The 55,437-nt window shown below is 60.7% G+C and carries 60 protein-coding genes and 2 tRNA genes (1 of these 62 only partly in view); 23 read left to right on the forward strand and 39 right to left on the reverse strand.

All coding sequences use genetic code 11. The annotated features are described in order from the left end of the window. Positions 1–203 precede the first annotated feature (203 nt). The 5 genes from HYE77_RS29475 to colR all read right to left on the reverse strand — a co-directional run bounded on the left by HYE77_RS29475 (position 204) and on the right by colR (position 3,977). A complete protein-coding gene (locus HYE77_RS29475; protein WP_008433604.1) occupies positions 204–434 on the reverse strand; it encodes a hypothetical protein in 231 nt (76 codons plus the stop codon). Continuing rightward, a complete protein-coding gene (locus HYE77_RS29480) occupies positions 434–1,150 on the reverse strand; it encodes a lipopolysaccharide kinase InaA family protein (RefSeq protein ID WP_023659223.1) in 717 nt (238 codons plus the stop codon). Before HYE77_RS29480 ends, HYE77_RS29475 begins: the two co-directional genes overlap by 1 nt. A 4-nt stretch (positions 1,151–1,154) precedes the next feature. Then, on the reverse strand, positions 1,155–1,835 hold the full coding sequence (locus tag HYE77_RS29485; RefSeq protein ID WP_177070225.1) for a class I SAM-dependent methyltransferase: 681 nt from the start codon (positions 1,833–1,835) through the stop codon (positions 1,155–1,157). A gap of 188 nt (positions 1,836–2,023) precedes the next feature. Beyond that, positions 2,024–3,304 (reverse strand): HAMP domain-containing sensor histidine kinase, encoded by a 1,281-nt coding sequence (locus HYE77_RS29490; RefSeq protein ID WP_102369809.1) that lies wholly within the window; start codon positions 3,302–3,304, stop codon positions 2,024–2,026. After that, positions 3,294–3,977 (reverse strand): two-component system response regulator ColR, encoded by a 684-nt coding sequence (gene colR, locus HYE77_RS29495; RefSeq protein ID WP_003208587.1) that lies wholly within the window; start codon positions 3,975–3,977, stop codon positions 3,294–3,296. Before colR ends, HYE77_RS29490 begins: the two co-directional genes overlap by 11 nt. A gap of 201 nt (positions 3,978–4,178) precedes the next feature. Between colR and HYE77_RS29500 the strand changes: the two genes are divergently transcribed. The 6 genes from HYE77_RS29500 (at position 4,179) to HYE77_RS32750 (ending at position 10,495) form a co-directional block, all read left to right on the forward strand. Next, positions 4,179–6,128, forward strand: coding sequence for an LTA synthase family protein (locus HYE77_RS29500; protein ID WP_003208588.1), 1,950 nt, complete (start codon positions 4,179–4,181; stop codon positions 6,126–6,128). 54 nt (positions 6,129–6,182) lie between these two features. Then, positions 6,183–6,926, forward strand: coding sequence for a phosphatase PAP2 family protein (locus tag HYE77_RS29505; RefSeq protein WP_177067294.1), 744 nt, complete (start codon positions 6,183–6,185; stop codon positions 6,924–6,926). A 73-nt stretch (positions 6,927–6,999) separates the two neighbouring features. Further along, entirely contained in the window at positions 7,000–7,698 is a 699-nt protein-coding gene (locus tag HYE77_RS29510; protein WP_177049768.1) for a response regulator transcription factor, read from the forward strand. Continuing rightward, positions 7,688–8,983, forward strand: coding sequence for a HAMP domain-containing sensor histidine kinase (locus HYE77_RS29515; protein ID WP_177022732.1), 1,296 nt, complete (start codon positions 7,688–7,690; stop codon positions 8,981–8,983). Before HYE77_RS29510 ends, HYE77_RS29515 begins: the two co-directional genes overlap by 11 nt. A gap of 85 nt (positions 8,984–9,068) precedes the next feature. Next, positions 9,069–9,653, forward strand: a complete 585-nt coding sequence (locus HYE77_RS32745; protein WP_256347523.1) for a glycosyl hydrolase family 8 — start codon at positions 9,069–9,071, stop codon at positions 9,651–9,653. Continuing rightward, on the forward strand, positions 9,605–10,495 hold the full coding sequence (locus tag HYE77_RS32750) for a glycosyl hydrolase family 8 (protein ID WP_256347524.1): 891 nt from the start codon (positions 9,605–9,607) through the stop codon (positions 10,493–10,495). The genes HYE77_RS32745 and HYE77_RS32750 overlap by 49 nt, the downstream gene beginning before the upstream one ends. A gap of 131 nt (positions 10,496–10,626) precedes the next feature. Here HYE77_RS32750 and groL read toward each other — a convergent pair whose 3' ends face one another. From groL to HYE77_RS29540, 4 genes are all read right to left on the reverse strand, one after another. After that, positions 10,627–12,270 carry a chaperonin GroEL gene (groL, locus tag HYE77_RS29525; protein ID WP_003208597.1) on the reverse strand — a complete coding sequence of 548 codons (1,644 nt, stop codon included), beginning with the start codon at positions 12,268–12,270 and terminating at the stop codon, positions 10,627–10,629. A 50-nt stretch (positions 12,271–12,320) separates the two neighbouring features. Further along, the gene (gene groES / locus HYE77_RS29530; RefSeq protein ID WP_017846112.1) at positions 12,321–12,617 is read right to left on the reverse strand and encodes a co-chaperone GroES; all 297 of its coding nucleotides are present in this window, start codon (positions 12,615–12,617) and stop codon (positions 12,321–12,323) included. A gap of 249 nt (positions 12,618–12,866) precedes the next feature. Further along, positions 12,867–13,343 carry an FxsA family protein gene (locus HYE77_RS29535; protein ID WP_003208601.1) on the reverse strand — a complete coding sequence of 159 codons (477 nt, stop codon included), beginning with the start codon at positions 13,341–13,343 and terminating at the stop codon, positions 12,867–12,869. 66 nt (positions 13,344–13,409) lie between these two features. Next, entirely contained in the window at positions 13,410–14,141 is a 732-nt protein-coding gene (locus HYE77_RS29540) for a HugZ family protein (RefSeq protein WP_003208603.1), read from the reverse strand. A gap of 75 nt (positions 14,142–14,216) precedes the next feature. On the opposite strand from HYE77_RS29540, the gene HYE77_RS29545 reads away from it, so the two are divergent. Then, on the forward strand, positions 14,217–14,975 hold the full coding sequence (locus HYE77_RS29545; protein WP_003208604.1) for an SDR family oxidoreductase: 759 nt from the start codon (positions 14,217–14,219) through the stop codon (positions 14,973–14,975). Positions 14,976–14,990: 15 nt separating this feature from the next. Here the strand turns inward: HYE77_RS29545 and HYE77_RS29550 are convergent, their stop codons facing one another. Further along, positions 14,991–15,998, reverse strand: a complete 1,008-nt coding sequence (locus HYE77_RS29550; protein ID WP_003208606.1) for a DUF481 domain-containing protein — start codon at positions 15,996–15,998, stop codon at positions 14,991–14,993. Between the two features lie 202 nt (positions 15,999–16,200). Between HYE77_RS29550 and HYE77_RS29555 the strand changes: the two genes are divergently transcribed. The 4 genes from HYE77_RS29555 to HYE77_RS29570 all read left to right on the forward strand — a co-directional run bounded on the left by HYE77_RS29555 (position 16,201) and on the right by HYE77_RS29570 (position 20,969). After that, entirely contained in the window at positions 16,201–16,515 is a 315-nt protein-coding gene (locus HYE77_RS29555) for an MGMT family protein (RefSeq protein WP_218166212.1), read from the forward strand. Between the two features lie 43 nt (positions 16,516–16,558). Next, positions 16,559–18,100: an AmpG family muropeptide MFS transporter gene (locus tag HYE77_RS29560; protein WP_008433581.1), complete on the forward strand. Its 1,542-nt coding sequence runs from the start codon at positions 16,559–16,561 to the stop codon at positions 18,098–18,100. A 179-nt stretch (positions 18,101–18,279) separates the two neighbouring features. Beyond that, positions 18,280–19,995, forward strand: a complete 1,716-nt coding sequence (locus HYE77_RS29565; RefSeq protein WP_177070227.1) for a proline--tRNA ligase — start codon at positions 18,280–18,282, stop codon at positions 19,993–19,995. Between the two features lie 20 nt (positions 19,996–20,015). Beyond that, the gene (locus HYE77_RS29570) at positions 20,016–20,969 is read left to right on the forward strand and encodes a hypothetical protein (RefSeq protein WP_003208616.1); all 954 of its coding nucleotides are present in this window, start codon (positions 20,016–20,018) and stop codon (positions 20,967–20,969) included. 115 nt (positions 20,970–21,084) lie between these two features. Here HYE77_RS29570 and dinB read toward each other — a convergent pair whose 3' ends face one another. Beyond that, positions 21,085–22,143 carry a DNA polymerase IV gene (dinB, locus tag HYE77_RS29575; RefSeq protein ID WP_003208617.1) on the reverse strand — a complete coding sequence of 353 codons (1,059 nt, stop codon included), beginning with the start codon at positions 22,141–22,143 and terminating at the stop codon, positions 21,085–21,087. A gap of 291 nt (positions 22,144–22,434) precedes the next feature. On the opposite strand from dinB, the gene HYE77_RS29580 reads away from it, so the two are divergent. From HYE77_RS29580 to HYE77_RS29595, 4 genes are all read left to right on the forward strand, one after another. Further along, positions 22,435–22,511 (forward strand) — tRNA-Met (locus HYE77_RS29580). Positions 22,512–22,717: 206 nt separating this feature from the next. After that, positions 22,718–22,794 (forward strand) — tRNA-Met (locus HYE77_RS29585). Between the two features lie 280 nt (positions 22,795–23,074). Next, entirely contained in the window at positions 23,075–25,717 is a 2,643-nt protein-coding gene (mprF, locus tag HYE77_RS29590) for a bifunctional lysylphosphatidylglycerol flippase/synthetase MprF (protein ID WP_008433574.1), read from the forward strand. Beyond that, positions 25,717–27,003 carry a virulence factor family protein gene (locus HYE77_RS29595; RefSeq protein WP_003208620.1) on the forward strand — a complete coding sequence of 429 codons (1,287 nt, stop codon included), beginning with the start codon at positions 25,717–25,719 and terminating at the stop codon, positions 27,001–27,003. Before mprF ends, HYE77_RS29595 begins: the two co-directional genes overlap by 1 nt. Positions 27,004–27,057: 54 nt before the next feature. On the opposite strand, the gene HYE77_RS29600 is transcribed toward HYE77_RS29595, so the two are convergent. Further along, complete coding sequence (locus HYE77_RS29600) at positions 27,058–28,959, reverse strand: potassium transporter Kup (protein WP_003208622.1); 1,902 nt, start codon at positions 28,957–28,959, stop codon at positions 27,058–27,060. A 301-nt stretch (positions 28,960–29,260) separates the two neighbouring features. Between HYE77_RS29600 and rimO the strand changes: the two genes are divergently transcribed. The 5 genes from rimO to tsaA all read left to right on the forward strand — a co-directional run bounded on the left by rimO (position 29,261) and on the right by tsaA (position 33,199). Continuing rightward, positions 29,261–30,601 carry a 30S ribosomal protein S12 methylthiotransferase RimO gene (rimO, locus tag HYE77_RS29605; protein WP_003208624.1) on the forward strand — a complete coding sequence of 447 codons (1,341 nt, stop codon included), beginning with the start codon at positions 29,261–29,263 and terminating at the stop codon, positions 30,599–30,601. 103 nt (positions 30,602–30,704) lie between these two features. After that, positions 30,705–31,178 carry a GNAT family N-acetyltransferase gene (locus tag HYE77_RS29610; RefSeq protein WP_003208626.1) on the forward strand — a complete coding sequence of 158 codons (474 nt, stop codon included), beginning with the start codon at positions 30,705–30,707 and terminating at the stop codon, positions 31,176–31,178. A 71-nt stretch (positions 31,179–31,249) separates the two neighbouring features. After that, a complete protein-coding gene (locus tag HYE77_RS29615; RefSeq protein ID WP_003208627.1) occupies positions 31,250–31,960 on the forward strand; it encodes an rRNA pseudouridine synthase in 711 nt (236 codons plus the stop codon). A 77-nt stretch (positions 31,961–32,037) separates the two neighbouring features. Next, positions 32,038–32,499, forward strand: coding sequence for a DUF1456 family protein (locus tag HYE77_RS29620; RefSeq protein ID WP_003208629.1), 462 nt, complete (start codon positions 32,038–32,040; stop codon positions 32,497–32,499). A gap of 4 nt (positions 32,500–32,503) precedes the next feature. Beyond that, on the forward strand, positions 32,504–33,199 hold the full coding sequence (gene tsaA, locus HYE77_RS29625; RefSeq protein WP_003208631.1) for a tRNA (N6-threonylcarbamoyladenosine(37)-N6)-methyltransferase TrmO: 696 nt from the start codon (positions 32,504–32,506) through the stop codon (positions 33,197–33,199). A gap of 118 nt (positions 33,200–33,317) precedes the next feature. Here tsaA and fpr read toward each other — a convergent pair whose 3' ends face one another. After that, positions 33,318–34,097 (reverse strand): ferredoxin-NADP reductase, encoded by a 780-nt coding sequence (gene fpr / locus HYE77_RS29630; protein ID WP_003189055.1) that lies wholly within the window; start codon positions 34,095–34,097, stop codon positions 33,318–33,320. Positions 34,098–34,221: 124 nt separating this feature from the next. Here fpr and HYE77_RS29635 point away from each other — a divergent pair, with 124 nt between their 5' ends. After that, the gene (locus tag HYE77_RS29635) at positions 34,222–35,148 is read left to right on the forward strand and encodes a LysR family transcriptional regulator (protein ID WP_003208633.1); all 927 of its coding nucleotides are present in this window, start codon (positions 34,222–34,224) and stop codon (positions 35,146–35,148) included. Here HYE77_RS29635 and HYE77_RS29640 read toward each other — a convergent pair. The 3 genes from HYE77_RS29640 to HYE77_RS29650 all read right to left on the reverse strand — a co-directional run bounded on the left by HYE77_RS29640 (position 35,145) and on the right by HYE77_RS29650 (position 37,198). Beyond that, complete coding sequence (locus tag HYE77_RS29640) at positions 35,145–35,507, reverse strand: diacylglycerol kinase (protein ID WP_003208635.1); 363 nt, start codon at positions 35,505–35,507, stop codon at positions 35,145–35,147. The genes HYE77_RS29635 and HYE77_RS29640 overlap by 4 nt on opposite strands. A 75-nt stretch (positions 35,508–35,582) precedes the next feature. Next, the gene (gene erdR, locus HYE77_RS29645) at positions 35,583–36,233 is read right to left on the reverse strand and encodes a response regulator transcription factor ErdR (protein WP_003208636.1); all 651 of its coding nucleotides are present in this window, start codon (positions 36,231–36,233) and stop codon (positions 35,583–35,585) included. Positions 36,234–36,487: 254 nt separating this feature from the next. Next, on the reverse strand, positions 36,488–37,198 hold the full coding sequence (locus tag HYE77_RS29650; protein ID WP_177019277.1) for a tRNA-uridine aminocarboxypropyltransferase: 711 nt from the start codon (positions 37,196–37,198) through the stop codon (positions 36,488–36,490). Between the two features lie 205 nt (positions 37,199–37,403). Between HYE77_RS29650 and HYE77_RS29655 the strand changes: the two genes are divergently transcribed. Together HYE77_RS29655 and HYE77_RS29660 are read left to right on the forward strand one after the other, a co-directional pair. After that, positions 37,404–37,844, forward strand: coding sequence for a PA3611 family quorum-sensing-regulated virulence factor (locus HYE77_RS29655; RefSeq protein ID WP_177070229.1), 441 nt, complete (start codon positions 37,404–37,406; stop codon positions 37,842–37,844). Positions 37,845–38,219: 375 nt separating this feature from the next. Continuing rightward, positions 38,220–39,329, forward strand: a complete 1,110-nt coding sequence (locus tag HYE77_RS29660; RefSeq protein WP_177070231.1) for a TIGR00730 family Rossman fold protein — start codon at positions 38,220–38,222, stop codon at positions 39,327–39,329. 167 nt (positions 39,330–39,496) lie between these two features. Here HYE77_RS29660 and recX read toward each other — a convergent pair whose 3' ends face one another. The 23 genes from recX to HYE77_RS29770 all read right to left on the reverse strand — a co-directional run. Beyond that, positions 39,497–39,964 carry a recombination regulator RecX gene (gene recX, locus HYE77_RS29665; protein ID WP_003208644.1) on the reverse strand — a complete coding sequence of 156 codons (468 nt, stop codon included), beginning with the start codon at positions 39,962–39,964 and terminating at the stop codon, positions 39,497–39,499. Between the two features lie 8 nt (positions 39,965–39,972). Then, on the reverse strand, positions 39,973–41,031 hold the full coding sequence (recA, locus tag HYE77_RS29670; RefSeq protein ID WP_003208645.1) for a recombinase RecA: 1,059 nt from the start codon (positions 41,029–41,031) through the stop codon (positions 39,973–39,975). Positions 41,032–41,114: 83 nt separating this feature from the next. Continuing rightward, positions 41,115–41,615 carry a CinA family protein gene (locus HYE77_RS29675; RefSeq protein WP_003208648.1) on the reverse strand — a complete coding sequence of 167 codons (501 nt, stop codon included), beginning with the start codon at positions 41,613–41,615 and terminating at the stop codon, positions 41,115–41,117. A gap of 71 nt (positions 41,616–41,686) precedes the next feature. Then, positions 41,687–42,199 carry a lysis system i-spanin subunit Rz gene (locus tag HYE77_RS29680; protein WP_177070233.1) on the reverse strand — a complete coding sequence of 171 codons (513 nt, stop codon included), beginning with the start codon at positions 42,197–42,199 and terminating at the stop codon, positions 41,687–41,689. Then, positions 42,187–42,744 carry a glycoside hydrolase family 19 protein gene (locus tag HYE77_RS29685; RefSeq protein ID WP_177022727.1) on the reverse strand — a complete coding sequence of 186 codons (558 nt, stop codon included), beginning with the start codon at positions 42,742–42,744 and terminating at the stop codon, positions 42,187–42,189. The genes HYE77_RS29680 and HYE77_RS29685 overlap by 13 nt, the downstream gene beginning before the upstream one ends. A 28-nt stretch (positions 42,745–42,772) precedes the next feature. Then, positions 42,773–43,210 (reverse strand): phage tail assembly chaperone, encoded by a 438-nt coding sequence (locus tag HYE77_RS29690; protein WP_157721310.1) that lies wholly within the window; start codon positions 43,208–43,210, stop codon positions 42,773–42,775. Further along, positions 43,210–44,307, reverse strand: coding sequence for a hypothetical protein (locus HYE77_RS32755; protein WP_371321572.1), 1,098 nt, complete (start codon positions 44,305–44,307; stop codon positions 43,210–43,212). The genes HYE77_RS29690 and HYE77_RS32755 overlap by 1 nt, the downstream gene beginning before the upstream one ends. A gap of 11 nt (positions 44,308–44,318) precedes the next feature. Continuing rightward, the gene (locus tag HYE77_RS29700) at positions 44,319–44,918 is read right to left on the reverse strand and encodes a YmfQ family protein (RefSeq protein ID WP_177070235.1); all 600 of its coding nucleotides are present in this window, start codon (positions 44,916–44,918) and stop codon (positions 44,319–44,321) included. Further along, positions 44,906–45,946, reverse strand: a complete 1,041-nt coding sequence (locus tag HYE77_RS29705; protein WP_177070237.1) for a baseplate J/gp47 family protein — start codon at positions 45,944–45,946, stop codon at positions 44,906–44,908. Before HYE77_RS29705 ends, HYE77_RS29700 begins: the two co-directional genes overlap by 13 nt. Beyond that, positions 45,936–46,334: a phage GP46 family protein gene (locus HYE77_RS29710; protein ID WP_177044517.1), complete on the reverse strand. Its 399-nt coding sequence runs from the start codon at positions 46,332–46,334 to the stop codon at positions 45,936–45,938. Before HYE77_RS29710 ends, HYE77_RS29705 begins: the two co-directional genes overlap by 11 nt. Beyond that, positions 46,334–46,843: a phage baseplate assembly protein V gene (locus HYE77_RS29715; protein ID WP_177019268.1), complete on the reverse strand. Its 510-nt coding sequence runs from the start codon at positions 46,841–46,843 to the stop codon at positions 46,334–46,336. Before HYE77_RS29715 ends, HYE77_RS29710 begins: the two co-directional genes overlap by 1 nt. Positions 46,844–46,859: 16 nt before the next feature. Beyond that, the gene (locus tag HYE77_RS29720; protein WP_177070239.1) at positions 46,860–47,897 is read right to left on the reverse strand and encodes a phage baseplate assembly protein; all 1,038 of its coding nucleotides are present in this window, start codon (positions 47,895–47,897) and stop codon (positions 46,860–46,862) included. 3 nt (positions 47,898–47,900) lie between these two features. Continuing rightward, the gene (locus tag HYE77_RS29725) at positions 47,901–49,139 is read right to left on the reverse strand and encodes a DNA circularization protein (protein ID WP_177070241.1); all 1,239 of its coding nucleotides are present in this window, start codon (positions 49,137–49,139) and stop codon (positions 47,901–47,903) included. Beyond that, positions 49,126–50,742, reverse strand: coding sequence for a hypothetical protein (locus HYE77_RS29730; protein WP_177070243.1), 1,617 nt, complete (start codon positions 50,740–50,742; stop codon positions 49,126–49,128). Before HYE77_RS29730 ends, HYE77_RS29725 begins: the two co-directional genes overlap by 14 nt. Next, entirely contained in the window at positions 50,742–50,867 is a 126-nt protein-coding gene (locus tag HYE77_RS32760) for a hypothetical protein (protein ID WP_010170085.1), read from the reverse strand. Before HYE77_RS32760 ends, HYE77_RS29730 begins: the two co-directional genes overlap by 1 nt. A gap of 5 nt (positions 50,868–50,872) precedes the next feature. Beyond that, positions 50,873–51,169: a phage tail assembly protein gene (locus HYE77_RS29735; protein WP_102369827.1), complete on the reverse strand. Its 297-nt coding sequence runs from the start codon at positions 51,167–51,169 to the stop codon at positions 50,873–50,875. Continuing rightward, positions 51,166–51,513, reverse strand: a complete 348-nt coding sequence (locus HYE77_RS29740) for a phage tail tube protein (protein ID WP_177022720.1) — start codon at positions 51,511–51,513, stop codon at positions 51,166–51,168. The genes HYE77_RS29735 and HYE77_RS29740 overlap by 4 nt, the downstream gene beginning before the upstream one ends. Before the next feature lie 64 nt (positions 51,514–51,577). Further along, positions 51,578–53,074: a phage tail sheath subtilisin-like domain-containing protein gene (locus HYE77_RS29745; RefSeq protein WP_102369828.1), complete on the reverse strand. Its 1,497-nt coding sequence runs from the start codon at positions 53,072–53,074 to the stop codon at positions 51,578–51,580. Then, the gene (locus HYE77_RS29750; RefSeq protein ID WP_087695298.1) at positions 53,074–53,256 is read right to left on the reverse strand and encodes a DUF2635 domain-containing protein; all 183 of its coding nucleotides are present in this window, start codon (positions 53,254–53,256) and stop codon (positions 53,074–53,076) included. Before HYE77_RS29750 ends, HYE77_RS29745 begins: the two co-directional genes overlap by 1 nt. Next, positions 53,253–53,843 (reverse strand): hypothetical protein, encoded by a 591-nt coding sequence (locus HYE77_RS29755; protein ID WP_177022718.1) that lies wholly within the window; start codon positions 53,841–53,843, stop codon positions 53,253–53,255. Before HYE77_RS29755 ends, HYE77_RS29750 begins: the two co-directional genes overlap by 4 nt. 64 nt (positions 53,844–53,907) lie before the next feature. Continuing rightward, positions 53,908–54,915 carry a phage late control D family protein gene (locus HYE77_RS29760; protein ID WP_177009847.1) on the reverse strand — a complete coding sequence of 336 codons (1,008 nt, stop codon included), beginning with the start codon at positions 54,913–54,915 and terminating at the stop codon, positions 53,908–53,910. A 9-nt stretch (positions 54,916–54,924) separates the two neighbouring features. Next, complete coding sequence (locus tag HYE77_RS29765) at positions 54,925–55,137, reverse strand: tail protein X (protein ID WP_177028945.1); 213 nt, start codon at positions 55,135–55,137, stop codon at positions 54,925–54,927. Further along, on the reverse strand, positions 55,130–55,437 hold the 3' portion of the coding sequence (locus HYE77_RS29770) for a phage tail protein (RefSeq protein ID WP_177028944.1). The gene runs 76 nt beyond the window's last position; the window shows 308 of its 384 coding nt (coding positions 77–384); the start codon falls outside the window, past its right edge; its stop codon occupies positions 55,130–55,132. Before HYE77_RS29770 ends, HYE77_RS29765 begins: the two co-directional genes overlap by 8 nt.

Below are 55,437 nucleotides of genomic sequence, written 5' to 3' on the forward strand. Positions count from 1 at the left end.
GCGAGGCACCGAGTGGTGGGGCAAAGACCTTTTGGTTACTTTTGGGGCGTTTGCCAAAAGTGACCCGCTGTAAGAGCGGAACCATAAGCCGCCGTTACCGCAGCAACGGATATGTACTCGATCAACCAACCAACCAACCCAAAACCCAAGCCCAAATAAAAGGCCTCGAACTAGCGAGGCCTTTTATTTGGGCTTCAATCTCTTCAACTCTGTGGCCTCATCCCTTGGGACATCCCGAACATGAACAACAACAACTCATGATCAGGCTTGGCCGCGACACCGACCTTGGCGATCCGCGGCATCGGGCATTGCTGCCCGACACCCTGCACCGCACTGAGAACTTGTGTCCGGGGCTGCTCCCAGGCAGCCAGGGCCAGGGCAGCTATGCCCAACGCCCCCAACAGAAACAAACCTCGTGCAATTTCTAGCTTCATTACGTTAAACCCTTGATAGCGCTGCCAAACGCCGTCTCGTAAAAGTAGCTCAGTTTTTGCCAGTCCGTAGCATTCCACGACGAATGGCGGCGCAACTGCAACATGTCATGCCGGGCCGCCCGCAAAGCGGTCAAGCGCTGCCGGCACTTCTCGAAATCCAGCAACGCCACCTCAACCTTCGCCGCGTCCCCCTCACCCGTCACCCGCACAAAGATATGCTTGATATACAGGCAACCATGCTGCCAACGCCCCTTGTGCATCCGCGCCAACGTACCCGCGAGTTCCTTGAGCAAACGCTCATGCACCAACTCGCCATACTGCTCACGACCACCCGCGGCGTACCAGTTTTCGATCTCGTCGAAACCGTCCAGCGACGCCGTCACCAACAACGCCTTCCATTGGTGCTCAGGATCGCGACGGGCCTCGCAGAACACCAACTCCGGCACGCGTACATCCAGCAAGCGCAGGCCCTTCAGGGCGTCACGCTCACGCAACACAGTGGGGCGCCCAAACGGATGGAGCCAACTACGGTAGATATGACCGGTCTGGCGCTTGCTGTAGAGCAAACGCCCATTGGTGCCCGTTACCCGTTGCACACCACTTTCACCGCCACGACGACGATTGGGCTCTTCGACCCACTCGCCCTGCTGGCGCCAGAAATAATCAAATCGCTCTTCGGGAGCTACTTCACTACCTGGTAAACACTCGACAGCCATCCTGTTACCTCTTGCGCAATACATACACTCGCCACATGGCGTAGAGCGGTATGAAGTCCAGAGATTCCTGAACACGGAAACCGGCCTGCTCAAACTCTGCCTCAACAGTAGCAACCGGTAACACAAACCGATTTTGGTAACCTTCCTGCTCACCCTTGTTGCGACGCCGCACTTCGGCACGCTTGCGTTTCCACGCCTTGAAGTTGCCGTCCACCCACAGCGAGATAATCACGCTGTCACGGGTAACACGCTGAAATTCGCGCAGTATTGCCAGCCTGTGCTCGGGGTCACCAATGTGGTGCATCAAGCGCATGCAGAAAATACTGTCGACCGCATTATCTGGCAAATCGATATCAAAGGCAGACGTTTGCAAGGGGCGTACCCGTTTCACCACATCCGCCGGCTGGGCGACGGTGGCAATCTTCAACATCGACGCGGAGTTGTCGGCGCCGATGATCACGCGGTTGGGCTTTTCTGCCAGCAACGGCCAGAAACGCCCGGCACCACATGGCAAATCCAGCACCAGGCCAGGCTCACCGGCCATGGCCAGCGCACCACGGGCCAATTGCTCGTCGCGTTTGTGGGACAACCGGCGAGCCAGATTGTCCTGGTGTTTGAGTAAATAATTCTGCGCGTGCTGATCGTCGTACTTTTCGGAAAATTCGAGCTTGATCGGGGTAGGCATCACCGGGTCTCCAGTTACTGATGCCTACAACCTTAAAAAGAATCCTGTGATCAACAGGTCAACACGTTGTGAAAAACTTGTCCTGTCGAATCGTATACATTACAAAACTTTGCAGACACAAGTCGTGGCATGATGCCATCTTCGGCGAAAATCAGGAAGTCTGCCGCAGCTTAGCGGCAGGGCAGGCATCAGGCTTTGACCTGACTCAATTCGACGTGAAAGCGGCAGCCGTTGGGCTCCATGGTGCTGAGGCTGACGCTCCAACCCTGGTTCTCGCAGATGCGCTGAACCAAGGACAAACCCAGGCCAAGGCCTTCACCGCGCTTTTCACTGCCACGCACAAACGGTTCGAACATCGCTTCGCGCTTGTCCTCGGGAATGCCCACGCCAGTGTCTTCCACCACAAAACCGCTCGGTTCCAGGGTAAGGCGGATCAAGCCATGCTCGGTGTAGTGCAGGGCATTACGCAACAGGTTGCCCATGACCGCGTGCAGGAAGGTCGCGTTGTAGCGGGTATCCAGTGGATTGCCCGGTTGATAGATCAGCTCAAGGCCTTTGCGCTCGATCGGCTCACGCCAGATCCCCAGCAAGTCCTCGGCCACCTGGGCCAGGTTGGCCTGGGGCGACATGCCGGCCTCCTCGCGCTGGGCACGGGCCAGCATCAGGAAGGTCTGCACCAGTTCGCGCATTTCTTCACAGGCCCGCGCAATGCGCTCGACCTGCTTGCGGCCGCGCTGGTCAATCGCGGGGTTCTCCAGCAACAGCTCGCAGGAACTGGCGAGCACCATCAGCGGGGTGCGCAATTCGTGGCTCACGTCACTGGTAAACAGTTGCTCCCGGGACAATGCCTGGCGCAAACGGCCCAGGGTGGCGTCGAAGGCCACGGCCAATTCGCCGACTTCATCCGCGGCGTAATCCGGCGCCAGCGGTGGTGCCAGTCCGAGTAACTGGTCGCGGTGCCGCACCTGGCGGGCCAGACGCACCACCGGCGCCATTACCTTGCGCGCCAGTACCCAGCCGAGGAACACCGCCAACGCCAGGCTGAGCACAAACCCCACCAGCACCACGGCAAACAGCACGCGCTCGCGCTCTTCGAAATCGCTCTGGTCTTGCAGCAGGACATAACGGCGGCCGTCGACCACCTCGACCATGGCATGGTAGGACAACGCCTCCCGAAACACTTCGTGAAAACCAGGCTCCAGATGGCGCAAATCCTTGGGCAGCTCGAAATCGCCGGGGCCGCCGCTGAAGTAGAACAACTGGTCGGGCTCGGGGCGATGGCTCCAGTCCTCGACGCTGTCCATCAGCAGCAGCCGTTGCAAGTCACCGCCCAGGCCTGCCGATATGAGTTTTTCTTCCACCAGGTGCACCGTAGCGACGATACCCATGGCGAAGGCCCCCGCCACCAACGCGCTCATCAAGGCGAAGGCGATGATGATCCGTTGGGCAAGGCTTTGCTTAAACTCCATCACGACCCTCGGCCAGGCGATAACCCACACCGTGCACCGTTTGCAGCAACGGCTTGGCGAAGGGTTTATCAATCACCTGACGCAGCTGATGGACATGGCTGCGCAGGCTGTCGCTGTCCGGGCAGTCATCGCCCCACAGGGCTTCTTCAAGAATCTCACGGCGCAATACATGCGGGCTTTTCTGCATCAGCACCGCCAACAGCTTCAGGCCGACCGGGTTGAGCTTGAGCAGGCGCCCTTCGCGGGTGACTTCCAGGGTGTCGAGGTCGTAGTTCAGGTCACCCACTTGCAAGGCACGGCGCCCGCCACCCTGGGCACGACGCAGCACCGCTTCGATACGCGCGGCCAGCTCCGACAGCGCAAACGGCTTGAGCAGGTAGTCATCGGCGCCGGACTTGAAGCCCTGCAGCCGGTCATCCAGTTGGTCGCGCGCAGTGAGCATGATCACCGGCGTGTCGCGGCGTGCGTCTTCACGCAGGCGTTTGCACAGGGTGTAGCCATCAATGCCGGGCAGCATGATGTCGAGCACGATCAGGTCGTAATGTTCGGTGGCAGCCAGGTGCAGGCCCGACAAACCGTCCTGCGCACAGTCTACGGTGTAGCCCTTCAGCCCCAGGTAATCGGCCAGGTTGGCCAGAATATCGCGGTTGTCTTCAACCAATAAAATTCGCATGGGCAGTGTCTCCGTACGCGGTAACGGCCGTGTTGGCTCGCGCAGCTTAAGGCCAAGTATGGCTCACGGCTAGGCCTGAAGGCCGCGCCGATTACTGTTTTCAACCGATTGGGGAACTTAACGAGTTTTTCACTATAGGTTCACAAGCTGACTACAGTGTCAGCGCGAAGATCGCGCCCATCGAAAATAAGGAACGTTGACATGGGTTTTCCAAAAACGGCGCCAATGCGCTATTTGCTGTTGGTGACCGGTGCCTGGCTGGTGGTTTTTCTACTGACCCGCAGCGTGCTGCTGGTAACCCATCTGGATGAGGTGAGCGGCAACCTGCTGCCGGTATTCGGCGTGGGCCTGCTCTATGACCTCGGCTTCCTCGCCTATGCCGCCCTGCCCCTGGGCCTGTATTTGCTGCTGTGCCCGCCAGGCTTGTGGCGCCGTCGCGGCCATCGCTGGTTTCTGCAGGCGGTACTCACCGTCAGCCTGTTCGCCATGCTTTTCACCAGCGTGGCCGAATGGCTGTTCTGGGACGAGTTCGGCGTGCGCTTCAACTTCATTGCCGTGGATTACCTGGTCTACTCCAAGGAAGTGCTGAACAACCTGCTGGAGTCGTATCCGATCGGCAAGCTGCTGAGCCTGCTGGCCGTGATGGCGATCGTCTTGAGCGTGGTCTTGCGTAAACCGTTCAACGCGGCCATGGACGCGCCGTTGCCTGCGATGCGCAAGCGTCTGCTCAGTGCCCTTGGCCTGTTGCTGGTGGCCGGCCTGAGCCTGCAACTGATCAACCAGGACAGCCCGCGCAGCCAGGGCGGCAACGCCTACAACAACGAACTGGCCAGCAACGGCCCCTATCAGTTCTTCGCCGCCTTCCGTAACAACGAACTGGACTACACCCAGTTCTACAAGAGCCTGCCGGCGGATGTAGTCGCCAAGCAGTTGCGCGCCGAACTCAGCGAGCCCAACGCACGGTTTATCGGCACGGATCCGCTGGATATCCGTCGCGCCATTACCAACCCGGGCACGCTGCGCAAACCCAACATCGTGCTGGTGACCATCGAAAGCTTCAGTGCCAAGTACATGGGCAGCAACGGCGACCCGAATAACCTCACGCCCAACCTCGATGCGCTGCGCAAACAGAGCCTGTACTTCAATAACTTCTACGCCACCGGCACCCGCACCGACCGCGGCCTGGAAGCTATCACCCTGGCCATCCCGCCAACGCCCGGGCGCTCCATCGTCAAGCGTATCGGCCGGGAAAGCGGTTTCGGCAGCCTCGGCCAGCAGCTCAACGCCATTGGCTACGACAGCGTGTTTGTCTACGGCGGCCGGGGCTACTTCGACAACATGAACGCGTTCTTCAGCGGCAACGGTTACCGCGTGGTCGACCAGAGCAGCGTGCCCGAATCCGAAATCAGCTTTAAAAACGCCTGGGGCATGGCCGACGAAGACCTCTATAAACAGACGCTGAAACTGGCGGACGCCGACTACGCCAAGCAGCAACCATTCCTGCTGCAACTGATGACCACCTCCAACCACCGTCCGTATACCTATCCGGCTGGCCGCATTGATATCAAATCCGGTGACGGTCGCGACGGCGCGGTGAAGTACACCGACCATGCCATCGGCCAGTTCCTGGAGGCGGCGCGCCAGAAACCCTGGTTCGACAACACGATCTTTATTTTCGTCGCCGACCACACGGCGGGCAGCGCCGGCAAGGAAGACCTGCCGATGGTCAATTACCAGATCCCGCTGTTCATCTACGCACCCAAGCTGGTAGACGCCGGCGAGAACGCGAAGCTGGCCAGCCAGATCGACCTCGCCCCGACCCTGCTGGGCTTGCTGAACCTGAGCTACGAGTCGACGTTCTTTGGCCGCAACCTGCTGCAAGACAACCCGCTGCCGCCACGGGTAGTGGTCGGCAATTACCAGTACCTGGGGTTGTTCGACGGCAAGGACCTGGCGATTCTCAGTCCGCGCCAAGGCTTGCGTCGGCATGACCAGGCCCTGGGCGACAGCCACGAAATCCGCGTTGGCAGCGATGACCCGTTGATCCAGCGGGCCATCACCTACTACCAGGGCGCCAGTTATGGCTACAAGCAACAGTTGCTGAGCTGGAGGGTGCCCAAGGACGAGGTTCCCCAAGTGAGTACACGCTAACCAAAATGCCCCGGCCAGGTCTGACCGGGGCTTTTTTTAGAGTCTGAGTTCGCCATGCACGCAATCGCTGTTCGTCCGCTATCCCAACCCCTTAACTTCTGGCTGTGCCTCGGTGTGCCTGCCGTTCTGGCGGTGGCCATGTTGCTGCTGGAGCTGACGTCGCTGGACATGGACATCGCCAGGCTGTTTTACGACGCGTCCGAAGGCGGCTTCGTGGGCCGGCACAGTTTTTTTCTGGAGGACATTCTTCACGATCGCGCCAAGCAGATGGTGATCGTGTTTTCGGTGCTGGCAATCGCCGGGTTTGCCGGGGCCTTTGTCTTTGAGCGACTCAAACCCTATCGCCGGGAACTGGGCTGCCTGGTGCTGTCGCTGGCACTGGCCACCTCGTTCGTTTCACCGTTGAAGACGGTGACCGGGGTGCAATGCCCGTGGAGCGTCAAGGAGTTTGGCGGCCAGGAGACGTACAGCGAGCTGCTGAGCCCCAGGCCGCCGACCGACAAGCCGGGGCGTTGCTGGCCGGGCGGGCATGCGGCGACCGGGTTTGCGCTGTTTGCGTTGTTTTTTGCCCTGAGGGATCGCCGACCGCGGATGGCGCGCTCGGCGTTCATGTTTGCGCTGGGCCTGGGCACGGTGCTTTCGGTGAGCCGCACGATGCAAGGGGCGCACTTTCTTTCCCACAACGTGTGGACGGCAATTTTCAGCTGGCTGATTTGTTTGGGCGCCTATTACTTCCTGCTGTACCGGCCGGTGAAAACACCGCAGCCCGCCTTCCGCAAGCAGCCCGTGACGCCGTGATGATCAGCCCTTGCCTAGCCGGGGGCAAGGGCGCAACACTCTGCGCACTTTTTGGCAACGATCCTGCTGAGCCATGTCCGATACCCTGTTGCTGATCGAAGACGACCTGCCCCTGGCGGCACTGACGGCCGAGTTCCTGCGCGCCGAAGGCTTTAGCGTTGCAGTGGAACACCGTGGCGACCACGCCGCCCAGCGTATCCAGGATGAACAACCGGCACTGTTGATCCTCGATGTGATGCTGCCGGGCATCGACGGTTTTACCCTGTGCCGACAGATTCGCGACCACTACCCCGGGCTGATCCTGATGATGACGGCCCTGGACGAGAACGCCGAACAATTGGTGGGGTTTGCCGCCGGGGCCGACGACTACGTGGTCAAGCCGATCGACCCGCAACTGTTGCTGGCAAGGATCCGCTCGCTGCTGCGCCGCCATCCCCAGGCACCTCGCAGCTACTATCAGTGGGGCGCTTTTCGGCTGGACCTGAACAACCACTTCGCCTGGCTTGGCGAGGCGCCCTTGCAGTTTTCGGTGGCCGAATTCGAGTTGCTCGCCATCTTTGCCCGCCATTGCGGCGTATTGCTGACCCGGGAAAAGCTGCTCCAGCGCCTGCGCGGCCTGGAGTACGACGGGCTGAACCGATCGATTGATATGCGGGTGTCGCGCTTGCGCAAAAAGCTGATGAGTCTTGAGTGCCCCGTGACCATCCAGACCATCACGGCGCAGGGATACCTGTTCGTCGAAATCCCGACCGGGAGCCAGCATGCTGTCTAAAGTCCGCCCGTGGATGGCCATCGCGGCCGGCACCAGCTGGGCCGCCCTCACTTTTTACCTGTTGTGGTTGTGCTCGAACGCCTCGGTGTTTATCGGGGACTACAGTTTTCTGCGGCTGATGGCCGGGCCGGGTTATCTGGTTGCCGAGCAACTCAAGGCCTTGCCCGCCGAACAACGGGAGGCGCGCATCGAGTCACTGCAAGCACGCTTTCAGTACCCGGTGAGCCTGGTGAAAAAGGATGATATCGAGCTGCCGCCTGAAGCTATTGTGATGCTCGACCACCATCAGCCGGCGCAGAACAGTGATGAGGACGTCACCTACTTCCCGCTGGACGATGACACGGTGATTCAATTCGGCCCCTTGTGGGGAACCGCCGAAGTGAAGGACCTGCTGCAATATCCGGTGTACTGGGTGACCGCCTGTGTCGCCGGCCTGCCGGTACTGCTGTTTCTCTGGATTGCCCTGCGTGCCCGGCGCAAATACACCCATGACCTCGATGCCCTCAATGCCTGCATTGCTACCCTCGCCCGCTCGCCCAACACGCTGCTGCCCGCGATGAGCCAGGAGTGGGCGCCGCTGCTGCTGACCTTGCAACGGCACGCGCTGGACATCAGCTCGATGGGCGAACGCCACCGGGAGGTTTCCCAGGCGGTGTCCCACGAACTGCGCACACCCCTGGCGCGGATGCGTTTTGCCCTGGCACTGCTGAGTAAAAGCGCCGACCCCGACACCCGCACCCGCCTGCAAGAGCGCCTGCACACCGATATCGAAGAACTGGAGTCGCTGGTTCGCGCCAGCCTCGCCTTTGCCCGGCTGGCCGATGCACCCAGCGACCTGCAGCATGAGCCAATCAATCTCCATGCCTGGCTGCAGCAGGAGTTTGCCCTGCTGGACGGGCACCATCGCTTGCTGACCCTGGACACCGACCCGGCCGACCTGGAACTGATCGGCGACCGCGCCCTGCTGCATCTGATCGTGCGCAACCTGTTAAGCAACGCCATTAACTACGCCCGCGAACGGGTGAACGTCAGCGCCGCGTGCCAGGGCCAGCACCTGGTGCTGCATGTGGATGATGACGGCCCGGGCGTGCTGCCGGAAAACCGCGAAAAGATCTTCGAACCCTTCGTACGCCTGGCCATGGGCGGCGACGAGCCCAGCGGGTTTGGCCTCGGCCTGGCACTGGCCAAGCGCGCCACCCATTGGCACGGGGGTGAGCTGTCGATCACCCGCAGCCCGTTGGGCGGCGCACGCCTGACCCTGACCCTGGCACTGCGTCCGGCCTAGGCTGTTACAGCCTGTGACAGTGGAACATCCTCGCTGCCGCTAACCTCGCGACCTTGCCCTTTGGATCAGGTTGGAGAGTCAGCTCATGCGTCACCCTAGACGGCATCTGCCCACGCTGCTGTTATCACTGTGCATGGCCGCCGGTTCATGGTCAGGCGGCGTTGCGGCCCAGAATGTCCACGCGCCCTACTACCCCGGCACCATCCTGCCCAATCGCCAGCCCCAGGCGATCATGGATCAACAACTGGTCACGTTCTACAAGGACTGGAAGGCGGTTTACCTGTCGGGGGAATGCGGCAGCGGCCGGTATTTCATCAAGGTCAACGCCGACCACAAACCCGTGGGTGGTGGCGCCGCGCCCAACACCATCACCGTGTCCGAGGCCCATGGCTACGGCATGCTGCTCACTGTGATGATGGCCGACTACGATGACGAGGCCCAACGGACTTTCGACGGCATGGTGCGCTACTTCCAGGATCACCCGGCAGCGTCCGATCCCGGCCTGATGGCCTGGAACCAGACCGAGGGATGCGGCGACTCCACCGACCCTTTCCGTGGTGACGTCAGTGCCACCGATGGCGACCTGGACATCGCCTACGCCCTGCTGCTGGCCGATCAGAAATGGGCAGCGAGGGCACCATTGACTATCGCAGCGAGGCCAACACGGTGATGGCGGCGATCATGAAACACGAGGTGCACCCCAGGACTCAGCACCTGATGCTCGGCGACTGGGCCGGTACCGACGGTGACGCAGAGCTTGAGTACACCACCCGCAGCTCGGACTTCATGCAGTCGCACCTCTACAGCTTTTTCACCATGACCGGGGACAAGCGCTGGCAGGCGGTGCGCGACAAGACCTATTCGATCATCAGTGACTTTACCCAACGGTACAGCGCCAACAGCGGGCTGGTGCCGGACTTCATCAGCCACCTGGACACCTCGATCACCCCGGCGCGGCCCGATCTGGTGGAAGGCCCATACGACGGCAGCTATTCGTGGAACGCCGCCCGCTACCCTTGGCGCATCGGCCTGGATTACCTGATGTACGGTGACCCGCGTGCGCTGTACACCCTGACCACCTTCAACCGCTGGGCACGCGCCACCACCCACGATGAGCCGGGCAACTTCAACAGTGGTTACCGGATCGACGGCAGTTCAATCGAGGAAGCGCACAATGAGCCAGCCTTTGTGGCGGCGCTCGGGGTCAGCGCAATGATCAGCCCCGACAATCAGCTGTGGCTCAATAACCTTTGGGACAACCTGCAACGCCGGTCCATCCGTGACCATGACTATTACGGCAATACCCTCAAACTGCTGGGCATGGTGGTCATGTCCGGCCATTGGGAGCGGCCCCAACCGGCGCCCCTCAAAAAAACCGCACACGTGCCTGTCCATCCGTCATCCGGCTCTGCGGCACCGGGACCCGTGGCATCTTTGCCGCCCGCCTCGCACCTGATGCTGGCTCGCGGCTTCATGTTCAAGAAACTGCTGGGGCGTCGCGGCGTCAGCTGAGGCGTGCGCGTAAAGAGAGACGCGGAGCGTCCCTGGCGGCATTCCCACGCAGAGCGTGGGAACGATCAGCATAAAAAAACCCCGCCTGCATCGCTGCAGGCGGGGTTTTTCAGTATCGGGGTAAGGCTGGCTTACATCATGCCGCCCATGCCGCCCATACCGCCCATGTCTGGCATACCGCCGCCAGCTGGAGCATCTTCTTTGATCTCGGCGATCATTGCTTCAGTGGTGATCATCAGGCTGGCAATCGACGAAGCCGCTTGCAGAGCCGAACGAGTCACTTTAGCCGGGTCCAGGATGCCCATTTCGATCATGTCGCCGTATTCGCCGGTAGCAGCGTTGTAACCGAAGTTACCCGAACCCTGCTTGACCTTGTCGACCACTACGCTTGGCTCGTCGCCGGAGTTGGCAACGATCTGGCGCAGAGGTGCTTCAACAGCACGACGCAGCAGAGCGATACCGACGTCTTGGTCAGCGTTGTCGCCTTTCAGCTCGGAGATAGCCTGCAGGGCACGAACAAGCGCCACGCCACCGCCAGGTACCACGCCTTCTTCAACGGCTGCACGGGTAGCGTGCAGGGCGTCTTCAACGCGGGCTTTCTTCTCTTTCATTTCAACTTCGGAACCCGCGCCAACCTTGATCACTGCAACGCCGCCGGACAGCTTGGCCAGACGCTCTTGCAGTTTTTCACGGTCGTAGTCGGAAGTGGTATCAGCCACTTGAGCGCGGATCTGGGTAACACGTGCCTGGATGTCGGCTTCAACACCAGCACCGTCGATCACGGTGGTGTTTTCCTTGGTCACGGTGACGCGCTTGGCATTACCCAGGTGTTCCAGGGTAGCGCTTTCCAGGCTCAGGCCGATCTCTTCGGAGATAACGGTACCGCCAGTCAGGACAGCGATGTCCTGCAGCATGGCCTTGCGACGATCGCCGAAACCAGGTGCCTTGACAGCAACCACTTTCACGATACCGCGCATGTTGTTCACAACCAGAGTCGCCAGGGCTTCGCCTTCAACGTCTTCGGAAACGATCAGCAGTGGGCGACCGGCCTTGGCAACAGCTTCCAGAACTGGCAGCAGTTCACGGATGTTCGAGATCTTCTTGTCAACCAGCAGGATCAGCGGGCCGTCGAGCTCGGCGGTCATGGTGTCTGGCTTGTTGACGAAGTACGGGGACAGGTAGCCACGGTCAAACTGCATGCCTTCAACAACCGACAGTTCGTTTTCCAGGCCCGAGCCTTCTTCAACGGTGATCACGCCTTCTTTACCGACTTTTTCCATGGCTTCGGCAATGATGTCGCCGATGGAGCTGTCGGAGTTGGCCGAGATGGTGCCGACCTGAGCGATTGCCTTGGTGTCAGCGCATGGCTTGGACAGGGACTTCAGCTCTTTGACAATGGCGATGGTCGCCTTGTCGATGCCGCGTTTCAGGTCCATCGGGTTCATGCCGGCAGCGACGGCTTTCAGGCCTTCGTTGACGATCGACTGAGCCAGAACGGTAGCGGTGGTGGTGCCGTCGCCTGCGTCATCGTTGGCACGGGAGGCAACGTCTTTGACCAGCTGCGCGCCCATGTTTTCGAAGCGATCTTTCAGCTCGATTTCTTTGGCGACGGAAACGCCGTCCTTGGTGATGGTCGGAGCGCCGAAGCTCTTCTCGATGATCACGTTACGGCCTTTAGGGCCCAGGGTCGCTTTTACTGCGTCAGCCAGGACGTTCACACCGGCGAGCATTTTCTTACGGGCGGAATCGCCGAATTTAACTTCTTTAGCAGCCATGATCGATATTCCTTAAATACTTTGTAGTAACGGGAAGATGAACGGGGAAATCAGCCTTCCAGAACAGCGAGAATCTCGTTCTCAGCCATTACCAGCAGGTCTTCGCCGTCGACTTTCACAGTGTTGCTGCCGGAGTAAGGGCCGAACACAACCTTGTCACCCACTTTCACAGCCAGCGCACGTACTTCTCCGTTTTCCAGGGTCTTGCCTGGGCCAGCAGCGACAATCACACCGTGGTTGGCTTTTTCAGCAGCCGAACCTGGCAGCACGATACCGCCAGCGGTTTTCTTTTCTTCTTCACTGCGACGGATGACGACGCGGTCATGCAGAGGACGAAGCTTGCTCATTGTCGATCTCTCCTAATTGTGTTTTTCATCGGCCGGTGTCAATTCCGGCTAGTTAAATTCCGGCGGTGCCGGTCGCGGTTCGCGGCGCGAAACGCGGAAGTCTGTCTGGTGTCGCCACCAGAAACCTTGCGGTGACCGTTACATAAGGGCGCATAAGCTTATTACAAGGGTACCGAGATGAAAATTTTTGTGTCGGGGGGCGTCTTCAAAAGCCGCACGGCACCCGCGGGTGCCGTGCCAGTGAGGGGATTACTTGGGGTCGCGGTGTTCGAACTCACCTTCGATCACGTCACCTTCGCGCCCCAGGGGCTGGCGCGGGGCCGGGCCACCACGGGGTTGCAGGTCATCGGCAAAGGCGCGCTGGCGAATGGCAGCCTCTTCGGCACGCTGGCGCATCTTGCCCGCCAGCACTTTGCGAGTGAATGGCAGCAACATCACCAGGCCAACCACATCGCTGATAAAGCCCGGCAGGATCAGCAGGCCACCGGCCAATGCCATCATCAGGCCTTCGAGCATGGTCTGGGCCGGCAGCTCGCCGCGATTCAGGCTTTCACGGGCACGCAGCGCCGTGGCCAGGCCGGCGACGCGCAGCACCAGTACGCCGAGCATCGAGCCGAGAATGATCAGCAGCAGCGCCGGGAAAAACCCGATTGCCCCGCTGACTTGTACGAATACGAACAGCTCAAGCACCGGAAACAACAAAAAAAGCAACAAAAAAGGGCGCATCAAATGGTTCCTCAACGCAAGAATGCCTTGCTACTTCACCTTAGATGACGTCGCCGTTTCGTGAATTCAAGCTTCAGCGGCTGCTTTTTTCGGCCAGACCTCGGCGTGAGCCAGGAAAACCAAGGCTTCGCGTACTTGTGTCGGCGTGTTGCAAGGCTCGGCAAAGGGCAGCCAATAGAGGGCCTGGCCAATGCGCAAGTGCATGCCTTCGCTGTCGATACCGGCCAGTTGCGCAGGCTCGGAGGTCGGCAGGCCGGCCAGTTCGACATAGTGGGCAATCGCCTTGGTGTGGTCGCTGTTCATGTGCTCGACCATGCTCAGTTCGGCCTTGCCGGCAAACGGATTGGCCAGGGTCAGTTGGTCGACCCAGTGGATCGCGCCGAACCCGCCGATATAACGATGGCGCACCGGCTTGAGCACCCAGAAGTCAAAATCATGGGCCTTGTGGTAGTTCGCCGAGTCCGGGAAATAGCGGTAATAACGCTCGGCGGCGGCTTCAATCGCAGCGCCGTCTTCGAGCTTTTCGGCCTCGGCGAGGTAGGTCAGGCGCCCTACCGCTTGCACGTCGTCCGCCTCACGCTCACCGACCAGCAACGAGCACTTGGGGTCTTTCTGCAGGTTGTGGGTGTGCTGGGCGATACGGCTGATCAGGATCAGCGGCCGACCCTCGGCGTCCAGGCAATACGGCACCACCGAGCCAAAAGGGAAACCGGGCATGGCCTTGGACAAGGTGGCGAGTGCCCCACGGTATTCCTTGAGCAGTAGTTCTCGGGCATTCTTGGCAACGTGCGCGCTCAACTTATGACTCCTTCGATAAATTTCGTCAAAAAAAAAACCTGGATAGCCGCTTAATTCTGCCCACAGGACTTGCGAATGCATCTCAACGACAAAGTAATCATTATCACCGGCGGTTGCCAGGGTTTGGGCCGCTCCATGGCCGAGTATTTTGCCGCCAAAGGTGCCAACCTGGCGCTGGTGGACCTCAATCAGGAAAAACTCGACCAGGCGGTGGCCGCCTGCCAGGCCCATGGGGTGAAGGCACGCGCCTATCTGTGCAACGTGGCGAATGAAGAGCAGGTGACCCACACCGTGGCACAGATCGCCGAAGACTTTGGTGCGATCAACGGCTTGATCAACAACGCCGGGATCTTGCGTGATGGCTTGCTGCTCAAGGTCAAGGACGGCGAGATGACCAAGATGAGCCTGGCCCAGTGGCAGGCGGTGATCGATGTCAACCTCACCGGGGTGTTCCTGTGCACCCGTGAGGTGGCGGCGAAAATGGTGGAGCTGAAGAACCAGGGCACCATTATCAATATCTCGTCGATCTCGCGGGCCGGCAATGTCGGGCAGACCAACTACTCCGCCGCCAAGGCCGGTGTAGCGGCCGCCACTGTGACATGGGCCAAGGAGCTGGCGCGCTACGGCATCCGCGTGGCGGGCATCGCACCGGGGTTTATCGAGACCGAGATGACGCTGGGCATGAAGCCCGAGGCCTTGGAGAAGATGACCGCCGGCATTCCCCTCAAGCGCATGGGGCGGCCCGAGGAGATTGCCCATTCAGCGGCGTATATCTTCGAGAACGACTACTACACCGGGCGGATTCTGGAAATGGACGGCGGGTTACGCCTTTAATTACCAAGCGGCTCGTTACCAGGCGACGCCGAACCCTGCGGTGTAGCGGGTCTTGCTCAACGCACTTTCCGAGTCGCCACTAATAATGTCGCGCTCGGCCTTGAGGTTGAGGGAGGCCCACTCGGTGACTTTGTAGCGCAAGCCCATTTCCGCATCCAGGGAGTACTCGGACGGCCCGGCCAGCGGCTTGCCCACTTCGCCATTGGTGAAGAATTCAACGGTCTTGCCCACCAGGTAGCGGTTGTAGTTCCACTTCATGGCCAGCGAATAGAAGTTGTCCTTGCCGCCGTCCTGGTATTCATAGTCGGTGCGGTTGACCAGCGAACCGAGGGAGAACGCGCCCAGTTCGTCATCCCAGAATTGGTAGCCCGGGCCGGTACCCACGGTGCGCTGGCGGGACAGGTCCTCGACCTTGTCGCGCTTGTAGGTCAAGCGGCCCTGCCAGAACCAGTGTTCGGTAATAAACCGGTCCAGGTCGTACTCCAGCGCCCAGTTGTCGGTGGTGGTCACGTCGTCCTGGAATTCGCGGTTGTACTCGCCCTCGGCGGTATGGCGCCACTGGCCATGGCGGGCAGTGGTCTTGAAGTCGATGTCGTAGTCGTTGGTGTCTTTTTCCGCGCGCTTGTAGTCCAGCGCCATATCGACATTGCCCTTCCACACCAGGTCCTCGATCACCGGCTTGGGCTTGATGATCTGCTGGATGCTCGCCAGCTCGACGGTCTTGGGCGCCTCGCCGTTGGCCAGGATGACCTTGCCATCGTCGGCCGGCTGCAGGGACTTGGCCTTCTCACCGCTGTAGGCATCCTGCTTGACCAGCAATTCCTGATCGCTCTCCAGGGTCTTGACCTGCTTCCAGTCCACCGGGATCGCGCCGGCATAGTCGGTCTGGATCAGCAGCTTGCCACCGTCGAAAACCTTGATCTTGCCGGTCAGGCGGTCACCGTTCTTCAACCAGACGGTGTCGGCGAGCAACGGGGTGGAGGCGCTGAAGACAGCGAGGCACAGCAGGGTTCTGGACAACATAAGCGGATATGGGGCTCGAGTTTGACGAAAAAACGGGCATTATCGGGGTGGATAACTTCTTAGCAAGGACTGACTCGGGTATTCGTATCGAGTTCCGCTCTCAGCCCCCCATTTTGCAGAAATTTCTTACAAATAGACGGATATTTTCATCGGATATGCCACCGTGAACGAACTGACCGACGCTCCGCAAAGCCCCGCTGAAATGCGCCGCACTGTGCTGTACCTGACCCTCGCCCAAGTGCCCGAAGGCTGCGTGATCAGCTACGGGGAGCTGGCACACCTCGCCGGTTTGGGTCGCGCCGCACGTTGGGTGGGTCGCACCCTGAGCCAACTGCCCGAGGACACCAAACTGCCCTGGCATCGCGTGCTGGGTGCCGGTGGTCGGATAAGTCTGCCGGTGGGCAGTGCCTCGGGTGACGAGCAACGTGCGCGTTTGCGCGGCGAAGGCGTCAGCATCCTGAACAATCGTGTTGATATTCAGCGTCATGGCTGGCGCCCGGTAGAGCACAGCGGTTAGAGTGCGCGCTTTATTTGCGTAATTCTGAGGCAGACTCCAGCCCATGCCCCGTAAAACCTGGCGCGCCGCGCTCGCCGCCTATGCCAGCCCCTCGACGTTAGTGCTGTTGCTGCTCGGCTTTGCTGCCGGCTTGCCTTACATGTTGGTGTTCTCGACGCTCTCGGTATGGTTGCGCGAGGCCGGCGTGGCCCGCGAAACCATCGGTTATGCGAGCCTGATCGGCCTGGCCTATGCCTTCAAGTGGGTCTGGTCGCCCCTGCTCGACCAATGGCGCCTGCCACTGCTCGGCAAGCTCGGACGTCGTCGCTCCTGGCTGGTACTGTCCCAGACGCTGGTGATCCTCGGATTGATCGGCATGGGTTTCTGTGATCCGCAAAAGCATCTGTCCTGGCTGATCGCCATCGCCGTGATCGTGGCCTTCGCTTCCGCCACGCAAGACATCGCCGTAGACGCCTACCGCCTGGAAATCGCCAGCGACAGCCAGCAGGCCGCGCTTGCCGCCAGCTATATGTCCGGTTATCGCGTGGCCGCGCTGCTTGCCACCGCAGGTGCGCTGTTTTTTGCCGAAGGCTTCGGTTCCACCGGGTTCAACTACAAGCATTCGGCATGGGCCGGTACGTACGTGCTGTTTGGTGCACTGATGGTGCCTGCGCTGCTGACCACGCTGTTCATGCGCGAACCCAATGTGCCGCTGCGTACCCAATTGCAGGCCGGGCGCTACAGCTTTGCTCACCAGCTGGTCTCGGTGTTCGTGTTGATCGTGCTGCTGGTCTCGGTACCGGCGATGTTCACCCAGCTGTACAACACTGACTTCGCCAGCGTGCTGTTCCATGGGGTCAGCCTGCTGGACCTGCTGCTGGAAGATCGCGCGTTCCTGCGGGCCATCCTCTACATCATCCTGACCACGCTGTGCCTGTCGACCATGGGCCGCCGGGGCCTGGCGCCGGTGCTCACGCCGGTCAACGACTTTATCCTGCGCTACCGCTGGCAGGCCTTCCTGCTGTTGGGGCTGATTGCCACCTACCGCATGTCGGACACGGTAATGGGCGTAATGGCCAACGTGTTCTATATCGACCAGGGCTTTACCAAGGACCAGATCGCCGGTGTCAGCAAAGTCTTCGGCCTGATCATGACCTTGCTGGGTGCCGGCATGGGTGGCCTGTTGATCGTGCGCTTCGGGATTCTGCCGATCCTGTTCATCGGCGGCATTGCATCGGCCGGCACCAACCTGCTGTTCGTGATGCTCGCCGACATGGGCCCGGACCTGCAGATGCTGATTTTCACCATTTCCCTGGATAACTTCAGTTCAGGCATGGCGACCTCGGCGTTTGTCGCGTACCTGTCGAGCCTGACCAACCTGAAGTTCTCCGCCACCCAATACGCCCTGCTCAGTTCGATCATGTTGCTGCTGCCGCGCTTGATCGGCGGGTATTCGGGGGTGATGGTCGAGAAGTTCGGTTACCACAACTTCTTCATGATCACCTGCCTGCTGGGTGTGCCGACGCTGGTCCTGATCGCCTTGCACTGGTTTCAGGAAAGCCGGCGGATTCGCTTGAATCCTCCCGAGGAAAACGAATCACTGTAGGAGCTGGCTTGCCTGCGATTGCATCACCGCGGTGTAACTGACACACCGTGTTGCCTGCATCGCAGGCATGCCAGCTCCCACAGAAGCCCTGCTCCAGCAACCAGATGCCTGTACGTCGGCAGCAAGCGCCCGTACAATCCCAAGTCATTTCAAGTCCAAGCAACCGACAACGGCCTACCATGCGCACCAGTCAATATTTGCTCGCCACACAGAAAGAAACGCCTTCCGACGCGGTCGTGATCAGCCATCAGCTGATGCTGCGCGCCGGCATGATCCGCAAACTGGCCTCGGGCCTGTACACCTGGCTGCCCATGGGCTTGAAGGTGATGCGCAAGGTCGAAGCCATCGTTCGTGAAGAAATGAACGCTGCCGGCTCTCTGGAAGTGTTGATGCCGAGCACCCAACCGGCTGAGCTGTGGCAGGAATCCGGGCGCTGGGAAGAGTACGGCCCTGAATTGCTGCGCTTCAAGGATCGTCATGGTCGGGACTTCTGCGCCGGCCCGACCCACGAAGAAGTGATCACCGACCTGATGCGCAACGAGTTGAGCAGCTACAAGCAACTGCCCCTCAACCTGTATCAGATCCAGACCAAGTTCCGTGACGAAATCCGCCCACGCTTCGGTTTGATGCGCGGCCGCGAATTCATCATGAAGGACGCCTATTCGTTCCACGCTGACCAGGCGTCCCTTCAGGTCACTTACGACCGCATGCACACCGCCTACTGCAACGTGTTCACGCGTCTGGGCCTGAAATTCCGTCCGGTTGAAGCGGACAACGGCTCCATCGGCGGTGCCGGCTCCCACGAGTTCCACGTGCTGGCCGAGTCCGGTGAAGACGACATCGTGTTCAGCAACGGTTCCGACTACGCGGCAAACATCGAGAAAGCCGAAGCCGTGCCACGGGAAACTTCCCGCCCTGCGCCAAGCGAAGAGCTGCGCCTGGTGGACACACCCGAGACCAAGACCATCGCGGCCCTGGTGGAGAAATTCAATCTGCCGATTGAAAAGACCATCAAGACCCTGATCGTGCGCGCCGAGGAAGAAGGCAAGCTGATCGCCCTGGTAATCCGTGGCGACCACGAGCTCAACGAAATCAAGGCCGCTCAGCAGCCAGGCGTTGCCAGCCCGCTGGTCATGGCCACCGACTCAGAACTGCGTGATGCCATTGGCGCCGGTGCCGGTTCCCTCGGCCCGCTGAACCTGCCACTGCCGATCATCATCGACCGTTCGGTCGAGCTGATGAGCGACTTCGGCATCGGTGCGAACATCGATGACAAGCACTACTTCGGCGTGAACTGGGAACGCGACCTGCCGGTTCCGACCGTGGCCGACCTGCGCAACGTGGTTGCAGGCGACCCGAGCCCGGACGGCAAGGGCACCCTGGAAATCAAGCGCGGCATCGAAGTCGGGCACATCTTCCAGCTGGGCAACAAGTACAGCAAGGCGATGAAGTGCGAAGTGCTGGGCGAGAACGGCAAGCCGATCACCCTGGAAATGGGCTGCTACGGCATTGGCGTATCCCGCGTGGTTGCGGCTGCCATCGAGCAGAACAACGACGAGAAAGGCATCATCTGGAGCGACGCCCTGGCGCCATTTCAGGTTGCCCTGGTACCGCTGCGCTACGAAACCGAGCAAGTACGCGAAGCCACCGACAAACTGTATGCCGAACTGACGGCTGCCGGTTTTGAAGTGCTGCTGGATGATCGGGACAAGAAAATCAGCCCGGGCATCAAGTTCGCCGACATGGAACTGATTGGCATCCCGCACCGGATCGTGGTCAGTGACCGCGGCCTGGCCGATGGCAATCTGGAATACAAGAGCCGGACCGAAGCCGAGGCCCAACCGTTGCCGGTGGCTGACGTGCTGTCTTTCCTTCAGGCGCGTATTCGTCGCTGAAAACCAGATCAAGAGTCGTCATGTTCAAGCGAAACACCATAGCCCTGGGGGGCGCCACGTTATGTGGCGCCCTGCTGGTCAGCGGCTGCGCCAACCAAATGTCGCAACGCAGCGAGCACGAGGAACGCATCGAGCGCAAATTGCTCGATCACAGCCTGCAGATCGACGTGGGCGAGCCGAAGGTGCTGGAGCTGCCGCAACGCCGGGTGCGCATTCACGAGCAAAAGACCTTTGAGGTCACCGAGTTCGAAGTTACCCGTCGCTACGACCGCTACACGCCCTACCAGCCCTGGCGCAAACTCTATGAGATGCCCCTGGGCGCGGTCGCGCTCGTGGCGGGCGTCGGCGCCAACGTGGCGAATGTGTTTGCCCTGGGCAACCTGCCTGCCAGCATGACCCGGGATTGGCTCAGCTATGGCGTGGACGGGCTCAACCCGTTCATGAACGTGCAATCCAACGGCCGTGCGCAACAGAACCTGGCGGGTATCGATGAAGTCCAGCGCGACAAGCGCGTGGAGTATTCGAGCCTGCCCTGGAGCGAGCGCCCGGTACAGGTGACTGCCGGCAAGCAAACCCATGAGCTGACCACCGACCGCGATGGCGTGCTGCGCCTGAACCTGTTGGACAGCCCGTTTGCCGAGCAGGACCTGAACCGCATCAGCACCCTGAAGATCAGTGTTGAAGATGCCCAGGATGACGTGCACTCGGACTCATCCCTGGCCATCAGCGGCACCCTGCGGGGCAAATTGCTCGAAGCTCACGGTTTGATCTATGACGACCTGGAAGACGACGAGGTCAACGAGTGGGTGCACCGGGTCAAGCGCCTGTCGGAGCTGGGCCTGGAAGAAGAAGCCAGCGAGCTGGAACAGAGCCTGATCGAACTGACCCGCAATGATCCGGAGTTGCAGCAGGAATTCCTGCAGGCCTTGACCAAGGATGCCGGACGCCTGGTGGCGGATCCCGGAGCACGCTGAAGCCTTTAAATGTGGGAGCGGGCTTGCTCGCGAATGCGGCGTGTCAGCCAGCACATGCGTCAACTGACACACCGCATTCGCGAGCAAGCCCGCTCCCACATTTGGCTTTCGGTTTCTACCAGGGAAATTGGAGCTGCTCGTTGCCGTTGCTCAAATCCAGCAAACGCACGCCTATTCCCAGCAATCGCACCGGCTTGTCGCCGCGATTGAACGCCTGGGTCAGCAACTGCCGGTAACTCTCCAGGTCCCGCCCTGCCCCCGCCTGCTCCAGGGTCGTCTGGGTAAAGTCGTGAAACTTCACTTTGACGAACGGCTTGCCCGCCCGATAACTGCTGTCGATGCGCGCCATGCGCCCGGCCAGGGTGTCCATCAGCTCCGGCAGTTTTTCCAGGCAACTGGGCAAGTCCGGCAGGTCGACATCGTAGGTATTTTCCACGCTGATGGATTGCCGGCGGCTGTCGTTCTGCACCACCCGGTCATCAATCCCACGCGCCAGGCTCCAAAGCCGCTCGCCAAAACTGCCAAACTCTCGCACCAGCGCCAACTTGTTCCACTCCCGCAGTTGCAGGCAGTCCTCGATCCCCAGCCGCGCCAGCTTGTCGGCCGTCACCTTGCCCACGCCGTGGAGCTTTTTCACCGGCAGCGCCGAGACAAAGTCTTCCACCTGGTCGGGGGTGATCACAAACAGTCCGTTGGGCTTTTTCCAGTCGCTGGCGATCTTGGCGAGAAACTTGTTCGGCGCCACGCCCGCGGAAACGGTGATGTGCAACTGGTTGGAGACCCGCCGGCGAATGTCCTGGGCAATGCGCGTGGCACTGCCGCCGAAATGCGGGCTGTCGGAGACGTCCAGGTAGGCTTCGTCCAGGGACAACGGTTCGATCAGGTCGGTGTAGTCGCGAAAGATCGTCTGGATTTCCTTTGATGCTTCTTTATAAGCATCCATGCGCGGCTTGACGATGGTCAGGTCCGGGCACAGCTTCAGGGCATGGCGGGACGACATGGCCGAACGCACACCATAGGCCCGTGCTTCATAGTTGCAGGTGGCGATCACCCCGCGACGGTCTGCCGAGCCACCGACAGCCAGGGGCTTTTGCGCCAGGGTCGGGTCGTCGCGCATCTCGATGGCGGCGTAGAAGCAATCACAGTCGACGTGGATGATTTTGCGCTGCGTCATATATAAGGCAGTGGTTCTGGGCAGAAAACGGACAGGCCGGCAGTATCTCACTCACACCTGTATATAGCACCAGTAGTTTGAATCTTCCGCTTAAGCGGTAGGAAAATTCGCAGGTGAATTCATTTTCTCAATCGAAACACACCCCCCAATAGAGCTGAAAGCCTCGGCCAGACTGGCCCCGCGGCCTATCAAGGGGCCACCTTGGAGAGCTAACCGATTGAACCACAAGCGCTTTTCTTTGAATCAGCGGTTGACACACTCGCGTTCCTCTGTAGAATGCCGACACACAGACGCGGGATGGAGCAGTCTGGTAGCTCGTCGGGCTCATAACCCGAAGGTCGTCGGTTCAAATCCGGCTCCCGCAACCAAACATCAAAAAAGGCTACTCGAAAGAGTGGCCTTTTTTGTGCCTGTCTGTTTTAGCCCTCGTTTCGATTGTCTGACAAAAAACCTTTCCCAATCGCGCACTTACCGCACCCGCGTGACAATCCGACGCTAAATTGCACTTATTTGACCCATCGTTCGATTAACGGTTGACACCCCGCCGTTGCTCTGTAGAATGCCGCCACACAGACGCGGGATGGAGCAGTCTGGTAGCTCGTCGGGCTCATAACCCGAAGGTCGTCGGTTCAAATCCGGCTCCCGCAACCAAACATCAAAAAAGGCTGCTCGAAAGAGTGGCCTTTTTTGTATCTGACGAAAAAGTCCTTTTGAAACAATGGCATGGCATCTTTCATGAAACCGTACACGGTTTGTAGAGTCCATCTCATTGCAAGCTATGCTAAGTCTTCAAGCACTGTCCTTCTACGACCAATGGGCGCTGTCGCCGCACTTCGCGATACGCGTTAATATTTGTAATTATTTTGTCCATAGGGATTGGTAACTTGGCTGGATACCTCCATCCTGTCGCGCACAATCCACGAGGTGATTGATGCGCGCCAACTCGTCTGAACCACAAGACTCTGTCACAGCGACACAACCGATCACTCCCACCCGTTTGCGCTGGCTGGATCTGTTGAGCAAATACCGCCAACCCATCGGGCTGGCCGTCACCTTGTTGCTGTTCGCAATCGCCCTTATCGCCTGTCGCCACCTGTTGCTTGAACTGGATCTGTACGCGCTCCACGATTCAATCCTTGAAGTGCCTAAGCCTGCACTGCTGGGTGCGTTCGGTGCTGCTGTCGCCGGCTTTATCATTTTGTTGGGCTATGAATTTTCCGGTGCCCGTTATGCCGGCGTGAAGCTGCCTGCCAAGACTCTGGCCTACGGCGGCTTTACCGCATTCGCCATCGGTAACGCGATTGGTCTGTCGATGCTCTCGGGCGGCTCGGTACGCTACCGTTTATATGCACGGTATGGCATCGGCGCTTCGGAAGTGGCGCGCATGACCGTGTTTGCCAGCCTGGCCCTGGGTTGCGCCCTGCCGCCGCTCGCTGCGCTGGCCACCCTGAGCAACCTGCCTGCCGCGTCCAATGCCCTGCATCTACCTGCCAGCCTGCTCGGCGGCATCGCCGGTGCTGTGTTGCTGTTAACAGCCGCACTGTGCATTGGCATCTACCGCCGCCGCCTGCCGGAACAACCGTATCCGGACAACCTGCTGGTCAGGGCCGGGCGTCGCACCTTGCGCCTGCCGGGCCGTCGCCTGACCTTCCTGCAACTGATCATCACTGCCCTCGACGTGGCTGCGGCCGCTACCGTGCTGTATATGCTGCTGCCGGAAGCGCCGCCCTTTGGCCCGTTCCTGCTGGTGTACCTGCTGGCCCTGGCCGCCGGTGTGCTCAGCCATGTACCCGGTGGCGTCGGGGTGTTCGAAGCAATCCTGCTGGCTGCCTTCGCCGACAAGCTCGGTGCCGCGCCACTGGCGGCCGCACTGCTGCTGTACCGGATGATCTATGTGGTGCTGCCGCTGTTGATCGCTTGTGTGTTCCTGCTGGTCAATGAAGCCCAGCGCCTGTTCCATACGCAACAAAGCCTGCGGGCGGCCTCGGGCCTTGCTGCACCGATCCTGGCCGTACTGGTTTTTTTGTCAGGCGTGGTCCTGCTGTTTTCCGGCGCAACCCCGGAAATCGACTCACGCCTGGAAAACATCGGCTTCCTGATTCCTCATCGCCTGATTGACGCGTCGCACTTTGGTGCCAGCCTGATCGGCGTGCTCTGCCTTCTGTTGGCCCAGGGCCTGCGTCGACGGTTGTCCGCGGCGTGGATGCTGACCATGGTGCTGCTGCTGACCGGCGCCCTGCTCTCCCTGCTCAAGGGTTTCGACTGGGAAGAAGCCAGCCTGATGACCATGACGGCGGTGCTGCTGGCGATCTTCCGGCGCTCGTTCTACCGCGCCAGCCGCCTGACCGAACTGCCGTTCTCGCCGCTGTACCTGGTGGCCAGCGTGTGCGTACTCGGTGCGTCGATATGGCTGCTGTTGTTCGCCTACCAGGACGTGCCCTACAGCCATCAGTTGTGGTGGCAGTTCACCCTCGACGCCAACGCCCCGCGTGGCCTGCGCTCGCTGCTGGGCGCGGCCGTGGTGCTGGTGGTGGTGTCGCTGACCTGGCTGCTGCGTACCGCGCGCCCGATCATCCACTTGCCGACACCGGATGAGCTGGAGCGCGCCACCAAGATCCTGATGAACTCCGCACAACCCGACGGCGGCCTGGCGCTGACCGGCGACAAGGCCCTGCTGTTTCATCCCAACGACGAAGCGTTCCTGATGTACGCTCGTCGCGGTCGCAGCCTGGTGGCCTTGTACGATCCGATTGGCCCGACCCTGCAACGGGCCGAGATGATCTGGCAGTTCCGCGACCTGTGCGACATTCACCACGCCCGCCCGGTGTTCTACCAGGTGCGCGCGGAGAACCTGCCGTACTACATGGACATCGGCCTCACCGCGATCAAACTGGGTGAAGAAGCCCGGGTCGACCTCAAACGCTTTGACCTGGAAGCCAAGGGCAAAGAGATGAAGGACCTGCGCTACACCTGGAACCGCGGGACCCGTGATGGCTTGTCCCTGGAGATCCACGAACCCGGCCAGGCCCCGATGGAGGAGTTGAAAGTCATCTCCGACGCATGGCTGACCGGCAAGAACGTGCGGGAAAAAGGCTTTTCCCTTGGACGATTCAGCGACGACTACCTCAAGCACTTTCGTATTGCGATCATTCGCTTCGAAGGGCGCCCGGTAGCGTTTGCGAACCTGCTTGAGACCTACAGCCACGACCTGGCCAGTCTCGACCTGATGCGTGCGCACCCGGACGCGCCGAAACTGACCATGGAATTCATGATGGTCGGCCTGATTCAACATTATAAGAACCATGGCTACGCCCGCTTCAGCCTCGGCATGGTGCCGTTGTCGGGCCTGCAACCACGACGTGGCGCCCCGCTGACCCAACGCCTGGGCTCGATGGTGTTCCGCCGTGGCGAGCAACTGTATAACTTCCAAGGCTTGCGCCGCTTCAAAGACAAGTTCCAGCCTGACTGGGAACCCCGTTATATGGCCGTGCCCGCAGGACTTGATCCGCTGGTGGCACTGGCCGACACCGCCGCCCTGATTGCGGGCGGCTTGACTGGATTGGTGAAACGCTGATGATTCGACGCTCCTGGCGGTATGTATTGGCATTTTTGGTGGTACTGGCACTGATCCTCGGTGGCGGCTACTGGTACTGGAACCGCCCTGCACCGCAACCGACTCTGGAACAACTGCCCCAGGCCGATGGCACGGTCCTGACCCGCGTCACCCCGGGTACCGCGCCCAAGGCCCGCGTGGCCGTGGCCGTGCTGGCCGACGAAACCCTGACCGACAGCCAACTGATCGCCCTGAGCCAGGGCGGCGCAGCGCAGATCGTCCAGGTAATCCTGCCCAAGGATGACTGCAAGCTGCAGGAACAAGCCCTGCAAACCGCCCTCGGCCAGCTCGCCGGCCCGGCGACCCTGGTCAGCGGCATCGGCCCTGGCGCAGCCCTGGCCTGGCGCTGGCTGGCCGCGCAGAACGACGACAAGGCCAATGCCATCTCCGTCGGCTTCGCGCTGGCGCAGCCAGGCTGCAACGACCCGTTGCCGAAGACTTCGGCCCACGGTAGCTGGCTGGTGGCCTGGAACGATAACCCTGACGACGATGCTGCCAGTTTTGTACGCGATACACCGCGTGCTACCACCAGCATCAGCGACTACGACGTTCACTACCCGCAAGTGCTGAACAACGAGCTGCGCAAGCAACTGGTAGGCTCGGACAACGGCGGCCTGGCGATCCCGGTGGTCGAAGTGCCGGCTGGGCAGGCCAAGGACACCGTCACCCTGTTCCTCTCCGGTGACGGCGGCTGGCGTGACCTGGACCGCGACGTGGCCGGTGAAATGGCCAAGATCGGCTACCCGGTGGTGGGCATCGATACCCTGCGCTACTACTGGCAGCACAAGACCCCGGAACAAAGCGCCAAGGACCTCGCCGAGCTGATGCAGCACTACCGGCAGAAATGGGGCACCAAGCGCTTCGTGCTGACCGGCTACTCGTTCGGCGCCGATGTGCTGCCGGCCATCTACAACCGCCTGCCGGAAAACGAGCAGCAGCGTGTAGACGCGATCATCCTGCTGGCCTTCGCCCGCACCGGCAGCTTCGAGATCGAAGTGGAAGGCTGGCTGGGCAACGCCGGCAAGGAAGCTGCGACCGGCCCGGAAATGGCCAAGCTGCCGGCCGACAAGGTGGTGTGCATCTACGGTGCCGAAGAAGTCGACGAGAGTGGCTGCACCGACAAGACCGCTGTCGGCGAAGCCGTGAAGCTGCCTGGCGGCCATCACTTCGACGAGAACTACCCGGCGCTGGCCAAGCGTCTGGTAGACATCATCGAGAAGCGCCAGGGCAAGACCCCGGCCGAATAAGCGCCCACAAAAAAGCCCCCGCTGCCGCAAGGCACCGGGGGCTTTTTGTTGGGCTTACATTTCTACTTGAGTGCCGAGCTCGATCACCCGGTTAACCGGCAACTTGAAGAAGCGCAGGTTGCCGTTGGCGTTCTTCAGCATGAACGCGAACAACCCTTCGCGCCAACGCGCCATGCCCTTGATGCGGGACGCGATCACGGTTTCGCGGCTGAGGAAGTAGGTGGTGCGCATCGGGCTGAAATCCAGGTCATCCAGATGGCACAGCTTCAGCGCTTCGGGCACGTCCGGTTCATCGACGAAACCAAAGTGCAGGATCACCCGGAAGAAGCCCTCGCCATAGGAATCGACCTCGAAACGACGCTGGGCCGGTACACGCGGGATGTCTTCGTAGACCACCGTCAACAGCACCACCTGCTCATGCAGCACCTGGTTATGCAGCAAGTTATGCAGCAAGGCGTGGGGCACGGCATCCGGGCGTGCGGTCAGGAACACCGCCGTGCCTTGCACGCGATGCGGCGGCTGCACACGGATACTGCTGATAAAGATCGGCAGCGGCAGCCCACCTTCGTCCAGCCGGTCCACCAGCAGCTCCTTGCCGCGCTTCCAGGTGGTCATGAGGATAAACAACACAATCCCCGCCAATACCGGAAACGCACCACCCTGCACGATCTTCGGCACGTTGGCGGCAAAGAACAGCCCATCCACCAACAGGAAACCGATCAACACCGGGATAGCCAGTACCGGCGGCCATTTCCACAGCAACAGCATCACCGCCGACACCAGAATGCTGGTGATCAACATGGTGCCCGTCACCGCCACACCGTAGGCCGAAGCCAGGGCGTTGGAGGACTCGAAGCCCAGCACCAGCAGGATCACGCCCACCATCAGTGACCAGTTCACCGCGCCGATGTAGATCTGGCCTTGCTCGGCGCTGGAAGTGTGCTGGATATGCATGCGCGGGATGTAACCGAGCTGGATCGCCTGACGGGTCAGGGAGAACGCCCCGGAGATCACCGCTTGGGAAGCAATCACGGTGGCCAAAGTGGACAACGCCACCAGCGGGACCAGAGCCCACTCCGGTGCCAGCAGGTAGAACGGGTTGCGGGCTGCCTCTGGATTTTCCAGCAGCAGCGCGCCCTGGCCAAAGTAGTTGAGCACCAACGCCGGCAGCACCAGGGCGAACCAGGCACGGGCAATCGGCTTGCGTCCGAAGTGGCCCATGTCGGCGTACAGCGCCTCGGCGCCGGTCAATGCCAGTACCACCGCACCGAGAATCGCCACGCCCATGCCAGGGTGAACGATGAAGAAGCGCACGCCCCACACAGGGTTGAGGGCATTGAGCACCTCAGGGTGCTGGATGATTCCATGGATGCCCAGGCCGGCCAACACCAGGAACCACAGCACCATCACCGGGCCGAACAGCTTGCCGATGCGGTCCGTGCCATGTTTCTGGATCAGGAACAGCCCCACCAGCACCACCAGCGAAAGCGGCACCACCCAGCGCTCAAGGCCATCAAACGCCAGTTCCAGGCCTTCGACCGCCGACAATACCGAGATCGCCGGGGTGATCATGCTGTCGCCGTAAAACAGCGCCGCACCGATCAGGCCGAGAATCACCAGCACCGAACGCAACTTGGGGTAAGGTGCCGCCGCCCGCCGGGCCAAAGCCGTCAGGGCCATGATGCCGCCCTCGCCCTGGTTATCCGCGCGCAGGATAAACAGCACGTACTTGATCGAAACGACCCAGACCAGCGACCAGAAAATCAGCGCCAGGATCCCGAAGACCCCGTCGTGATTGACCTGAACCCCATAACCGCCAGCAAACACCTCTTTAAGGGTGTAGAGCGGGCTGGTGCCGATATCGCCGTAAACCACCCCCACTGCCGCCACCAGCATGCCGATCGGCTTTGCGTTGGACTGCTCGGCACCTGCTGCCTGACTACTTGCCTGACCCATCAACCACTCCTGCCCTTTGACCTGCGGTCTTTTATAAACAGCGCGCCTGCTGCGGGCGCCTATGCTGTCCACAGCATGCGCTGTTTTACTTCTCGTTACAGACGATTTATTGACCGAGGAAATTCACTCAGGTGCAACGGCGCGAAGCATAGCGCAGCACTCGTCGTATTTCCCTGCATAAAGCTGGTCAAGAGCGATTCCCGTCGCTAGAATTGCGCACTTTTTGATCAGAGGCACACCAAGTGCCCATCCGCCACCTTTCGTGCACGACGGGCGGCGTCATTCAATACCGAGGTTAGACATGTCCACCACCATCGCAAAAGCCAACCCCAAGGTCGGCTTTGTATCCCTGGGTTGCCCAAAGGCTCTGGTCGACTCCGAACGCATCCTTACGCAACTGCGCATGGAAGGCTATGACGTCGTGTCCACCTACCAGGACGCGGACGTGGTGGTGGTCAACACCTGCGGCTTCATCGACTCAGCCAAGGCCGAGTCCCTGGAAGTGATCGGCGAAGCCATCAAGGAAAACGGCAAGGTGATCGTCACCGGCTGCATGGGTGTGGAAGAAGGCGCCATCCGCAACGTGCACCCGAGCGTGCTGGCCGTGACCGGCCCGCAGCAGTACGAGCAAGTGGTCAACGCCGTGCACGACGTAGTGCCGCCGCGCCAGGACCACAACCCGCTGATCGACCTGGTGCCGCCGCAGGGCATCAAGCTGACGCCGCGCCACTACGCCTACCTGAAGATTTCCGAAGGCTGCAACCACAGCTGCAGCTTCTGCATCATCCCGTCGATGCGCGGCAAACTGGTGAGCCGCCCGGTGGGCGACGTGCTGGACGAGGCCCAGCGCCTGGTCAAATCCGGCGTGAAAGAGCTGCTGGTGATCTCCCAGGACACCAGCGCCTACGGCGTCGACGTCAAATACCGCACTGGCTTCTGGAACGGCGCGCCGGTGAAAACCCGCATGACCGAACTCTGCGAAGCCCTGAGCAGCCTCGGCGTATGGGTGCGCCTGCACTACGTTTACCCATACCCGCACGTTGACGAGCTGATCCCGCTGATGGCCGCCGGCAAGATCCTGCCGTACCTGGACATCCCGTTCCAGCACGCCAGCCCGAAAATCCTCAAGGCCATGAAACGCCCGGCCTTCGAAGACAAGACCCTGGCGCGCATCAAGAACTGGCGCGAGATCTGCCCGGACCTGATCATCCGCTCCACCTTCATCGTCGGCTTCCCCGGCGAAACCGAAGAAGACTTCCAGTACCTGCTGGACTGGCTGACCGAGGCCCAGCTGGACCGCGTCGGCTGCTTCCAGTACTCGCCGGTGGAAGGTGCTCCGGCCAACCTGCTGGACGCTGCCATCGTGCCGGACGACGTCAAGCAGGACCGTTGGGAGCGCTTCATGGCGCACCAGCAGGCCATCAGCTCGGCGCGCCTGCAACTGCGCATCGGCCGTGAGATCGAAGTACTGATCGACGAAGTCGACGAGCAAGGCGCTGTAGGCCGCTGCTTCTTCGATGCGCCGGAAATCGACGGTAACGTGTTCATCGACGATGCCAGCGGCCTGAAGCCAGGCGACAAGGTCTGGTGCACCGTGACCGACGCCGACGAGTACGACCTGTGGGCTGAAAAACGCGCATAAGGTGTAAAGAATTGAAAAAGCCCTGCCTCTGGACAAGATGCGGGGCTTTTTTAGGTCTATCGTTTTGCCCATCGGCGCCAATCATCGGCAAGGGGCAGCGGGCATGCGTCAGCATTCGGTTATCCATACACCCAAATCCAGCGACTATCAGGAACTGACCCGCATCTGGGAGGCTTCGGTGCGGGCCACCCATGACTTCCTGCCGGACAGTTACATCGAGTTGCTGAAAAACCTGGTGCTGACCCGCTACCTCGACGCGGTGATGCTGATCTGCACCAAGGACTCGCGCCAGCGCATCACCGGGTTTGCCGGGGTGGCCGCGGGCAAGGTCGAGATGCTGTTTATCGACCCCGAGCACCGTGGCCAGGGCCTGGGCCGGCAATTGCTGCGCTATGCCATCGAGTCGATGAATGCCGATCAACTGGACGTCAACGAACAGAACCCGCAGGCCCTGGGCTTTTACTTCAAGCAAGGCTTTGAGGTGATCGGACGCACGGACCATGACGGCATGGGCCAGCCTTATCCGTTGCTGCACATGCGTTTGCGCCAGGCCCAGCCACAGGCGCGTCGCGGCTAAATGAAATGGAGCCGGGATTAACCGGCGCCACACAGGTACAATAGCCGCCCCCTTTTGTTTCGGCCCTTGTCATGACTGAACCCCTACGCCTCTCCAAACGCCTCATCGAACTGGTCGGTTGCTCCCGTCGGGAGGCTGAGCTGTTCATCGAAGGCGGCTGGGTCACGGTGGACGGTGAAGTGATCGACGAGCCGCAGTTCAAGGTCACCACCCAGAAGGTCGAGCTTGACCCTGAGGCCAAGGCCACAGCGCCGGAGCCGGTGACCATCCTGTTCCACGCCCCCGCCGGCGTGGATGCCGAGACAGCCATGGCGTCGATCAACGCCGAGACCCTGTCGGAAGAACACCGCTTCAGCAAGCGCCCGCTCAAGGGCCACTTCCTGCGCCTGACCGCCAGCAGTGACCTGCAAGCCAAGGCCAGCGGCCTGCTGGTGTTCACCCAGGACTGGAAGATTTTGCGCAAGCTGACCGCTGACGCGAACAAGATCGAACAGGAATACGTGGTGGAGGTGTCCGGCGACATGGTCGCCCACGGCCTGAACCGCCTCAACCATGGCCTGACCTACAAAGGTAAGGAATTGCCGGCGGTGAAAGCCAGCTGGCAGAACGAGAACCGCCTGCGCTTTGCGCTGAAAAACCCGCAACCGGGTGTGATTGCCTTGTTCTGCGAAGCCGTCGGCCTGAAAGTCGTCGCCATTCGACGCATCCGCATTGGCGGAGTCTCCATCGGCAAAGTGCCGGTAGGCCAATGGCGCTATCTGTCCGGCAAAGAAAAGTTCTAAGACTTTTTTCGCCGCCGAATCTCTCGATACCGCCTGCCTGGGCGGTGTCCACAGTTGAATGACCAGGATTGCCCACCATGATTCACAACGACGTACTGCGCAGCGTGCGCTACATGCTCGACATCAGCGACAACAAGATGGTCGAGATCATCAAGCTCGGCGGCATGGAAGTCACCAAGGACGACCTGCTGACCTATCTCAAGAAAGACGAGGAAGAAGGCTTCGTGTTCTGCCCGGACGAAGTCATGGCGCATTTCCTCGATGGCCTGGTGATCTTCAAGCGCGGCAAGGACGAGAGCCGTCCACCGCAGCCGATCGAACTGCCGGTGACCAACAACATCGTCCTGAAGAAACTGCGCGTGGCCTTCGAACTGAAGGAAGACGACATGCACGCAATCCTCAAGGCCTCCGAGTTCCCGGTGTCCAAGCCTGAGCTGAGCGCACTGTTCCGCAAGTTCGGCCACACCAACTACCGCACCTGTGGTGACCAGCTGTTGCGCAACTTCCTCAAGGGCCTGACCCTGCGCGTTCGCGCCTAAACCCGTGAACTACAGCGTCTCGCCCATCGGCTTTGTCCGCTCCTGCTTCAAGGAGAAGTTCGCCATCCCGCGCCAGCCACAACTGGCGCCTGCCGCCCGGGGCGTGCTGGAGTTGGTGGCACCATTCGACCAGGGTGAGGCGGTGCAGGGTTTGGAACAGGTCAGCCATGTGTGGCTGCTGTTCCTGTTCCACCAGGCGCTGGAAGATAAACCACGGCTGAAAGTGCGCCCGCCGCGCCTGGGTGGCAACACGTCCATGGGCGTGTTCGCCACCCGCGCGACGCACCGGCCCAACGGCATCGGCCAGTCAGTGGTCAAGCTGGACAAGGTGGAAGATGGGCGCCTGTGGATATCCGGGATCGACCTGCTGGATGGCACACCGATTCTCGACATCAAGCCGTACGTGCCGTACGCAGACATAGTTGACACTGCGACCAACAGCATCGCCAGCGCTGCGCCACAGCTGATCCCCGTGCAGTGGCTGAAGACTGCGCTGCAACAGGCAGAAGGCCACGCTCAGCGCCTTGGCGAGCCATTGGTGGCGTTGATCGAGCAGTGCCTGGCGCAGGATCCACGGCCGGCGTACCAGACGCCGGGGCCGGAGCGGGAATACGGGGCGCAGTTCTGGGATGTTGATGTGCGCTGGCACTATCCCGAAGCCGGGATGATTTGTGTGCTGGAAGTCGTGTCGGCCGGGTAAACCGGAAACAAATGTGGGAGCGGGCTTGCTCGCGAAAGCGGTGGATCAGTCAATACATCTGGTGACTGTTACACCGCTTTCGCGAGCAAGCCCGCTCCCACATTTTTTTGCGTCGCGCTTATTTCTCGACGAACGCACGCTCGATCAGGTAGTCGCCCGGCTCACGCATACGCGGGGAAACCTTCAAACCGAAGCTGTTGAGCACTTCGCTGGTTTCATCCAGCATGCTTGGGCTGCCGCACAGCATGGCGCGGTCGTCTTCAGGATTGATCGGCGGCAGCCCGATATCGCTGAACAGCTTGCCGCTGCGCATCAGGTCGGTCAGGCGGCCCTCGTTTTCGAACGGCTCACGGGTCACGGTCGGGTAGTAGATCAACTTGTCACGCAGGGCCTCGCCGAAGAACTCGTTCTGCGGCAGGTGCTCGGTGATGAATTCGCGGTAGGCGACTTCGTTGACGTAACGCACGCCGTGGCACAGGATCACTTTTTCGAAACGCTCGTAGGTTTCCGGGTCCTGGATCACGCTCATGAACGGCGCCAGGCCAGTGCCGGTGCTGAGCAGGTACAGGTGTTTGCCCGGCTTCAAATCGTCAAGCACCAGGGTGCCCGTCGGTTTTTTGCTGATGATGATCTCGTCGCCTTCCTTCAAGTGCTGCAATTGGGAAGTCAGCGGGCCATCAGGCACCTTGATGCTGAAAAACTCCAGATGCTCTTCCCAGTTCGGGCTGGCAATCGAGTAAGCGCGCATGAGCGGGCGGCCGTTGGGCTGTTGCAGGCCGATCATCACGAACTGACCGTTCTCGAAGCGCAGGCCCGGATCGCGGGTGCACTTGAAGCTGAACAGAGTGTCGTTCCAGTGATGAACACTGAGGACACGCTCGTGGTTCATGTTGCTCATGTACGGGGGACTCCTGGAAATGGGTCTGCGCCAAATGATGGATGCGCAATTGCACAGCATTCTAATGGCGGCGACAATATCTGTTAACTGGATTATTAAGATAAGGGTTATCGGTTATATCGATATGCGATTTACTCTACGTCAACTGCAAGTCTTCGTCGCCGTCGCCCAGCAGGAAAGCGTCTCGCGCGCTGCTGGCCTTCTGGCCTTATCTCAATCCGCCGCCAGCACGTCGATTACCGAGCTGGAGCGGCAATCCAGCTGCCAATTGTTCGACCGCGCGGGCAAACGCCTGAGCCTCAACGCCCTCGGTCACCAGCTATTGCCCCAGGCGGTGGCACTGCTGGACCAGGCCAAGGAGATCGAGGACCTGCTCAACGGCAAGTCGGGCTTCGGCTCCCTGGCGGTCGGGGCCACGCTGACCATCGGCAACTACCTGGCCACGCTGCTGATCGGCAGCTTCATGCAGCAGCATCCCGAGAGCCAGGTGAAGCTGCATGTGCAGAACACTGCGCATATCGTGCATCAGGTGGCGCACTACGAAATTGATCTGGGTCTAATCGAAGGCGACTGCAGCCACCCGGACATCGAGGTGCAAACCTGGGTGGAAGATGAACTGGTGGTGTTCTGCGCACCCCAGCATCACTTGGCCAAGCGCGGCCAGGCGACCATGGAAGAGCTGACCCATGAAGCCTGGATCCTGCGGGAACAAGGCTCTGGAACACGCCTGACCTTTGACCAGGCCATGCGGCATCACCGCAGCGCGCTGAATATCCGCCTGGAGCTGGAACACACCGAGGCAATCAAACGCGCGGTGGAATCAGGCTTGGGGATTGGCTGCATTTCCCGGCTGGCGCTGCGCGACGCCTTCCGGCGTGGCAGCCTGGTACCGGTGGAAACCCCGGACCTGGACCTGGCCCGGCAGTTCTACTTCATCTGGCACAAGCAGAAGTACCAGACCTCGGCGATGCGCGAATTCCTCGAGCTGTGCCGGTCGTTCACCGCCGGGGTGCAGCGCAGCGACGAGATCGTACTGCCGACCATTGCCTAGATCAGGATCACGGCCCACACCAGGGTAATCATGGTCAGCGCTACGAACTGCGCGGCGCTGCCCATGTCCTTGGCATTTTTCGACAAGGGGTGCAGGTCCAGGGAAATCCGGTCGATCGCCGCTTCGACGGCGGAGTTGAGCAACTCGACGATCAACGCCAGCAGGCACACGGCGATCAGCAGCGCCCGCTCTACCCGGCTGACGTTAAGGAAGAAACTCAGCGGGATCAGGATGACATTGAGCAACACCAGCTGACGAAACGCCGCCTCGCCGGTGAAAGCCGCACGCAGGCCATCCAGGGAATATCCGCCTGCGTTGAAGATACGTTTGATACCGGTTTGACCCTTGAAAGGCGACATAGAGTAGGCAACTGAGCAAAAAGGTGTGGGGAAACTAGAGTAAGCAAAGTCAAAAAAACGTGAATGAACAGCGTCTTAATGCTGCGAAATTGACTCAAGTTGTTGCAAGAGCAGCGCCGCCTGGGTTCGCGTACGTACGCCGAGCTTGCGGAAGATCGCCGTGACGTGAGCCTTGATGGTCGCTTCCGACACGCTCAGCTCGTAGGCAATCTGTTTGTTCAATAGACCTTCGCAGACCATGGTCAATACGCGGAACTGCTGGGGCGTGAGGCTGGCCAGGCCATCACGCGCGGCCTTGGCTTCGTCGGAGACGTTGATCTCTTCAAAGGCCTGCGGCGGCCAGGAGACATCGCCATCCAGCACCGTGCGCACGGCTTTCTGGATGTCTTCCATGGAGCTGGACTTGGGAATGAAACCACTGGCACCGAACTCCTTGGAGCGCACCACCACCGACGCCTCTTCCTGGGCCGATACCATCACCACCGGTATCTGCGGGTATTGCCCACGCAGCAGCACCAGCCCGGAAAAACCGTAGGCACCCGGCATGTTCAGGTCCAGCAGGACCAGGTCCCAGTCGGACTTTTCGGTAAGGCGGGTTTCCAGCTCGGCAATGCTGGCGACTTCGACGAGGCGTACATCCGGCCCCAGGCCCAACGTGACCGCCTGGTGCAGCGCACTGCGAAACAGCGGGTGGTCATCGGCAATCAGGATTTCGTATGTGGCCATTTATTAAATGATCCTGTTTTTTAGGGCGGCACTGATGGGTTCAGTGCTCGCCAACGCGCAAGGTGGCTGCCAGGCCAGCAGTCACCAAAGGGCGCGCTCAACGTCAAAAAGCGACGTATCCAATCTGTGACAGCGCCCCAATCGGCGCCAAGCATGCCCAGCGTAGCCTGGGTGGTCAAGCGCTACGCCCGTGGCTATTTTAGCGGGCTGCGCGTTTGCGCGGCCATCATGCAAAGGTCGGCTGGCCATGACACCTATAGATAAGGTGCAAGGCGAGTATGGACGACATCGGCCGGGTCCAGCGCCAGTTGAAACTTGGCGGCCAGGTAGTGAGTGCTGAATACGTCCAGATAGGCATCCAGGACTTCACTGGCTGCGGCATCTTCAGCCAGCTCCAGGCACAGCGCGGCGACTTCGGCGGTGCAGAAGTGGTCATCACGCTTGGAGCGACGCAGCTTGTAGCGCGACAGTTGCTCGGGCGCCAGGCTCAGCACCGGCAAGTGCTCCAGGTACGGGCTCTTGCGGAACATCTTGCGCGCCTCGCTCCAGGTGCCGTCCAGCAAAATGAACAGCGGGCGCTTGCCCTCCTCCAGCTTGACCTGATGGACCACCCGCTCCGGGGCCACGAATTCGCCGGGAAAGACGATGTATGGCTGCCATTGCGGGTCGGCCAGCAAGGTCAGCAACTCCGGCTCAACCTCAGTGCGCGACCAGGGGAACGCAGTCGTGTCGTTGATCACATCGGCAATCAGCCAGCCGGTGTTGCTGGGTTTCATCGGCTCTACGTCGTGCATCAGCAGGCACATGCCGGATCTGGCCTGGACCTTGGGCCGCCAGGCGCACAGGCAGTACTCGGGAATCACCCGGCAGCCGGGGCAGCGTTCGGCCCGCGAGCCTCGCGCTACAAACGGTTTTACGGCACGGGCCAGGCGCTGCGTGCGCAAACGGGAGACGGCATGGCTCATCGGGTGCGCCGCAGGGAAGTGGAAATCGACACGGATAGAACTCGGAAGGCAAAAGTTACCGCAGTTTACCAGAGCCGCCCCCGGCCACCTGCACTTCCCGGCAATAGGCTGGCCCTAGGGGCAAGCGGTCACCTATAATCCCGCGCCACTGAACGCACAGCGCAGTGGCTGGTCTATGCACCAGTAACCGAATCAGGAGAGTTTCATGCTGCGTCTTATGCCACGCCTTGTAGTTCCGTCCGTCGCCCTCGCGCTGGTGTTGCCTCTGGGTGCCCAAGCGGCCTCGTTGCTGGAGGCTCAACTGACCAGGAAGCTGCAAAGCGTCGCAGAGGAAACCAACAAAGAACTGCCACGGGAAATTGACGAAAAGACCCTGGAAGTTGCCTACACCGTTGAAGGCTTGCAGCTGATTGACCATTTGAGCGTACTGCCCGACCGCGCCGAGCAAATGCGCGCCAACCCCAAGGCTGTGTACTTCCAGCTCGGCCAAAGTGTGTGCCTGAACAAGGGTTACCGCGAGCTGATGGCCAAGGGCGCGATCATGCGCTATGAAATCACCGAGAACAAAACCAACCGCCCGGTAGCCTCGGTGAAGTTCCAGGAAGCAGATTGCCCGGCACCGGCTGCCGCGAAGAAGAAAAAGTAAGCGATAACTCCTGTCGCGCGCCGCTGACCAGCGGCGCGCAATATACCCCTCTGCACTCTCCGCCATTGCCCGCCCGCGGCAGCGTCTAAACTCCCTCAGAAGTGATCAATAAGCGGTTGCCAGCCAAGACTTTATAGGCTCATGATCAATTCATCCTGAACGCCTGGAACATCGGGTTTTCACACCGTCCTGTAACATTTTCAGGGCAAAAGAGGGTTGCCCTCCTGAGCGTGCAATGCAAAGGTTTTTAATCATAAGGAATATACAGAACCGGTTTCGCCCACCTCGTTAATCAGAGGCAACGACACATGCAGTGTCGTGGTCCCGACGAATTTCTCGCCGGCACCCAGGGTTCTGTGAAGAAGGAGAAGTTGAATGCCTTACGAACCGAATGAACTCCTGATCCGTCAATTTGAAGAAAACGGCACCGACCTCACGCAGCAGGTCGACGCGCAACTCCACTTGATTGCGCCCAACAGTCCAAATATCCCCCTTTATCGCGACATGATCTTCACCGTGTTGCGCATGGCCCAGGACGACCGCAGCCGCTGGAATGCCAAGATAACCTTGCAGGCGATACGGGAACTGGACCACGCCTTCCGCGTGCTCGAACAGTTCAAGGGGCGGCGCAAAGTCACCGTGTTCGGCTCGGCGCGCACGCCGGTGGAAAGCCCGCTGTATGCACTGGCCCGGGAAGTGGGCGCGGTCCTGGCCCGTTCGGACCTGATGGTGATCACCGGCGGCGGCGGCGGCATCATGGCGGCGGCCCACGAGGGGGCCGGCCTGGAGCACAGCCTGGGGTTCAACATCACCCTGCCCTTTGAACAGCACGCCAACCCGACCATCGATGGCACCGAGAACCTGCTGTCCTTCCACTTCTTCTTTACCCGCAAGCTGTTCTTCGTCAAGGAAGCCGACGCCTTGATCCTGTGCCCGGGCGGTTTCGGTACCCTGGATGAAGCGCTGGAGGTGCTGACCCTGATCCAGACCGGCAAAAGCCCGCTGGTACCGGTGGTACTGCTGGATGCACCGGGCGGTAGCTTCTGGCAAGGCGCACTGGACTTTATCCGCAGCCAGCTTGAGGCCAATCGCTACATCCTGCCCACCGACCTCAAGCTGGTCCGCCTGGTGTACAGCGCCGGAGAGGCGGTGGACGAAATCAACCAGTTCTACGCCAACTTCCACTCCACCCGCTGGCTGAAGCGCCAGTTTGTGATTCGCATGAATCATCCGTTGAGTGACCGCGCACTGGCCCATCTGCAGGAGGCATTTGCCAGTCTTCGCCTCAGTGACGACTTCCAACAAATCGCGTACACCGGCGAAGAGCATGACGAGCCAAGCTTCAGCCATCTGACGCGGCTGGTGTTCAACTTCAACGGGCGTGATCAGGGACGGTTGCGGGAATTGGTGGATTACATCAACTTGCCGGAAAACTGGGCCCAGGCTCAGGGGAAAACGCAGCAGCGGGTGACGGAGACGGCGTGACGTGACACTGAAACGAAAAAGGCCCGCTATTTTCATAGCGGGCCTTTTGGGTTGTGTCAGGTAGAACGATGCGCAGGTTAGGGCCGCTGCGCAGCCCAGCGGGAGCAAGCTCCCTCGCCACACCAAGCCCCGCAATGATCAGAGCAACCATTTACCAGGCGCAGCCTTCAGTCATCCATATCCCGACCGCTCAACAGGCGACTGATCATCTCCATCGAAAACCCGCGATAACTCAGGAAGCGACCTTGCTTAGCCCGCTCACGCGCATCAATGGGCAGATGACCGGCAAACTTGCGCCGCCAGGTTTCTTCCAGTTGTGCCTGCCAACTGATGCCGCACTCACGCAACGCGAGTTCGATATCAGCCCGCTGCAGGCCACGCTGGCTCAGCTCTTCACGAATTCGTGCAGGGCCATAGCCGGATCGGGCTCGGTAGGAGACGAAACTTTCGAGGTAACGGGACTCCGACAGCAGCCCTTCTTCCGTCAAACGGTCAAGGGCTGCGTCGATCATCTCGGGATCTGCGCCACGCTGACGCAGCTTACGCGTCAGCTCGACTCGACCATGCTCGCGCCGTGCGAGCAGGTCCATTGCAGTGCGCCTTACGGCGACGGGTGTATCCAGGACAACGCTCATCGTTTGCTTCAGATGTCAGTGTCGACTTCTTCTACTTCTTCAACCGGCTCGCGGTTGGCGGCAGCCTTGACGTCAGGTGCCGGGGTCAGCAACTTGTCGCGGATCTGCTTCTCGAGCGTAGCGGCAACATCCGGGTTATCCGCAAGGAACTTGGCCGAGTTGGCCTTGCCCTGGCCGATCTTGCTGCCGTTGTAGGCATACCAGGCACCGGATTTCTCGACGAAACCGTGCAGCACGCCCAGGTCGATCATCTCGCCGTTCAGGTAGATACCCTTGCCGTAGAGAATCTGGAACTCGGCCTGACGGAACGGCGGGGCCACCTTGTTCTTCACGACTTTAACGCGGGTTTCGCTACCGACAACCTCGTCACCTTCCTTCACCGCGCCAGTACGACGGATGTCCAGACGGACCGAAGCGTAGAACTTCAGCGCGTTACCACCGGTGGTGGTTTCCGGGCTGCCGAACATCACGCCGATCTTCATCCGGATCTGGTTGATGAAGATCACCAGGCAGTTGGCGTTCTTGATGTTACCGGTGATTTTACGCAGGGCCTGGGACATCAAGCGGGCTTGAAGGCCCACGTGCATGTCGCCCATTTCGCCTTCGATTTCAGCCTTGGGTACCAGGGCTGCCACGGAGTCGACCACGATCACGTCGATGGCGTTGGAGCGCACCAGCATGTCGGTGATTTCCAGCGCTTGCTCACCGGTGTCCGGTTGCGAAACCAGCAGGTCGTCAACGTTGACGCCCAGCTTGCCGGCGTATTCAGGATCCAGGGCGTGCTCGGCATCGACGAACGCACAGGTGGCGCCCATTTTTTGTGCCTGGGCAATCACCGACAGGGTCAGGGTGGTTTTACCGGAAGATTCAGGACCGTAGATCTCAACGATACGGCCTTTTGGCAGGCCGCCAATGCCGAGCGCGATGTCCAGACCCAGAGAGCCAGTGGAGATAGCCGGGATCGCCTGACGGTCGTGATCGCCCATACGCATTACGGCACCCTTGCCGAATTGACGTTCGATCTGACCCAGGGCCGCAGCCAAGGCTTTCTTCTTGTTGTCGTCCATTAAAGTCCTCACGTAATCAATAAGGCCTGGCGGCCAACACCTGTATAAGTAGACAGTATTGTTCCACAAAGATCCGTGATCGCCTACCCCTGATTTTCTATTTCTGCTGCAGCTCGTCGCAACAAGCCCTCTAGCGCGGCCTTTACCGTTTGTCGGCGGACCTCGTCGCGGTTGCCGGGGAAGTGTTCGAGCTCGGCGGTAACCTCATCGCCCACGCCCCAGGCCAGCCATACGGTGCCCACCGGCTTGTCCGGCGAACCGCCATCGGGCCCGGCCACGCCGCTGACTGCCACGGCAAAACGCGCCAGGCTTTTCTCCTGGGCGCCCCGCACCATCGCCTCCACCACTTCGCGGCTGACTGCACCGACCTTGGGGAACAGAGCTTCCGGTACATTCAGTTGCCGGGTCTTCTGGCGATTGGAATACGTGACGTAGCCCGCCTCGAACCAGGCCGAACTCCCGGGAATCCGCGTGATTGCCTCGGCGATACCGCCGCCGGTGCACGACTCGGCCGTTGTGACGTGGGCATTGAGAACCTGCAAGCGTCGGCCAAGTTCAGCGGCGAGTTGAGTAATTTCCTTCACGGTCATCTCCTGGAGTGGACGGGCATTCGCCTACCCTACAGGAGCCCATGGGCCATGCAAGTTACAAGAGACTAACGCGCGACGGCCCGGACATACGCCTGGCAGGCGCGCAAGGCGATCATTGCGTTATCGCCGTCGTCGGTGATGCCGATAATTCGTTGAGCATGCGCCGGGTCAAGTCGGGCTCGCGGGGCGCCATGAACCAGGCTGCCGGGGGTGGCGGTGGCTGGCATTGGGCAGCCGCTGGCTGAATCGCTGGCGTCGAGAAGGACTGACAACCGCACATCAGCAGTGGCCAGGCGATCCCGCAGGTGAGCCTGAGCGCGTTGTGCATCGGAAAGCTCCCGGGTGTGTTGTTGGTCGCTGGCGCTGAGTTGTTGCTCCAGTGCCAGCCGTTTGTCCTGTTCCAACCGTTGTTGACGCTGAGCCGACAGGCTTTGTTGGCTCAGCGCTTCGGCGTGCAGCACCTCCAGGCGCTCAAGTTGGATGCCATACCGCCAAGCCTGTACCTGCCAGGCAATACCCGCCGAGACCGCCGCCAACAGGAAAAAGCCAAGCAGGCGATATGACGTCAGGAAGCCCATAGAACCGCCTTCGCCCGAGCCCACAACTGCATACGGTTTTCCAAGCCATTGAGGCCGCCATTGATACGCCGGGTGATGGTGGTGAACTGGTCTTTGTCGGCCAGTTCGTTCAAGCCATTGCTCTGCCAGAACCACGCGGCGGATTCGCAGGCCCATTGCGGTTGCTCCAGCAACTCCGGTTGCTGCAACAAACGCTCATCGCCGAACAACGCCTGGCTGCATGCCAGGTAGTTGCGCCGGCCGGTGATCTGGATCAGGCCACGCCCGCGATACTTCTGGCCATCGCCATCGGCTTCGGGGGAGTTGCCCAGGCGCGCGGCCAGGGTGCCGGTGTCGTACTTGCTCAGGTATTGATCGCTGCCCAGCTCACGTACGTAACGCAGTTCGCCGGATTCGTGGCCGATTTGGGCGAGGAAGGCGGCGATGCGTTTGGGGGTGGTGATTTGGTGAGCTGCGGTAGCCGCATTTAAAGAAGCTAAAAAAAGGCCCGCTCTAAGGCGGGCTCCAGGCATTACTTGGATAAGTTGGGGAAGGGTTATCTCCATTGATTTCTACTCTCTCACGCCGACACGTTTACTGAGTAACAGCATCCAACCAAGGCAATACAACGGGCCGTTTGGCAATCAAGGGGAAGCTCTCAGCCTGAGGCCAGTCACGCAATGCTTGAGTGTATTTGAGCAACTCTTTGAACTGCTCAGTGGAAAGCGTCGTTTTCAATCCCATGTCCAACTGATCACGATGACGATCACTTACCCAACTAATGCGCTGTATTTCTGAATCACGCCACATGCGCTCATTTGCCTGGGCTTCAGCATCGGAAATGACGGGATCGATGTACTCCTGGCACTGCTCACCCGAATCAATCAGTAAACGCACTGCACGATAAACGTCCGGAGTTTCTGCTTCAGTCACATGGTAGGGATAGCCATCCAAGGTGACTAAGTAGCTACCGTCCTTTTTAAGATAAATGTCCTCTATGTTGTACTGCTCAGGACGTTGTTCGTTATCCATTACTGAATCCTCCATGCAAAACCGACACAGTTTCCATTACCTACCGCAGTGCCACCAGCTGCCACTCCGGCGTTGCCACCAAGCGCAGCCCCGTTACCGTTGTAATTGGCACAGAAAAAGGCCCACGTTCCGCCTGCTGGAAGCACACCGCTCCCCCCTATCTGGATCCATTGCCCAGCTACAGGTTTGAGAAAGCTGGAAGCTGAGAGCGCATCGGTAATCCCGTAACCCGCCAGCGTAGTAGCCACGTTCGCTTTACGCGCGGGGTCAAAATTCCCGGAAGTCCAAGCTGTCTGTGATCCCCACATGAGTTCCCCTGCAGAGTTCATCGCCAAAGACCTGGCAATTATCCCCCCCCAGTGAAAGAGCACTCTGGGTGCATATTCAAATCCGCTTTGGGTATTAGTAACTTCTTGGGCTTCTCGAATTTCAATGGCGCCACCCAGCCCATTACTCCAATCCCCCGGTGTTTCTGCAGATAAACTAACCCGCTGACGGCTGGTGCGGCCCACTACAAGGCCATCGGTAATCCCATATCCCGCCAGAGTGGTTGCCTTATCCGCCTTGTTTGTCAGATCCAAATTGGCAGCAGTCCAAACTTTCTGCCCCCCCCATACCATCTCTCCGTTAGCATCCATCGCCAACGCTTTCGCCCAGCGGTCCTTCCAATGAAACATGATTTTCGGGGCGTACTCGAACGTCAGCTTTTTGCTTTCTACCTGTTGAGCCTCACGGATTTCCAGCGCACCACCAAGACCATTACCGGTATCAGTCAAATCACTGGCGGACAAGCTAGGCCGTTGGTCTGTTGTACGTCCAACCAGCAGCGCATCGGTAATCCCATACCCCGCCAACGTCGTGGGCTTATTCCTCAACTTCAACCAATCACTCAAAACACTCAATGCCTGCGCCAGCTGATCGGTCTTCGTCTCGTCCGGCGCGATCCCCGCCGCCGCCAGCACATTCAAAATCTCCTGCGTAACCCCATTCCCCCAAGCCGCCGGAATCAAACTCCCCGGCGTCCCCGTAACCGGGTTTTCATCCACAAACTTGCCATTCACCAGCCCAACGCTGGGCACACTCTTTGGATAATCCACGCTTCTACCCTCTAGTCATAATTGATGTGCACCTGCGTATGAGCAGGTGCGCTGCGATGAATCAGGCACTCCAGGGCGTTCCCCGGATTGACGCCAAACCGCTCTCCCCAATAACTCGCCCCAAACCGCCGCCCCAGGTGCTGGCGCCCGCCGGTGTTGAGCGTCCACATGAAGTGCGCCCGCCAGGTGCCAAAATGCGCAGCGCCAAACCGTGAGCGGCCCATGCGCGGGGCGCGATGTTCAGTGACACTGGCGTCGGGATAACCCTGGCTGCGGGCGATTTCGATGTAGTAGGCGGCGCGCTGGCTGCCCACCGCCAACAGGCGTCGACGCACTGCCAGGCGACGGTCGTCGTACAGCGGGCTCAAGCCCAGGCAGGGATCGGGCAGTTGCATCACCCTTTCCCACTCCGGCACCAGTTCGCTGACGGTCACGGGGTCCATTTCGTTTTGCAGGTCGCAGGCGCGGGCGTCGATGCGCGTAAGTTCTTCGGCGATGCCTTTGAGCACCGTCTGCAACTGCGGCATGGTCTCCAGATCCCAGGCCGGGCCGCTGGGCAACAAGGCGATCAGTTGTTCCTGATACTGGCCAGCGGTTCTCACTCCAGCCATGTGATACCTCCGAACACCAGCAACTGATTCGTCGCCGCTGCAACATCCGCCAACGGGTTTGTGAGGGTGTGATCGGTCTCGCCGGTCGCCGTGCTGATGGCTTCGGCGATATGGGTCAGCAACAAGGTGTCGCCCAGCCCCGCCTCACGGTTGTGCAGGTCACGCAGTTGGGCCTCGACAGCCGCGCGCACGGCGCTGGTGTCGGGGGTCAGGCGCAGTTGATAAGCCACCGGTTTCATCACCGGCGCCAACACATACACATCAGCGGTGACTGGCCGCAGCGGTTCGATATGGGCTTGAACCTGCGCCAGCTGCGCGGCATTGGGGATCGGCTGCGGGTCGTCGTCACGCATCACGAACACCCCCACCGTCCCCGGCCCCAGGTAATTGCCGCGACACCATGCGCGGGTAATGCCGGGCACTTCGAGGGACCAGGTCTCGTAATCCTGTGCCGAACCGCCCTGGGGAATAACGCGATAGGAACGAATCACCCGCGCCCGCAGCGACTCCAGGGTTTCTCGCGCCACACCGCCGGTCAGCCCCGGCGCCAGCACGGTAAAGGTCGAACCAATACCTTGCAGCGGCTGGACCGCGATCAGGCTCAGCCCGGCATCAGCGTTGCCCAGCGTGCCGGCATCAATCGCCTGCACCGTGGCGGTGTTGAGGCCTGCATGGGTGGTACCGGCAGCGGTGACTTTGAAGCTGCGACCATCACTGGTTTGCAGCACCGTGTCCACATCCAGCACCGCGCCCGCCGCTGCGGTAAAACTCACGGTGCCACTGGCGGCTACCGCCGCCTTGCGTGCCTGGTTCAAACGCAGCGCAGCGATGCGTTCCAGGGTGGATTCATCGGCGGTATCCGGCAGGATCTGCTCAGCGATCCAATCGAGATAACCGTACAGGCCGAACGCAGCGCCACTCAGTGTGCGCGCCAGGACCTGGGCATCGGACTGGCGCAGCGAATCGCTGGCCAGGTCGCTTTGGGTGCGTTTGATCAGCACCGGCAGCGAAGGGGTTTCAAACGGCATAGATCACCTGCCAACTGTTATCAGGGTTGATGTCCAGGCGCTCGCCATCGGCCAGGGTCAGCTGCGTTCGCAGGTTGAGCCGCTGGGCGTCGAGGCGCTCACTGAGGACTTCGATGGCGCTGCAATGCCCGTCGTCGATCAGCCATTGCAAGGCTTCGCGGGCATAGAATTCGGCGTCCAGTTGCGTCTGGTGGGTCAGCTTGACCCGGCGCAGCAACCACAATCTTGAGCCGATACGGTCGTCGGCCACGCTGGGAAAACTGTCGCCCCACCAGCCGAAGCGCTCGTCATCGTCAACCGCATCGTCGGGCGCGGCACGGCGCCAGGTGAACAGGCTGATCAGCACCGAGCGGGTCAGGGCCTTTTTCAGGTTGTCGGAGACGAACATCACTGGCCTCCCGCCGGCGCACCGGTCTGGCCGCTGCCGGGCTGGACGCCCACATGCACGTGCTGGATCTGGCTGATGCCGCCGGCAATCTGGTCGCCCTGGGAGATGATCTTGCCGCTCTGGGTCAGGGTCGGCGTATCAATGTTCACCGCCTGGCTGGCGCGGATATTCAAGGTGCCGGTTTCAATGTCGATTACCCGCCCGCGCTTGAAATGAACTTTGTCGCCTTCGTCGGTATAGATCGCCACTTCACCCGGCGCCAGGGACTGCAAGCGATAGCGACGGTCGGCCACCACCAGCACGATGGCATGGGAGCGGTCACCGCCCAGGAAGGTGGCGATGCCTTCAGCACCCGCCAGAGGGTTGCTGGTAAAACCGTAGGGTTCGAAGTGCTCCATGTCGTCGTTCACTTCGCCTGCCGTCAGGCGCATTTGCAGCGATTGCAGCTTGGTGGCCGAGTGGGCGAGCACGACAGTGCCGCGCGCCAGCAGGCGAGTCAGTAAGCTCATGGAAATTCCTTGGTGGTTAAGCGGATGGCAACGGATTGGCATTAAAGGTGGACGGCGGCGCCACCTGTAGGGTGGTGATCGAACCTTGGTCGGAGAGCGACCAGGTGACCTTGGAGATCAGCATGTCCTGGTCAAAGCCCAGCACCGGATCGATCACCCGCACCAACAGGTTGTGGCGCCACAAATCGCCGTTGGACTGCCGCCAGCCTTGCACGGTGTAGGTGGTGGTCAGGGCTTTTCCGGTACGGGTGGCGCGTTCCCAGTCGGCGCGTTGCTGGGCCAGCTCGGGGGTCAACTGCGTCGGTTCGCTGATCACCGTGACGCGTTTTCGCGTGGCTTTTTCATCCCGGGAAATCCCTGAAACCTCACTGACCGCCGCTGCGTTTTTTTGATCATCGCCCTTGTGCTGGCCGATGACGCGGTACTCGGAAAATACCGAGCTGAAGTCCATCGGTGCGTTAGCCGAAAGGATGTTCTGGCCCAGCTCCAGGCTGTCATTCGCACGCCCTGCACTACCGGGCGATGCCAATACCAGGCGCCCATCCGCATCGTCGGTGGAGAACACCCGATACAACGTCAGCAAGCGGTCGATGGATTGAAATACCGTCTCCCCGGGCACGATGCTGTGGGTATGCAGGCGCGCGGTTTCGGCAATCTCGCTGTGCACCTCCACGCCATAGGTGGCCGTCAGCGCCCGGACGATGCTCAGCACACTTTGCCCGCGCCACTGGCCGGGCTGGTTTATCGCTGCGCAGTCCACCAGGTCCTGGGTCACTGAGCCGCCCTGAATACTCAGGCTGATCTGTCGGCCGTCGTAACTGATGGGCGCTTTGAACACAAAGCCGGTGAGCACCAGGTCGCAACCGATGCGTACCTGGCAACGGGCGCCGGGCTTGATCGGCGCCGCCAGGGTTTGCCCGGGCCATTGCCAGGTGATGTTGAGGGTGAAGGTGCGAAATTGACGCTCCAGGTCGGCGCTGATTTCCACGCTTTTCCAGCCGCCATAATCCAGGCCGTCCACGGTCAGGGTGACGGCATTGTCCAACTCGTTCATGGGTTACTCCCTGACCACTTGCAGGTCCGCCGGTGGCAGGAAGCCCGGATGGGCCACCCGATTGCGCTGCACCACCTCGCCCACTCGCGTCGCGTCACCGAACCGCTGATAGGCCAACAGCAAGGCGGGCATGCTGCGCATCGGCGTCAGATTGACCAGCCGGACACCGGACGAAGCCACCGCCGTCAGATGCGCGAACATCTGTTGGCGCAGGTCGTTCAGCGCAACATAGTGCCCGGCGTCGGCCTTCAATGCGGCTTGCCACATGGCTTCGTTCAGAAGGTCACGCAGCACCAGCACATCGTCGGCCACCGGCACTTCGCGGCGCTGCACCGGCTGTGCCGCCTGTTGCGCCAGGGATGGCGTGGTACTGAGGGTCACCGCTTTTGTCGCCACCGGTACGTCCGCCAGCCAATGGGCGATCTTCACCCACAACGCATCCTGTACCAGGTTGGCAGTGGCTTGCACCGCCGCCACGCTGTCCTTGCCGGTGGTCAGCTTCGGCACGTCGATAGTGCGAGCCGCTTCCACCTGCTGCGAGAGGTTGGCCAACATGCCGCGATAGCCGTTGCGGGCAAATGCCTTCAACTCCTTCACATCACCGAGCAAGCCCTTGAACTCGGCGCTCAATTCCTTGGGCACTTCCTTGATGGCTTTGACCAAGGCATTCAGGTCGCCATACAACTGAATCAGTGGGGCAAACTGCTGCTCAATCACCTGGTAAACCTCTGCCAGGCCATTGCGCAACGCCTGGATGCCCACCCGCGCCTGCTTCACCAGTGCGACGGCCTGCTCAAAGCGCAGCACCGCCGAACCCAGCAAACTGTCGGCCGACACCAGCAACAGCTGGCGGGTGTTGACCGCCGTAGTGGGAAACTTCAAAGGTTCGTCGGGATAGAACTTCAGGGCAAAGGTCACCAGCCCGCCGTCCTGGCGGGTTTGGGTCATCTCGCATTCGCCGACCTTGACCTGCAACCGTCCAAGCCACGGGTGCACCAGCTCGCCGGCACCCTCCTCCAGGGCCTTGAGCAACTTGTCGCATTGCTCCAGGCAATCCTCGCCCACTACAAATGCCGTCAGCTCATGCACCCTGGACTGTTGGCCCAGCCCTTCAAAAAAAGGCAGGTCGCGCTGAGGGTATTCGTGCAACTGGCCCTTCTTGCCGACCGGGACTTTCGCCTGGTCAACCCAAAACCCGACGCCACGAAACGACGCCGGCAACAAACGATCACGCCAGCTCATTGGAGCCTCCAAGGGACAGGGAACGGTAGCCGACACGTGGGGTGACGCTCAGGCCGGGCTGGTTGGTTCTGGGCTGGTCGACCCGCAGGCCGGCCGGTGCATTGTCGAAGCTCACCCGCAAATCGCCGTTGAGCTGCGTGCGGTTGTTGGCAGCGGTTTGTTGCAGCAGCGAACTGGAGCTGGACGCCAGCGGTGATACCAAGCCAGGCCCCTTGCGGAACCAGGATGGGTTACGCGCGCTTTCGGCATTACGTTCCTGTTGCTCGGTGGTCAACTCCAGCACACTGCCGGTCGCCTGGTTGATCACTTCACCCAGCCCACCGTTGAACAGCTTGCGAATCGGTGCGGTGATCACCGCAAGCTTCTCCGACAGCGCCGTGAACCAACTCAGCACCGGTGCCCACATGGCTTCAAGTTGCTCCATCGGATGCCAGTCGTCGAACAGGCCACTCAACACTACAAAGGCGTCCTGGGCCTGCAACTTGATATCGCCCCAGATCGAGGCGAATGCACCGCTGACGCTACCCCAGACGGCAGAAACCTTGTCCAGGGGCGACCAATCGAAGTAACTGCTGACGATGGTAAAAGCCGCCAGCGCGGTGAGTTTGAAGTCACTCCAGATCGCCGCAAACATCTCACTGATCACACCCCAGTTGGCAATGATTTGCCCTTGGGGTGACCAACTGAACAGACTTTTCATGAACTCGACCACCGGCACACTCAGTGCCTTGAGCAAGTCCCAGAGGGCCGCAAAAAAGCCGCTCAACGGCGTCCAGTTGTTGACGATCAAACCCATTGGCGACCAGGAAAACAGTGTGGTGAAAAAGCCGACCAAGGGCTGCGCCATCACCTTCAGCGACGTCCACAGCCCGGCAAAAAAGCCTGTGATCGGCCCCCACAAGCGCATCACCTGTTCCAGCGGACGAAACGCAAAGATCGTCTGGAAAAACTCGCCCAAGGTTCCAATCGCCGCCATCACCCGTTCGCCGAGCCCGACAAAAAATGCCGAAATCGGCTTCCAGTTGGCAACGATCAAGCCTGCCGCCACGGCAATGCCTACAGCCACCAAAACTATCGGATTGGCGCTGAGCACCAGCTGCATCAAGCCCAGTGCCTGAGACACGCCGGTGACGGCCGCCTGCATCGCGGTAAACGCTACTGCGCCGGCAGCCAGGCCCTGCACCAGTTGCGGATTTTCGGTGAGCACCTGGGCCACCGTCGTCAGCAACGGCTCCAACCCGACCACCACCGCCGTGACGGCCGGCAACAGCGCAGTACCAAACGCCACCGACACCTTGTCCAGCGACGCGTTGAAATCCTTCAGCCCTTGCGCCGCCGTTTCGGTAACGCCCTGCCCCACGGCGGCATTGACCTCGCCGACCTCAGCCTTGAACGCCAGCGCCGATTTGATACCGCTGATAAACGGTGCCGCCAGCCCACCGCCCTTTACCAAACCGGCGATATCCAGCTTGCCGAGACCGGTCTGTTCCAGGTTCTGCCTGAAGCGCCCGACCATGGCCTGCAGCGCAGCAAGCTTGGGCGACAGCTGGTCGATGCCGGTCAGGCGCACGGCGGTACTTTCTACTTTCTGAGCTTCTGCCATCACTGCACCTGCTGCATCGCATTGATCCGTTGCGCATGCTCCAGGGATTCCCGGAGCGTATCCAAAGGCCTGGCCAGCATCTGTTCGGGATCAACCTTCCAGAACCAGGCCAGGTCATAGGCCACCGCAATCAGCTCGGCGACGGAGCCTGCGCCGCACTCATGAAAAAACCGGCGACGGCCCAGCTCAGCGCGTTGAAGTCCATCAGGTCGAGCTGGTTGACCGACGACGGCGGGATACCCGCGCACACGGCGATGTACTTGGCGGCGACGTCAAGGTCCAGACTCACGTCTTCGCCCTTGTCGATCTTGTACGGCAGCGCCTTGATTGCCCGCACCTCCTGCACCGTCGGGCGGCGCAGGGTGAGTTCGGTCAATGACTCGCCGTGGGCCTCGATGGCCGCTTGCAGCTTCACCGTATCGGTCATTGCCAGGTCCCCTTGATGCCTTCGAATTTCAGCTCGATCACGGCATCGTCGCCCTTGGCCACCGGCTCTTCCACCAGGTAGGCACCGGCCAGCACGTAGACCTTGCCGTTGTTGAATTCGCAGGTGACGGTCATGTCGGTGCCGGCGATCAGTTGCTTCATTGGAAAGTCCGGCGTGTGCAGCGCGGTAACTTTGAAAGACGGGGTGATGTCGGTTTCCTTATAGAAACCCGGCACCACGGTTTCCCGCTTGACGGCCATCAACGGTGCTTCGCAGCCGCCGTTGATGGTCAGTTGAGCGCCGTCCACTTTGACGTAGCAGGTGCCCGCAATCAGTTGACCCATGATGTTTCTCCCAAAAATAAGCCCGCACTCGGCGGGCTGGAATCAGTTGCGAAAAGCGCGGGGCCTACACCGCCGCGTCGTACTGCAAACGGAACTGGTTGAGCAGCGCGAACACCCGCAGCCCGTTGACGTAATCCGGCGGGAACAGCACGTTGACCCGGCTCGGGTCCTGGCTGTCGCGCTCGACGATCAGGTGCTCGGCGAACAGCTCGGCGTTCTCCACATGGCCTTCCAGTTCGAGCTTGGCGTACTGGGCAATCAGCTCACCGCGGATGGTGCTCGGGGTGACGATCGGCTGGCCGGCGCCAAAGCGCGTGCCGTCAGCAGCGAGTTTGTGGCGCCCGTACTTGCTGGTGATCACGCTCTGCAGGCGGCGCACGATAAAGGCCGACTGGTGCAGGGTTTCGCTGTCCAGATAGGAATTGTCCGCCTGGCCGAACGCGTTCTTCTGGTAAGTGGTGATGGCCCGCTGAATGCGCACGTAACCGCCTTCGTAGTAAGCGGTGGCGATGCCGTAGTTGAGCAGCGATTGGCGCTCGGTCAGAGTGAAGCGCTCGCTCGCGTCGGCCGGATCGAGGCCCGGCAAGCTGCCGCTTTGGGTCGGACGACTGGCATCGGCAGAGATGAACACCGCCGTGCGTGCAGCCAATGCTGCGGCCTGGACCCAGAACGGTTGCGGCACGCCCGGCTCCATGGCCTGGATGGTCACGTGCTGGTCATTTCGCCCTTGCCCGGCCGCCACCAGGGTGCCGATAGTGCCGCGCTTGGCGGTGTAGACGTGGCCGAACAGTTGCTTGGCCCACGACCAACGACCGCTGTTGTCATCCATCACCGCTTGCCAGGCGTTGAGGCTGGTGGTGTCGGCCCAGGGCATGCAGATGAACTCGAACGGCTCGTCGCCCAGCGCAGCCAATGCCGCGAGCTGGTCCGGCACACCGGCGCCCGCCGCCATTTTGCCGAGCACGGCGGTCAGGCCGTCGGGGGTTTGTTCGCCGTTGCTCTGGCCCAGGCGGTTGAGCTGCAGGCTGATGTCGTTGCCACTCTCACCGGTCCACTTGGCGGTCAGGGTGACGGTGCCATCGGCGGCTACCGCACTGACCGGCAGGTCGGCACTGGCGTTGATTTTCAGCGCCAGGGCGGTGGCAGCCACGGCAGCCGTCGCACCATTGATCACGGTCGCTTGAACCCGGGTGCCGCCGACGTACAGGCTGAGAATGCCACCTTGGGTCGCGGCGCCGGTCAGCTTGAGCTCGGCCTTGGCCGCGCTGCCTTCGGTGCTGTGCAGCGGCAGGCACCAGATCTCGCCCACCGGGTCACTCTTGCGGAACGTCTCGTACATCGACGCCAGCATCGAACCCTGGCCACCGATACGCTTGGCCATGGCCGCGCTCGATACCAGCACCAGGCTGCCGATTTCCGGGCTGGTGACGTTGTCGTTGACCTGGGCCACGATCAGCCGGCGCAGGGCCGACGACGCACTATTGGCCGCCGAATTGTCCATCTCGGCGTAGAACAGCGGCACACGAATGTCCGCCGGAATATGACTGAATCCGATCGCCATTACTTGGCTCCCTGTGTTTTTGCCGCCTTGACGGCTTTGGTTGTGATGTCGCCATCGGCCAGACGTCGACGCCACCAGGCGTTGTCCGGGACTTCGCGGCCTTCGGCGGGCAACAGATCGCCCGCCTCCGGGTCAGGTACGGCACGGCCGGAAACCGGCAGTACGGTGATGCGTTTGCTCATGGTTTTACCTCGGCAGAAAACGTCATTTCCAGGCGCCCGTCGGGGCCTGGGCGTTGCAGGTTGGGGTCGGCTGGGTCAATGGCATCGACCCGCACCGTCACCCCGTTGAAGGACGGCAAAGCGTCCAGTTCAAGCTCGAGCCAGGTTTCCGCCGGCTGCGTGCTGAGGTTGCGTCCCAACTGGCTCTCGAGAAAAAACCGCAGCCGGTACAACCCGCGAACCTTGCTGAGCAACAGCCATTCGCCAGCGTCGTACTGGATGGGCTCGTAGAACCCCTCGGGCCTGTAGCCCACCAGCGCCCGCCAGACCTCGGCGCGCAAGGCATGCAGCTGGTCCATCGCCTGGGCTTGCTGGCCCTCCGGCAAATCCAGCACCAGCACCACGCCAAAATGTTCGCGCAGGGGTTGGCGACTGCTGTTTTGCGCAGCGTTAGGGCTGGCCTTGTCACTGATCGGCGTCACGACCGCCTGGGGTGAGTCGAGCACTGGCAGGTTTTGCAGCGCGTCGAGGTCGAGGCCGGCGCCGATGTGTTGGTTGAACGATGGGCAGTGATCCCGAAGATGACTGACCAGAGGGGTTATCTTCATGGCATCTCACCAGGCAATAAAAAACCCGCCGAAGCGGGTGGGTGGAAGGAACCGATCGAGCACGTCATTGCGGTGACGACAATCCGTTCGCCTTGATCGTGCATCGGTAGCTTTCCTTGCGTTTGCCGACGGCCGTCAGCGTGTCGATGGACCAGCGCCCCTGCATGAAGCCGGGCCAGGTTTCATCCAGCACCAGCAGCCCTTCGGCCTGGAACGCCGGGTTGCCGGGGCATATCACATTGATCTGCAGGCCTTCACGGCTAACCCGGCGCATCTCGCCTTCGGCCGCCGTCCTGGCTTCGTCTTCGCTCTGGTAGCGCTGGGCAAGGACTTTGAACGGCGCACCGCCCACCTCCACCTCACGTTTCTTGCAGGTAGCGACATCCCACCAGGACGCCTTGGCCCCTTCGAACTTGGCCCGGCTGGTCTCGGTAAAACTGGCGCTGATAAACGCGCGGTCGCCCGGACGGTTATCACGAGTGACCGACAGCCGCACTTCTTGCAGCGGCTTGCCCGACAGCGAGGTGATCTGGCCTTTACGGCCCAGCACATACAGCTCGTCGACAGGCTTGGCCACCGCATCAAAACGCTTGGCAAGCCGGGTCAGAAAGCTCATGTCGCTTTCGTTGGTCTGGTCGATGTGAGCGATCTTTTCAGCGTCCAGATCCGGCGCGACCCTGGGTGAGAATCCATAACGTATGGTCAGTTGGCGGAACAGTGCGCCCAGGGTGGTCGGCCCATGGCTGGCTGTGCGGCGCTGTTTGAATTCGTCCTGGTCGAACGGCGCCGCCGTGGCCACCAACACCAGGCGCAGGGGGAACAGGTACGGGGTGCGCTGGGTAATCTTGAAGAGCCCCTTGTCCTCCAGGCCGGTCTCCAGGTAACCGACCCGCAGGCCGATCCTCCCACCCAGGCTGGGCAATCCCTCAAGCCCTTCGATGTCGAGGGTCAGCTTGAGCTGGTCGGAGACGAAGCCTGCGGCATCGGTGTGTTCCCACTCCAGTAATCGCTCGTTGAGCAGCGCGGCATTGGTCCCGTAAATTTCCACCGCCGGTGTGAATCCAAGTGCCATGGTTCCTCCTTAATCCCAAACCGAAACCGGTTTTTTTGCGGCGGACCGCGCGTCCAGCTCCGGTACGATTACACCGATGCCGGCCGGCAATACCGCCCCGTGTTCCGCGAGGTCCGGGTTGAGATGCCACAGTGCTTCCTCGGCAGCGTCGTCGCTGCGACCCAGTTCGCGGTAGAGCAGCAGGTTGACGGAGTCACCGGCAATACTTCGGACTCTACGCATTGACGAATTCCTCCAGTATCAACGTCCAATTGATCAGCATGGCGGTGCCGTCGTCGATCACGTTGGCTTGTTTCTCGTCCACCGATTTGATCGTCCACAGCCCCCAGTTACGGCCAATCCCGTCCACCAACGGCAGCGGTGTACGCAAGGCCTGCAAGTCGCGCAGTTCGTCGAGCCTGGCCATGCCAATGCCACGCGCCGCCTTGCCGGCAAAGGTCAATGTTTCGAGGGCCTGGCCGGTCTGGCTGGACTTGGGTTTGCCGGCAATGATGTCCAGCGCGACCCAGCCACCGCTACTCA

The organism is Pseudomonas sp. IPO3774, assembly GCF_013386835.1.
GTDB lineage: Bacteria > Pseudomonadota > Gammaproteobacteria > Pseudomonadales > Pseudomonadaceae > Aquipseudomonas.

Coding starts and splice junctions, on each gene's coding strand:
- HYE77_RS29475 (WP_008433604.1), bottom strand. CDS start 434: ATGAAGCTAGAAATTGCACGAGGTTTGTTTCTGTTGGGGGCGTTGGGC.
- HYE77_RS29480 (WP_023659223.1), bottom strand. CDS start 1,150: ATGGCTGTCGAGTGTTTACCAGGTAGTGAAGTAGCTCCCGAAGAGCGA.
- HYE77_RS29485 (WP_177070225.1), bottom strand. CDS start 1,835: ATGCCTACCCCGATCAAGCTCGAATTTTCCGAAAAGTACGACGATCAG.
- HYE77_RS29490 (WP_102369809.1), bottom strand. CDS start 3,304: ATGGAGTTTAAGCAAAGCCTTGCCCAACGGATCATCATCGCCTTCGCC.
- colR (WP_003208587.1), bottom strand. CDS start 3,977: ATGCGAATTTTATTGGTTGAAGACAACCGCGATATTCTGGCCAACCTG.
- HYE77_RS29500 (WP_003208588.1), top strand. CDS start 4,179: ATGGGTTTTCCAAAAACGGCGCCAATGCGCTATTTGCTGTTGGTGACC.
- HYE77_RS29505 (WP_177067294.1), top strand. CDS start 6,183: ATGCACGCAATCGCTGTTCGTCCGCTATCCCAACCCCTTAACTTCTGG.
- HYE77_RS29510 (WP_177049768.1), top strand. CDS start 7,000: ATGTCCGATACCCTGTTGCTGATCGAAGACGACCTGCCCCTGGCGGCA.
- HYE77_RS29515 (WP_177022732.1), top strand. CDS start 7,688: ATGCTGTCTAAAGTCCGCCCGTGGATGGCCATCGCGGCCGGCACCAGC.
- HYE77_RS32745 (WP_256347523.1), top strand. CDS start 9,069: ATGCGTCACCCTAGACGGCATCTGCCCACGCTGCTGTTATCACTGTGC.
- HYE77_RS32750 (WP_256347524.1), top strand. CDS start 9,605: ATGGGCAGCGAGGGCACCATTGACTATCGCAGCGAGGCCAACACGGTG.
- groL (WP_003208597.1), bottom strand. CDS start 12,270: ATGGCTGCTAAAGAAGTTAAATTCGGCGATTCCGCCCGTAAGAAAATG.
- groES (WP_017846112.1), bottom strand. CDS start 12,617: ATGAGCAAGCTTCGTCCTCTGCATGACCGCGTCGTCATCCGTCGCAGT.
- HYE77_RS29535 (WP_003208601.1), bottom strand. CDS start 13,343: ATGCGCCCTTTTTTGTTGCTTTTTTTGTTGTTTCCGGTGCTTGAGCTG.
- HYE77_RS29545 (WP_003208604.1), top strand. CDS start 14,217: ATGCATCTCAACGACAAAGTAATCATTATCACCGGCGGTTGCCAGGGT.
- HYE77_RS29550 (WP_003208606.1), bottom strand. CDS start 15,998: ATGTTGTCCAGAACCCTGCTGTGCCTCGCTGTCTTCAGCGCCTCCACC.
- HYE77_RS29555 (WP_218166212.1), top strand. CDS start 16,201: ATGCGCCGCACTGTGCTGTACCTGACCCTCGCCCAAGTGCCCGAAGGC.
- HYE77_RS29560 (WP_008433581.1), top strand. CDS start 16,559: ATGCCCCGTAAAACCTGGCGCGCCGCGCTCGCCGCCTATGCCAGCCCC.
- HYE77_RS29565 (WP_177070227.1), top strand. CDS start 18,280: ATGCGCACCAGTCAATATTTGCTCGCCACACAGAAAGAAACGCCTTCC.
- HYE77_RS29570 (WP_003208616.1), top strand. CDS start 20,016: ATGTTCAAGCGAAACACCATAGCCCTGGGGGGCGCCACGTTATGTGGC.
- dinB (WP_003208617.1), bottom strand. CDS start 22,143: ATGACGCAGCGCAAAATCATCCACGTCGACTGTGATTGCTTCTACGCC.
- mprF (WP_008433574.1), top strand. CDS start 23,075: ATGCGCGCCAACTCGTCTGAACCACAAGACTCTGTCACAGCGACACAA.
- HYE77_RS29595 (WP_003208620.1), top strand. CDS start 25,717: ATGATTCGACGCTCCTGGCGGTATGTATTGGCATTTTTGGTGGTACTG.
- HYE77_RS29600 (WP_003208622.1), bottom strand. CDS start 28,959: ATGGGTCAGGCAAGTAGTCAGGCAGCAGGTGCCGAGCAGTCCAACGCA.
- rimO (WP_003208624.1), top strand. CDS start 29,261: ATGTCCACCACCATCGCAAAAGCCAACCCCAAGGTCGGCTTTGTATCC.
- HYE77_RS29610 (WP_003208626.1), top strand. CDS start 30,705: ATGCGTCAGCATTCGGTTATCCATACACCCAAATCCAGCGACTATCAG.
- HYE77_RS29615 (WP_003208627.1), top strand. CDS start 31,250: ATGACTGAACCCCTACGCCTCTCCAAACGCCTCATCGAACTGGTCGGT.
- HYE77_RS29620 (WP_003208629.1), top strand. CDS start 32,038: ATGATTCACAACGACGTACTGCGCAGCGTGCGCTACATGCTCGACATC.
- fpr (WP_003189055.1), bottom strand. CDS start 34,097: ATGAGCAACATGAACCACGAGCGTGTCCTCAGTGTTCATCACTGGAAC.
- HYE77_RS29635 (WP_003208633.1), top strand. CDS start 34,222: ATGCGATTTACTCTACGTCAACTGCAAGTCTTCGTCGCCGTCGCCCAG.
- HYE77_RS29640 (WP_003208635.1), bottom strand. CDS start 35,507: ATGTCGCCTTTCAAGGGTCAAACCGGTATCAAACGTATCTTCAACGCA.
- erdR (WP_003208636.1), bottom strand. CDS start 36,233: ATGGCCACATACGAAATCCTGATTGCCGATGACCACCCGCTGTTTCGC.
- HYE77_RS29650 (WP_177019277.1), bottom strand. CDS start 37,198: ATGAGCCATGCCGTCTCCCGTTTGCGCACGCAGCGCCTGGCCCGTGCC.
- HYE77_RS29655 (WP_177070229.1), top strand. CDS start 37,404: ATGCTGCGTCTTATGCCACGCCTTGTAGTTCCGTCCGTCGCCCTCGCG.
- HYE77_RS29660 (WP_177070231.1), top strand. CDS start 38,220: ATGCCTTACGAACCGAATGAACTCCTGATCCGTCAATTTGAAGAAAAC.
- recX (WP_003208644.1), bottom strand. CDS start 39,964: ATGAGCGTTGTCCTGGATACACCCGTCGCCGTAAGGCGCACTGCAATG.
- recA (WP_003208645.1), bottom strand. CDS start 41,031: ATGGACGACAACAAGAAGAAAGCCTTGGCTGCGGCCCTGGGTCAGATC.
- HYE77_RS29680 (WP_177070233.1), bottom strand. CDS start 42,199: ATGGGCTTCCTGACGTCATATCGCCTGCTTGGCTTTTTCCTGTTGGCG.
- HYE77_RS29685 (WP_177022727.1), bottom strand. CDS start 42,744: ATGGAGATAACCCTTCCCCAACTTATCCAAGTAATGCCTGGAGCCCGC.
- HYE77_RS29690 (WP_157721310.1), bottom strand. CDS start 43,210: ATGGATAACGAACAACGTCCTGAGCAGTACAACATAGAGGACATTTAT.
- HYE77_RS29700 (WP_177070235.1), bottom strand. CDS start 44,918: ATGGCTGGAGTGAGAACCGCTGGCCAGTATCAGGAACAACTGATCGCC.
- HYE77_RS29705 (WP_177070237.1), bottom strand. CDS start 45,946: ATGCCGTTTGAAACCCCTTCGCTGCCGGTGCTGATCAAACGCACCCAA.
- HYE77_RS29710 (WP_177044517.1), bottom strand. CDS start 46,334: ATGTTCGTCTCCGACAACCTGAAAAAGGCCCTGACCCGCTCGGTGCTG.
- HYE77_RS29715 (WP_177019268.1), bottom strand. CDS start 46,843: ATGAGCTTACTGACTCGCCTGCTGGCGCGCGGCACTGTCGTGCTCGCC.
- HYE77_RS29720 (WP_177070239.1), bottom strand. CDS start 47,897: ATGAACGAGTTGGACAATGCCGTCACCCTGACCGTGGACGGCCTGGAT.
- HYE77_RS29725 (WP_177070241.1), bottom strand. CDS start 49,139: ATGAGCTGGCGTGATCGTTTGTTGCCGGCGTCGTTTCGTGGCGTCGGG.
- HYE77_RS29730 (WP_177070243.1), bottom strand. CDS start 50,742: ATGGCAGAAGCTCAGAAAGTAGAAAGTACCGCCGTGCGCCTGACCGGC.
- HYE77_RS29735 (WP_102369827.1), bottom strand. CDS start 51,169: ATGACCGATACGGTGAAGCTGCAAGCGGCCATCGAGGCCCACGGCGAG.
- HYE77_RS29740 (WP_177022720.1), bottom strand. CDS start 51,513: ATGGGTCAACTGATTGCGGGCACCTGCTACGTCAAAGTGGACGGCGCT.
- HYE77_RS29745 (WP_102369828.1), bottom strand. CDS start 53,074: ATGGCGATCGGATTCAGTCATATTCCGGCGGACATTCGTGTGCCGCTG.
- HYE77_RS29750 (WP_087695298.1), bottom strand. CDS start 53,256: ATGAGCAAACGCATCACCGTACTGCCGGTTTCCGGCCGTGCCGTACCT.
- HYE77_RS29755 (WP_177022718.1), bottom strand. CDS start 53,843: ATGAAGATAACCCCTCTGGTCAGTCATCTTCGGGATCACTGCCCATCG.
- HYE77_RS29760 (WP_177009847.1), bottom strand. CDS start 54,915: ATGGCACTTGGATTCACACCGGCGGTGGAAATTTACGGGACCAATGCC.
- HYE77_RS29765 (WP_177028945.1), bottom strand. CDS start 55,137: ATGCGTAGAGTCCGAAGTATTGCCGGTGACTCCGTCAACCTGCTGCTC.